Genomic DNA, 57671 nt, shown 5'->3' with positions numbered 1-57671 from the left:
GGCAACGTCCTACCCTCGCAGGCAGTTTCCCACCAACTACTCTCGGCGTTAAGAACCTTAACTTCTGTGTTCGACATGGGAACAGGTGTTTCCTTCTTGCTTTCGCCACCGTACTCTTCCTTGAGCTTTTACACTCAAAACTGAATATAATCTCTGCTTCTTCCGAGCTATCTTTTTGGTCAAGTTCTCGACTTATTAGTACCGGTCCGCTCCAAGCATCACTGCTCTTCCACTCCCGGCCTATCTACCTCATCGTCTCTAAGGTGTCTTACTGCTTTCGCTTCGGAAATCTCATCTTGAGGGGGGCTTCGCACTTAGATGCTTTCAGCGCTTATCCCTTCCATACATAGCTACCCAGCGGTGCCTTTGGCAAGACAACTGGTACACCAGCGGTATGTCCATCCCGGTCCTCTCGTACTAAGGACAGCTCCTCTCAAATTTCCTACGCCCACGACGGATAGGGACCGAACTGTCTCACGACGTTCTGAACCCAGCTCGCGTGCCGCTTTAATGGGCGAACAGCCCAACCCTTGGGACCGACTTCAGCCCCAGGATGCGACGAGCCGACATCGAGGTGCCAAACCTCCCCGTCGATGTGAACTCTTGGGGGAGATAAGCCTGTTATCCCCAGGGTAGCTTTTATCCGTTGAGTGATGGCCTTTCCATGCAGTACCACCAGATCACTAAGCCCTACTTTCGTACCTGCTCGAGTTGTCTCTCTCGCAGTCAAGCTCCCTTCTACCTTTACACTCTGCGAATGATTTCCAACCATTCTGAGGGAACCTTTGGGCGCCTCCGTTACTCTTTAGGAGGCGACCGCCCCAGTCAAACTGCCCACCTGACACTGTCCTCTCACACGCTTAGTGTGACGAGTTAGAGGATCCATCAAACAAGGGTAGTATCCCAACATTGCCTCTGATAAAACTGGCGTCCTATCTTCTCTGGCTCCTACCTATCCTGTACATGTTTAACAAATACTCAATATCAAGCTACAGTAAAGCTCCATGGGGTCTTTCCGTCCTGTCGCGGGTAACCCGCATCTTCACGGGTATTATAATTTCACCGAGTCTCTCGTTGAGACAGTGCCCAAATCATTACACCTTTCGTGCAGGTCGGAACTTACCCGACAAGGAATTTCGCTACCTTAGGACCGTTATAGTTACGGCCGCCGTTTACTGGGGCTTCAATTCTAACCTTCGCTTTCGCTAAGCTATCCTCTTAACCTTCCAGCACCGGGCAGGTGTCAGTACCTATACGTCATCTTACGATTTTGCAGATACCTGTGTTTTTGATAAACAGTTGTTTGGGCCTCTTCACTGCGGCTGATTTCTCTTCAGCACCCCTTCTCCCTAAGTTACGGGGTTATTTTGCCGAGTTCCTTAACGAGAGTTCTCTCGCTCACCTGAGGATTCTCTCCTCGACTACCTGTGTCGGTTTGCGGTACGGGTACTCGCTCTCTGGCTAGAAGCTTTTCTTGGCAGTGTGACTTCATGACCTTCGCTACTTTGATTTCACTCCGCATCACGTCTCAAAATTGGCTACAAGCATTTGACTCGTATCCTCCCTTAACGCTTACACATGATTCCATCTCCATGCGTCATTAGCCTCCTGCGTCCCTCCTTCGCTCTTATCGATTACGAATAGTACAGGAATATCTACCTGTTGTCCATCGGCTACGCCTCTCGGCCTTACCTTAGGTCCCGACTTACCCTGGGCGGACGAGCCTGCCCCAGGAAACCTTAGTCTTTCGGCGGACAGGATTCTCACCTGTCTTTCGCTACTTATACCGGCATTCTCACTTCTAAACGCTCCAACAGTCCTCTCGATCTGCCTTCTCCGCCTTTAGAACGCTCTCCTACCACGCAGCTAACTGCATCCACGGTTTCGGTACTATGCTTAGCCCCGGTAAATTTTCGGCGCAGCGTCACTCGACTAGTGAGCTATTACGCACTCTTTAAATGGTGGCTGCTTCTGAGCCAACATCCTAGTTGTCTGTGCAACTCCACATCCTTTTCCACTTAGCATAGATTTTGGGACCTTAACCGGTGATCTGGGCTGTTTCCCTTTCGACTACGGATCTTATCACTCGCAGTCTGACTCCCGTGCATTGATATCTGGCATTCGGAGTTTATCTGGATTCAGTAACCCCTGACGGGCCCCTAGTCCAAACAGTGCTCTACCTCCATTATCATTCACACGAGGCTAGCCCTAAAGCTATTTCGGAGAGAACCAGCTATCTCCAAGTTCGTTTGGAATTTCACCGCTACCCACAACTCATCCCCGCAATTTTCAACTTGCGTGGGTTCGGTCCTCCAGCGTGTTTTACCACGCCTTCAACCTGGTCATGGGTAGGTCACTTGGTTTCGGGTCTGCGTCATGATACTATCTCGCCCTCTTCAGACTCGCTTTCGCTTCGGCTCCGTCTTTTCTGACTTAACCTTGCACCACAACGCAACTCGCCGGTTCATTCTACAAAAGGCACGCCATCACACTTTAACGTGCTCTGACTACTTGTAGGCACACGGTTTCAGGTTCTCTTTCACTCCCCTCCCGGGGTTCTTTTCACCTTTCCCTCACGGTACTGGTTCACTATCGGTCACTGGTTAGTATTTAGCCTTGCGAGATGGTCCTCGCGGATTCAATCGGGATTCCTCGTGTCCCGACCTACTCAGGATCCTGCTCACCTACTTTCCGGATTTCGCTTACGGGGCTCTCACCCTCTTTGGCTTATCTTCCCAGATAATTCTGCTATCCTTCCATTCGGCTTTTTACAGTCCTTCTACCCCTAATGGCAAGCCATTAGGTTTGGGCTCTTTCCTGTTCGCTCGCCGCTACTTGGGAAATCGATCTTTCTTTCTCTTCCTGCAGCTACTTAGATGTTTCAGTTCACTGCGTCTTCCTCCTTAATGCTATCTATTCACATTCAAGGTGACACCTCGCGGTGCCGGGTTCCCCCATTCGGATATCTCCGGATCTCTGCGTACTTACCGCTCCCCGAAGCATTTCGTCGTTTGTCACGTCCTTCATCGGCTTCCAGTGCCTAGGCATTCACCGTGCGCCCTTCTCTACTTGACCTATTCAAGTTGAGCTTCTCTCTTCTCGGTCGCTCTTTTTTCAATCTATTCTTTGATTGTCTCGGTTTTTGCTTTGATTATATTCAGTTTTCAATGTCCTAACTCTCGAGGATTTCTCCTCTATGGAGGTTAACGGGATCGAACCGATGACCTCCTGCGTGCAAAGCAGGCGCTCTCCCATCTGAGCTAAACCCCCATATATCCTTTTTGTGCACTATGCACAATGGGCCTAAATGGACTTGAACCATCGACCTCACGCTTATCAGGCGTGCGCTCTAACCAGCTGAGCTATAGGCCCGATATGCTGTCTGGTTGTTTATCCAAGTTCTAGAGGCGTAATACCCTCAAAACTAAACAAAGTTTCTTTGTGTGCTTTCCGCTTGGCTTCTCATATCCTTCTCTTAGCATCTCTGCTCTCCAGATACTTTCGCCTTCCTTAGAAAGGAGGTGATCCAGCCGCAGGTTCTCCTACGGCTACCTTGTTACGACTTCACCCTAATCATCTGTCCCGCCTTAGACGGCTGACTCCTTTCGGTTATCCCGCCGGCTTCGGGCGTTACAGACTCTCATGGTGTGACGGGCGGTGTGTACAAGGCCCGGGAACGTATTCACCGCAACGTGCTGATTTGCGATTACTAGCGATTCCAGCTTCATGCAGGCGAGTTGCAGCCTGCAATCCGAACTGAGAACGGCTTTCAGAGATCCGCTTGCCTTCACAGGGTCGCTTCTCGTTGTACCGTCCATTGTAGCACGTGTGTAGCCCAGGTCATAAGGGGCATGATGACTTGACGTCATCCCCACCTTCCTCCGGTTTGTCACCGGCAGTCTCATTAGAGTGCCCAACTTAATGCTGGCAACTAATGACAAGGGTTGCGCTCGTTGCGGGACTTAACCCAACATCTCACGACACGAGCTGACGACAGCCATGCACCACCTGTCTCATAGTCCCCGAAGGGAACATCTAATCTCTTAGACTGGCTATGGATGTCAAGACCTGGTAAGGTTCTTCGCGTTGCTTCGAATTAAACCACATGCTCCACCGCTTGTGCGGGCCCCCGTCAATTCCTTTGAGTTTCAACCTTGCGGTCGTACTCCCCAGGCGGAGTGCTTAATGCGTTAGCTGCAGCACTGAGAGGCGGAAACCTCCCAACACTTAGCACTCATCGTTTACGGCATGGACTACCAGGGTATCTAATCCTGTTCGCTACCCATGCTTTCGAGCCTCAGCGTCAGTAACAGACCAGAGAGCCGCCTTCGCCACCGGTGTTCTTCCATATATCTACGCATTTCACCGCTACACATGGAGTTCCACTCTCCTCTTCTGTACTCAAGCTCGACAGTTTCTGATGCAATTCTCCGGTTGAGCCGAAGGCTTTCACATCAGACTTATCGAGCCGCCTGCACTCGCTTTACGCCCAATAAATCCGGACAACGCTTGCCACCTACGTATTACCGCGGCTGCTGGCACGTAGTTAGCCGTGACTTTCTAATTGATTACCGTCAAACAAAGGTCAGTTACTACCCCTGTCCTTCTTCACCAACAACAGAGCTTTACGAGCCGAAACCCTTCTTCACTCACGCGGCGTTGCTCCATCAGACTTGCGTCCATTGTGGAAGATTCCCTACTGCTGCCTCCCGTAGGAGTTTGGGCCGTGTCTCAGTCCCAATGTGGCCGATCAGTCTCTCAACTCGGCTATGCATCATCGCCTTGGTAGGCCGTTACCCTACCAACTAGCTAATGCACCGCAGGTCCATCCAAGAGTGATAGCAGAACCATCTTTTAAACAGTTGATAGGCATCATCTGTTGTTATCCGGTATTAGCATCTGTTTCCAGGTGTTATCCCGATCTCTTGGGCAGGTTACCCACGTGTTACTCACCCGTCCGCCGCTAGCCTGTATCTTGTTTCACAGAGTGCAAGCACTCCGATCTTCAAGGCAGACTCGCTCGACTTGCATGTATTAGGCACGCCGCCAGCGTTCGTCCTGAGCCAGGATCAAACTCTCAATTTATTTTTAAATTGAACTGTTCTAGCTCATTTTCGATTTGTTTGATTTGTTATCTCAAATTTATTGCTTGCGAAATTGACTTCGCTTTTGTTTGGGGTCTTACCCCCGCACACAATTAGCGAAACTTTGTTCAGTTTTCAAGGTACTACGCACATCTAGTGCTTGTTTAGTTTATCATACTTAGTTCTGTTTGTAAAGAACTTTTTTCTCATAAACCTGCCGCTCACGTCTTATCCGTGACGACATTTAAAAATTATACATGATTGAAAAGTGTTTTTCAACTACTTTTTTTAATCTTTTTGACGTATAAATTAGCACTCTTTCGCACTAACAGCTATTACTTTACTATCATAAAGCTTAATGGTCAATACTTTTTGAGCTATTTTTTTATTTTATTTTTTTATACGAACATTGCTAAAAGTGAACATTTCAAGTATCTGTTTTACTATCCGAAAGTATAGCTTTTCGTCACGTTTTGTCATTAATATTATTCGTATTTTTTAAAAAACTATATGGTAGCTTTTTATAAACAAAAAAGTTATAAAAATTATTTTTTATAACTTTCTTGATTTTGTAATTTAGAATGTTTTACACCATAAAAAATATAAACCAGTAACCCAACTATCAGCCATAATGTAACCATTATTTTGGTCAATATAGGTAACATCAAAATAAAATATAAACTAAATATACCTGCTAAAACAGGTAACACTGGATAAAGTGGCATTTTAAATCCTTTATTAACTATATCTTTACGTTTACGCAATGGAATGATACCAAACGATATTAATGTAAAAGCTAACAATGTTCCAGCATTAATTAATGCTGCAAGCTCAAATAACGGCACTAATCCAGCAAAAAATGCTGCCACTATAGTAGCAATAATAATAGCATTATCAGGTACCTCTCTAAATTTATCAACTTTGCCCATAGCAGGTGGTAGCAAATGATCACGACCAAGAGCATATAGCAAACGAGATCCACCGAGCAGCATAGTTAACATAGCGGTAAAAATACCGATTAGAGCACCTAATGTAATTATTTTATTAAACGAATGCAAACCCACACTTTTTAATGCATATGCTGCAGGATCATCCACACCTAATTTTTTATAATTAACCATTCCCGTCAATACTAGAGAAAATGCTACATAAAGTACTACTGATATCAATACAGTACCTAAAATACCACGAACTACGTTTTTTTCTGGTTTAATAGTTTCAGCCGAATTGGATGCTAAGGCATCAAAACCAATAAAAGCAAAGAAAGCTGTTGCAGCAGCAGTAGATATACCTCCAATACCAAAAGGAGCAGTTTGAAACTTTTTAGGATAAAAAGGTATATAATTATCTGCTTTAATATAAAAAATGCCGATAATTATGAACAAAATGATGATAGAGACTTTAATAATTACGGCTATATTTTCTACACGCTTAGATAGATTTGCTCCTTGATATATTATAAATGCAACAATCAGCGTAATTAAAACCGCACTAAGATTAATAATTCCACCTTGCAAAGGCCCAGCTTGCAAGGATTTAGGTAAATTAAACCCAAAAGAGTTTAAAATATTATCATTAAAATACGAAGCAAAACCAGTAGCTTCAGCCGAAACCGCTAAGAAATACTCTAATAATAGCGACCAGCCTAATATCCAACCAACTATTTCGCCATATATGATGGATCCGAAAGAATAAGCTGAACCAGCTACAGGCATTGCAGAAGAAAATTCAGCATAAGCCATACCAACAATGCCAGATACCACAGCTGCTAATAAAAAAGCTACTGCAACAGCTGGACCTGAATGATCCGCTGCTTCATGACCAGGTAATATAAATATTCCAGTTCCGATAACTGCACCTATACCTAAAGCTATCAAGTCTCGTGCATTCAGGCTTCTAACTAAACGTGCATCTGATTTAAGATATGTATCAATAGATACTTTCTTAAAAAAATTACTCATAAAAAAATAACTCCTAGTAATATAGTTTATAGTTTTTTAATAATTAATTAATAAATAATATAAAACTAACGACTATTATACTTGATTTAATATAAATAAAAAAGACATTTTGCTAAATTTTATTGTCATAAATATTAACTTAAAGTTACAATTTAAGTATAGGTATAGTAGGATTTTGCCAGGAGGGGGAAACCATGACATACATTGACATAAAAAATTGCACTAAAATATTTAAAAATGGTATGGAGAAAATCTATGCTAATAATAATATTAATTTTGTAATAAATAGAGGTGAACTAGTCATCATTTTAGGATCTTCTGGTGCTGGAAAATCAACTCTATTAAATATTTTAGGTGGTATGGAGAATTGCAGTTCAGGAGACATCATAATAGATGGCAAAAATATATCTCATTACTCACATAAAAAACTAACACAATACCGCCGATATGATGTAGGATTTGTTTTTCAATTCTATAACTTGATACCAAATTTAACTGCCAAAGAAAATGTAGAATTAGCAGCAGAATTAGTCGCCAATGCTATGCCAGCAGATAAAGCATTAAAATTAGTTGGACTAGAAAATCGCATGAACAATTTTCCCTCTCAACTATCTGGTGGCGAACAACAAAGAGTAGCTATCGCACGAGCTATAGCCAAAAATCCAAAATTACTTTTATGCGACGAACCAACAGGAGCATTAGATTATAAAACTGGTAAAAAAATACTCAATCTTTTGCAAACAATGTGTCATAACTCTGGTGTTACAACTATTATCGTGACACATAACAGTGCCATTGCTCCTATAGCCGACAAAATTATTCATATACAAGATGGACAAGTTAAAAAAATAGATATTAATTCTGATCCCACATCTATTGATGACATAGAATGGTAGGCGATTTTTATGAATAAAAAAGTTTTATGGCGTTATAGTATTCACTCAATTACTAATTCCATCACCAGGTTTATAGCAATCACACTTCTTTTAGGATTAGGAACTTTTGCATTATTAGGTTTAAAAAGCACTGGACCCGACATGCGTGCAATTGGTCGCCAATTTTTTGTCAAACAAAATTTAGCAGACCTAATCATTACTTCTAATTATGGTATCGATAATATAGATAAAAAACTTTTACACAATTTTAAAGATACAGCTAAATTAGAATGTGGATATCAACAAGATGTAATAACTAAGAAAAATAACTTGGCAATTAGAATTTTTTCAAAGCCCAAAAACATTAGCATCCCTAAAGTAGTTACTGGAAAAATGCCTAGCAAAGCTAATGAAATTGCCTTATCTTTCTTATTACAGAACAAATTTCATATAGGTCAAACTATCACCTTTAAACATTCAGCAACGATTAAATCACATTCTTTCAAAATAGTTGGTTTTATCAAATCGCCTGAATATTTAGACCGCTCTTTTGTTGGACAAACTAATATTGGTAATGGAAGACTAGATGGATTTGCAACTATTACCAAAGGTAATTTTCAAAGTCCTGTCTACCATGTCGCTCGCTTAAAATTAAAAAAAGTCAAACATATTGACCCTTACAACAAAAAATACAATCAGTTTGTTTATTCTGACCAGCAAAAATTATATAAACTATTGAATGCAAACCTTAGCCATAAAGATATGCAAGCTAATTTGTTTAAAAATACTTTAGGATTACCATATTATACGGTACAAAGCAGAGATAACCTGGAAAGCTACACGCAGTATATCTCTAACTCAAAAAAAATTGATATTTTATCAAATGTCTTTCCTGTATTTCTTTTTGCAGTTGCCGGATTAGTAACTTTTTCAACAATGACGCGTTTTATTGATAGTGACCGAATCAATATAGGTACATTAAAAGGTCTGGGATATTCTAATTTAGATATTGCATTACAATTCGTTATTTTCAGCACATTAGCTAGCAGCTTAGGAATTTTTATAGGTGCTTATACAGGCTTTAACTACTTACCTAATATAATTAGGAAAGCTTATTTAGCAAATTCCATCCTTAATGACCAGCTGATTAATTTAATATCCGTACCTTTACTAATTGAAGCTATTATTATCTGTGTATTATCAACTATTGTCGCTTCTATGTGGGCTCTTTGGGGTGCACTCAGGGAGGAGCCTAAAGCATTATTACTACCTAAGCAGCCAAAATTAGGGTCTTCTATTTTACTGGAAAAAATTCCTCCTTTATGGAATAGATTATCCTTTTCCTTAAAAATAACTGCTAGAAATGTTTTCCGATTTAAAAGTAGAATGTTCATGACAATTTTGGGTATAGCAGGTTGTTGTGCTTTATTAGTCATGGGGTTAGGAATTCGGGATTCGTTAAAAGAAATTGCTGATACGCAATATGGCGATATTATCAAATATGATTTGATTGCATTACATAACCATCAAATACCACAAAATAATAGTCATTACCAATCAATCATTAATGATAACTATGTTAAACGACACACATACATAAACTATAAAGTATGTCATACTAAACAACCACATAAATTTATTGATTCTAATATTCAAGTAATTACTTTTGCAGATAAGAACGTTTTAAAAAAATATTTTGACTTACGCAATAGACGAAACAAAGAACGTTATTTACTAAATTCATCTGGTGCTATCATTAATGAAAAATTAGCTAAAATAATGCATGTCAAAGTAGGAGATAAACTTACTTTTAAAGATAATTATAACCATACAAAAAAGGTGACTATTAGCCACATATGTGAAATGTATTTAGGTCACTATCTATTCATGAATCGAAAAACTTATCAAAAAGTTTTTCAAACAAGCTATACATCTAATGCAGACATGATTTCTCTGAAATCGCATAAAGATTTAAACAAATTTAATGAAAAACTGCTAAAAACAAATAATTTGCAAACGATTCTATCTAATCAAACATCATTTAAAACATTAAAAAACTTTACTGGCAACTTGACTGAAGTAATAATAATTTTAATTATAATGGCTATTATGTTGGCTTTAATAGTTATCTACAATTTAACAAATATCAATATGCTCGAGCGAATACGTGAAATAGCAACCCTTAAGGTTCTGGGATATTTTTCTATAGAAGCTACAATGTATATTTATCGCGAGACTATTATTCTAGCTATATTTGGAATTTTTGGAGGCTGGTTTTTAGGATTTTTACTACACAAATTCATCATTGTACAACTACCTCCTAGTTTTGCAATGTTTGATCCTAATATATATCTTGATAATTTATTAATATCTGCAATTATTCCCCTAGTTGTTACAACAATCTTAGCATTCATCATCCATTTTAAAATAAAGAAACAAGACATGTTACAAGCGTTACAGTCTGTAGAATAACAAAAAAGCTAATCTATCTCAAAATAGATTAGCTTTTTTCAAAGCATTTTTTTAATTAGATAAACCTAATATCAGCTTATTCATAGTAGCACGCAATGCAAAGAATCTTTTAATAGGCATATTAGTTTGTACAATAATAGCATTGGAGCCGTCTTTAGATATACGTACAAAATTACTAAAGCCGTAGCCATAACCATTACATGATTTAAATGATACAAAATTGTAAAATCCACCCATATAGTTAGAGCCATCATTTTTATTATTGACCTTATTAAATAATTCTTTTATTGATTGATTAGAGATAATCTTACCTTGCAGAATATATCTAATAGTCTTGTACAAATCAGCATTAGACATATATATATTGCCTGCACCTACTAATCCATGCAACTGGTTAATATCAATATTAACTTTTACTAATGGATTAGATACGTTATCCAATGATTGATAACTATTAACCGCTCCTATTTCTAACATTTTTGCAGGTTTAGACCAAGCAAAAGCTGTATGTTTTAATGCTAACGGCTTAATGTATGTAGCAGTGAATAATTGTTCATACGTTTTATGAGTAATCTTTTCTAGAATACCTGATATCAATACATAATTAAAGGAATCATAATATCGCTTGTTATACAACTTCGGTGAGAAAATTATATTCTTCTTGATATCATATCTTATACCAGCTTGATTTGATTTAAAGGTCGACGTCCCTAATATCGCACGAGGACGTGTAGCTAAACCTGATGTCATGCTTAATAATTGAGATATAGAAATCTTATCAGCAGATGGTACTTGCGGATAAAACTTAGACAACTTATCCGATAAACTTAAGCGTCCCTTCTCTACTTGTTTCATGAGCATAACAGCTGTCATAACTTTTTGCGTAGAATTAATTAAATAACTCGAATTAGGTAATGTTTCCTTTTTCATATCATAATCTGCATAAGAGTTTTGATAATTTAAAAATGGTTTGTTATTTTTAATAACTAGCACATTTCCACGCACTTTAGCATTATCAAGGGCTTGTTTAATATGTAACTGAGCTTGTTTCTTAGGTGTTAACTGCTTAGTTGTATGTTTAATATTAACTTTATTAGCCCATGTTTTACTAAAATAATAATTTTTTAGATTGTATGATATTGGTATATTACATTGTTTCATCAATGGTCTTACATACTTGTCAACTTCAAGCCAACCATTCCAACCCAAATGAATCGTATCTTCCATAAAGTATGGCTTACCACCATCTCTAGAAAGATCCGCAATATTATAAAAGCCTTGACTAATTAACTGTTGCTTAATCTTAGCAACGGTTTTTTGATACATTTTGGAAGAAAGTCCTGTATAATCACTCCATTTTTTATTAACAGGAGGGATAACAAACAAAACATTAACATGTTCTTTAGCAAATTCACTCAAAACCAATTGCAAATCAGAGTATTCTGGCGATTTAGTATAATTAAACGTCTTTTGAGCTCCTTTTAAGCGTTGTAAATTAGCATTGTTAAGTCTCTTAGTATAAAATTGATTAGCAATTCCAAAAGAATTATTATTAGTATTTAATTTTCCTTCAAGAGTAGCAACTTCATGCAACTTATTTAGATCGTACTTATCAGGTAACTTTTCCGATACTTTTTTGATATGGTCCACATTATCATCACAGAACATAGAAGTGAAAAAATTATCTTCATTCAAAAGCATCCGTCGACGTATTCTAAACCACAAAAGTTGCTCAGGTGTTAATTTCTTGCCAGAAGCAATCATCATTAATGCATAATTAGTTATAACATTAGAATTAATAGCCACTTTGGGCATTGACAACAAACGCCTTGCAACATATCTAGTCGCTATACTATCTTTAGCAGATAAAAGCCAATTAACTAATTGTAACTGTGAAAAGTATAAACCAAAAGCATTAGGATTCTGTCCTTGTTTCGTAAACCATTGAGGCGAAATAATATACACGGCCTTCTTATTCTGCAATTGTTGCACAGTCTCTTGCATATTAAAAAATTGCGTTAATGATTGGCTACCTGGTCCCCCCAATAAAAAGGGCTTATAATCACGTTTATATTTATACGCTAAGACACTAGGATGGCAACAATCCATACGTAACAATTCACTTGATCCATAAAATGGCACATACTCTTTGCTAAATGCTGCTTGTTTAATTTCCTGTCCCTTGAATATATTTTTAGAACAAGATACTGACGCTTTATACAAAAGCTGTTCTGATTTTATATCAGTTGTCCACGGATACAATAAAACTAATTCTAATAAAACAAAGGCACAAATAAGCGGACCAAAAATATGCAGTAATCTGCTTTTACTATTCATTTTTTAAACTTTCTACTTTTGCAATTATTTTATTAACAGTGTTCCATTCATCTCTGTTAAATTCAGATACAGGTGCAGTAACGTCACACTGTTCTTGCAACTCTAGAAGTAATTGAACTGTAGCCATTGAATCTAGTAACCCTGTATCAAATAAGTTATCATCCATACGAGAAGACAAATCTTCTCCTGTTAATTCATTTAAAATGTCCAAAACAATTTGCTTAATATCCATTATTATATATTCCTTTCAATATCAATATACAAACTTGACTTAAATTTATTTGAACCATAGAGTATCTAAAAATCCAGAGAAAATCAAGAAACCAAAACATACAATGTTAATAGTCAAAAATATGGAAAACGATTCTGTAAACTTATTATGTGGTATATGATCGCTATGCTTTTTCTTAAATCGCAACCAAATGTCATTAATAATAATAGCTACAGCATGAAAAATACCATATACAATATAATACCATGTTATACCATGCCAAAAACCCATTATTAAGAAATTCAATAAATAAGCTATTTGAGACAACCTAATTCTATTCCTAATCAATCGCTTTTTCATTGCAAAAAAAGTAAATCTCATAAAAATAAAATCACGGAACCAAAAAGACAAAGTCATATGCCAACGATTCCAAAAATCTTTTATATTTTTCGAAATAAATGGCTTATTGAAATTAACAGGAGTATTGATACCCATAAAATAGGATGTACCTACAGCAAACAAAGAATAACCTGCAAAGTCAAAAAATAAGTACATACTATAACAATACATATATCCCACTAATGCCCATGACAACCTAAGTCCTCCATTAGCTTTACCAATAAATAATGCGGTTTTAGCTAATTGCGGTAACCATAACGTACCAAAGACATAACCAATAATAAATTTATATAAAAAGCCTTGAAAAATATAAAAAGTACCTTTTTCTAAATAATCTAAGTACTGATCTCTAGTTGGAGCTGTGTCATAGTCTTTCTGAAACCGTCTATACCTATCAATAGGACCTGACGAAATCGTAGGGAAAAATAACAAAAAACGTGCATAAGTAACTGGATCAACAGATTTTATCGTCTTATCACGCAATTCCATAATAACTTGAACAGTTTTAAAAGTTAAATATGATATTCCAACAAATCCTATGAGGCTTGAAACGTCGGTTGGAACTAATGGTGCAATTTTAACTAAAGCTAAGGGCAAAATAGATGCAATAACCGCACAAACAAAAACCTTAGTACTGTTCTTCCCTTTTTTTAAATACTTTTGATATAGGAACGTTATCAGAAATTGAAAAATAACATATCCTATAATTTGCACCCCTTGTATCCATTCAGAACCTGAAAACATTAAGAATAAAAAAAGAAATGAAATAAACGCTTCATAATTTTTATATCTTTTGCCATTATAAAGACCAATAATCAAAGGCAACAAAGCTATAAATAAAATGATAAAGTAACGAGGGTTAGTATACGGCTGCAGATTGATCACGCGTTATTAACCTCCTTAATGACTTGTTTAATATTTACTTTGCCATTTTGCGATATTGGCAACTTATCCTTATAAACAAATCTTTGTGGTATCATATACGGCATAACTTCTTTTTCCAAACTCTCACGAATTTGCTGTGTTATTTCTTTTTCAGAGTACTTTTCCTTAACTCCTTCGGCCAATTCCACCACCGCTACTAATTGTTGTACTTTATTATCTTTATTATATTTAGGAGCAACAACACCATAACGTACTAATGGATTTTTCGATAAATAGAAATTAATTTCTTCTAGTTCAATACGAAAGCCATTAAATTTAATTTGAAAATCGATACGACCACGGTAAAATAACATACCATCCTCAAAAAATCCTAAGTCACCAACGCGATAACTAGGGTACTTTTGTCCATCTTGATGGAAAAAGACCTTCTTAGTTCTTTCAGGATCATTCATATAACCTTTAGAAACAGTAGGACCAGTGACAACAATCTCACCCTGTGATTCTTTTTGTCCTTTAGTAGTATCAATAGTTATTACAGTATCTTCCTTTACTTTACCAATAGGTAAACGGTTATACTTTTTCAGAATTTCATCCGTTATTTCAACTTGAGTAATTGCCACTGTGGTTTCAGTAGGACCATATGTATTAAAGATGTGACTATTACTAAATTTGTTATGCAACATTTGTGCAGTCCTATGACCAAATTCTTCACCGCATAATAAAAAGTGTGTTATGTCAGGATGATGTTCCTGATTGAATGTTGGATCTAAAAAGCACATTTCCACAAATGAAGGTGTAGATACCCAGACATTAAATTTCAAATTAGGTAAAATCTTAAATAATTGACCCAAATTAGATGTTATTTCATGCGGCATAACAACAATGCTACCGCCAGATAATAGAGCTGGATATATGCTCATTACAGATACATCAAAAGAATAAGTAACCTGTGCCAAGAATTTAGGTCTGTCTGGCAATTTGAAATCGGCAAATTCCCAATTTAAGAAACTAACAACATTGTTATAACTAATTTGAACACCCTTAGGCTTTCCTGTAGTGCCTGAAGTAAATAGAATGTAAAAGTTATCATCACCAGCTACAAAATCAGCTTCATTTATCTTAACACTGTCAATTTTGTCTATATCTGATGGCACAATAACATTTACGCCTTCCACGGCAACAGGTAGTGGATCCACCGCTATAACAGTAGTAGCCTTAGAAACATCTTGTATCATAAATAAACGATCACTGTTAGAATATGATGCAATTGGAATATAAGCATGTCCTGATTTTAAGCAACCCAAAAAAGCTGCAATAACATCAAACGTTTGACCTCCCCAGATCATAATAGGCTCTTTAGATGCTAATCCTAAAGAATTAATTTTAGTAGCGTACTGATCTGAACGCAATTTCAATTCACCATATGTTTTTGTATTTCCTAGGTAATCATATGCTAATCGATGTGGATCTTCTAATGCAATCCCATCTATTTTTTGAATTATATCTTTGATCATTTATTAATACCTTTCAAATTAGAAATCCTTATATATAAATTTTGCTGCTCCAATACCACTATATGAATATAGATATACTAAAACTAGCAATATTGCAAAATAAAATAATGTTTTCAAGACAAATATACTTATATTCTTTAAACATGTCTTATTTTTATCATTTATTTTAATCATAATTCCCCCCTAAACATACCATGATTAAATTTTACAACAATATTTCAAAAACGGATATTTATTTATTTGATTGTTCTAGATTTTTTTAATTTATAATAAGCTATACACAAAAAAACTCCTTGAATTATCGATACCAAACAAATACATATTATTATTCTACGTAACATTATACTAGTAATATACCAGCTAGGCTCTGCTGAAGTAGCTAACATATAAGCCGAATATAGAATAACAATAACTAGGGAAACAATAAACATTGGTTGGTGTGTATAATTATACATTTGCAAGATTATATATGCTACAAATATTCCTAACCATCCTGAAATTCTTATCCATCTGCGGACTCCGGGCAAGATCATAATAATTGTTACCTTTCTAACTTCCTAACAACGCATTAATATTAACCGATAAAATTCTATCCATTACCATCATATTATCTCGAGCATAAGCTTTGGAGCCAGATTCAAATAACATTAATAATTGACCATCTACCGCATGTATTTGTTCTAGATATGGTGGCAAATTGACTACTTTATCAGCTTTACTATTATCTAAATTATTTAAAGCAGATGTAGAATAAAAATATAACTTGGAATCTTGACTGCCATAGGATTGACTTAAAATAATTCTATTTTGATAAAATGCTAAGCCTTGGATTTGCGGATCAAGACCTGCACTCCCAGATCCTAAAGCCCAAGAGACTTCCCCTGTGACTGCCTTAATTTGATCACTAATAATTGTTCCTTTATAAGGTTTAGTTCTAGAAATAGGATATGATACTATTTGCCCCTTACAATATTTATTAAAAAGACATATAAATAATTGATTATCATAATATGTAACGCAGGAAGCCCGTTCTACAGTTGGTAAAGTTACAATATGGTCATATTGGACGGACTTATGTTTTTTCTTATAATCATATCTTTTTAGTTTTTTTAATGAAAAGGACATCAAAGCAGCCTGACCATTTTGGCGACCAGTGATCCAAATATTATGAGCTACAGGATCATATGTAATGCCCCCTAAATGTGGTCTACCAGGCACTTGGATAGTCTTAACATATTTTTGCGTATGACTATTAATAACATATATTACTGAAGCATGTCTATTTTTTGCATCATAAGCTGATACCAAAATATACTTATCTGCTATTGTAATCCCTTGTGGTGTCATTTCATCAGCTTCTGTGATCTTCTTTTTTGTATAATCATATACTCTAGTCACTACTAATCCTGGAATAATTACATTTGAACCGATATGGCTTTGTGAAGGAGCATCAAACGCAGCCTGATATATATTAGGGTATCGTTCCGACAATCTCTTTTTATATGCATATGAACTATTATAACTTGGACTGATACTATTACCATCAGCAGCTTTGATTAAGGCAGGTCTACTATATACATTGATTTTTACGCTTTTATGTTCTAAATAAGAATGATATGCAATAAAAGAAATAATAACCATAAGTGATAAAGATAGGATAATAAAGCAACTTCTAAGTACCTTTTTAAAAATTTTCATCATCATCCCCCTCAAATCTTCATTGTACTATAGGCATATAACTGTGTAAAATATTTATACTACTTCGCTTAATGGGATTTTACAATGAATAATCAGAATTATCTTATATACTATAATATATATATAATGTTTCTGAGGAAAGGATTGATTGCATGTTTTCACCTGCTATAAAAAACTTATTAGATAAAAAATCCGGTACGTTTTTCATACCAGCATCAAAAATTGCATTTGTACAAGATGATGCACCTTTATACCATGCTTTTTTAATTTTAACTAAAGTTAGATATGCCAAAATACCCGTTTTAAATAAAGAAAAATGTGTAGTTGGATTATTAAGTCTAGCTATGATTACAAATAAAATGCTCTTAACTGATCATATCTCGACTAATCCTTTAACAATACTTAAAGTGAAAGATGTTATGCAAACTACTTTTAGTAAAATAAATTTTACGCAAACAACATTAGAAACGCAATTGCACTTATTAATTGATAATTCTTTTTTACCAGTTGTAAATGACACAGGTATATTCCAAGGAATACTAACAAGACGTGAATGGATTAAGGCTTTCAATTTTGTAGTACATAATTTTGAAGATTATTATAATGTAATTCCTATTAAAAATCAGAATAAAAATAATAATTAATGTGAATAAATATTGTACAAATTTAATTAATTTTATAAAATATATCTATCTTATACATTTTATATGTTATCAGTGGTTGGAGCATTTAAAGCTTTCAAGATATGCTTATTTGGGTCAATAAGCTTTCTTGAAGCTTTTTTACTTACAACCTTGGTACATTTTTAACTGGAAAGGAAATATTATTCATGCACTTTTTAGGTGAATTAATTTTAATTTTATTAATTACAACCATTTTAGGGCAGTTGTTTACACGTTTGGAAATGCCTGCCGTAATTGGTCAATTATTATCTGGAATTATTTTAGGACCAGCTATGTTGTCATTAGTACATCCCAATCAAACCATAACCTTGTTTTCTGAATTTGGTGTAATTTTGCTAATGTTCTTAGCGGGATTGGAAAGTGATATAGATTTATTGAAAAAGTATTTTAAGCTTAGTTTCACTGTTGCAAGTATAGGTGTAATTTTACCTGTTCTCTTTATTAGCACCTCATGCTTGTTCTTTAAAATGAAACCTCTAGAAGCTTTATTTATCGGAATAGTGTTTGCTGCTACTAGCGTTTCAATATCTGTTGAAGTGTTAAAAGATGCTAAGCAATTAAATAGCAGAGCGGGAACAGCTATTCTTGGAGCAGCTGTGGTAGATGATATTTTAGCAGTTGTTGTTTTAAGCTTATTTACTACTTTCAGTCATGAAGGTGGACGTAGTGGTTTAACTAATAACTTTTTTATCAACATTGTAATTGAAATAGGTTATTTCATAGTTGTTTGGCTAATATATAAATTTATTGCACCATATTTTATGCGAATTGCAGAAAAAATTTCAGTTTCTTATTCAGTGGTAATTGCCTCGTTAATATTGTCATTAACTATGGCTTGGGTAGCTGATTTTGTAGGCTTGAGTGCAGTAGTAGGTGCCTTTTTTGGAGGATTAGCAATTAGACAAACACCTCAATACGAAGAAGTTGCAGAATCAGTTTCTGCTATTGGTTATTCTATTTTTATACCTGTATTCTTTGCAGAAATTGGACTAGTAATGACTTTTTCTAGCATGATTCAAGATGCAATTTTTATTATTTTAATGACTATTTTAGCTTTGTTATCTAAATTCTGGGCTGGTAAATATTCTAGTGAATATTTTGGATTCACGCCTTTAGAAGGTAATATTGTTGGAGCAGGTATGATTTCACGAGGTGAAGTAGCATTAATTGTTGCACAAATTGGAATTGCACATCATCTATTTCCACGTGATATTTACTCCAGTTTAATTTTAGTAATTATCGTAACCACTGTTATATCTCCATTCATACTAAATTATTATATTAAAAAAACGCCACAATTAAGTTAATCATTAAAAGCAAAAAGGACTTGTATTTGTATACAAGTCCTTTTTATTCAGCCTAACATATTATTTAACATATGAACTAAAATCGAATATCTCAAATCCTTTGTCTGCAAATATGTAAATGCCAAAATCATCCCCATTACCCAGTATAAGTATATAAAAATCGAAAAAGTTGGATCATGCAACCATGCAAATAAAAAGCCATTGATAATAATGCCAAATGTTTTGCTATATATATTATCTTGAGTAAAAAAGTAATTGAAAAATAAACCTCTAAAAATTATTTCCTCACAAAATGGAGCAACTAATATAACTAAAACTTTAAATAGAGAGCCTACTCTTTGTTGCATATGAATTAATTCTTTTTGATTAGCTGAAATATGATTTGCATAAAAGAATTTTATCATCACAACCTGACAAACAATAAGTAAGATAAACATACCTAATGAAAATAATATTCGCTTAATATCCCAATGTGGCTTATTATTAAACGATAATTTCTGGTGTTTTAGACCTTTATAATATAAATATGCTAGCAGTAAAATACCTACCAAAGAAATAGCTACTGCCAAGATATTATAGAAAGGTTTCCAAGTTTTGGGAATTCTGAAAAAATATAATAACTGTAATAGTGTATATATAAAGAAAGCAAAGAAAATATATAACGCATGTATTAGGTGAGAAATAATTTTTTTCATAAACATTACCTTCCATTTTATTTAATATTTAAAATCCAGAGGAAAATAATAAAAATAAAGAACAAAACCCACATCATTGGCGTAATTTCTTTATATTTTTTAGCAGCAATCATACAAATAGGGTATGTAATCATGCCAAGAGAAATGCCATCAGAAATACTATATGTTAAAGGCATACCTAATAAAATTAAAAATGCTGGTACTGCAATTTCTAGTCGATCCCAATGAATATGTGCAGTATTTTGTGCCATCAATACACCTACAATAATTAATGCAGGAGCCGTAACTTGAGCAGTAAAAATTGATAAAAGAGGACTAAAAAGCATTGAAATTAAGAAGAAAATCGAAATAAATACTGCAGTTAATCCTGTTCGTCCACCCACTGCAATACCTGAACTAGATTCAACAAATGCCCCCACAGGAGATGTACCTAAAACTGAACCAGCCATCATTGCCGTAGAATCTGCCGCTAATGCTTTTCCCACTCGTGGCATCTTATTATTTTTAATAAATCCAGCCTGCTGAGCTAATCCAATCAATGTACCTGCCGTATCAAAGAAAGTAACTAAAAGAAATGTTAAAACAACAACCACCATCTGCACAGTATTAATATCACCAATATGATAAATCGCTTGACCAAATATCGGTTGTAAACTAGGAGCAAAAGATATAAATTTGGTTGGTATAGCAATTTGACCTATTACTATGCCAAATATAGCTGCAAAAACCATGCCAATAAATATAGAACCTGGTATATTTAAAATCATCAAAACTACAGTCAATAAAAGACCAAATATAGTTATCCATACTAAAGGATTCTCCAAAGAACCAATAGATACTAAAGTGGCTTTATTACCAACAATCATGCCACTATTTTGTAATCCTAAAAAAGCTATAAACAAGCCTATACCTGATGATATAGCAAATTTCAAATCAGCTGGAATTGAATTAATAATTTTTTCTCTTAGTTTAAGTAAAGTAATCAATATAAATAAAACAGAGGCCACAAAAACACTAGCTAAAGCTGTCTGCCACTTAACATGCATACCTATACATACAGTGTAAGCGAAAAAAGCGTTGATACCTAAAGCTGGAGCTTCTCCAATCGGATAATTAGCTACAATTCCCATAATTGCTGTTCCTAAAGCTGATGCTAAGGCAGTAGCCGTAAAAACAGCTCCTTTATCCATCCCACTAGCTCCTAAGACACTTGGATTAACAAATAGTATATATGACATAGAAATAAATGTTGTTAATCCAGCTAAAAATTCGATTTTTATACTTGTATGTGCTTCATCTAAGCTAAAATATTTTTTGATAATGTTCATGATAATTCTCCATTACTCTACTCATAACTTAGTCCAATCTTGAGGTAACTTGCCCACTTCTTTTAATTTTGCGACTATCATTTTTAAGACTTTATCACAATCATCGGCACTATTCATAAAATCATATTTATCACCATCTATAACCATTTTAGGAGAATAATTATATTGATCATACCATGGCTTATAATAAGTCAATAATCGTTTATAATAGTCTTCCAAAGTAGGATCATAACTCAATTGTTCATATTTACGACCACGCTTTTGGATTCTCTTAATCATCGTTTCATATGAAACATGAATATGAATTAATAAGTCTGGTTGCCTTTTAGGCATAGCTTTAAGTTCTGCCATCATACCATCAAGCAATTCATAGTACGTCGTTACTTCTTCTTTAGTAGCTCGACCTATATCGGCATTCATTTGAAAAAATAACGCATCCTCATAAATAGAACGATCTAATACATTATTATCTGCTGACAGTGCCTTTTTTATACTCTTAAAGCGTGTATTTAAAAAATATACTTGCAATAAAAATGCATATTTTTTAGGATTTTCATAAAATAATGGTAATACAGGATTATCATCAACACTTTCATAAAAAGGATCTGTCGCTAAATATTTAGATAATATACTTGTTAAACTGGATTTACCGGCTCCAATAGGCCCACTCAATACAATAACTGCCATCACTTTCCTTCTTTATAATTTACCCAAATTACGTAATTTTTCCATCACTTGGTTAACTACAATTTTCCGAGCAGATACATCATTAACAAAATCATATTTATCGCCATCTATCATTAACTTGTCTGACGCGTCATATTGTTCAAACCATGGATCATAGTGACTATTTAAACACGCATAGTAATCTTCTAATTTTGGATCTGTCGATAGTTGCTCAAATATCCTTCCTCGTTGTTTAATATGCTTAAGCATAGTATCAAGCGAAGCATGAATATAAATCAAAAGATCTGGTTTTTTATGCACACTACCTGGAACATCCTCCATCATATTATTGACTAAATCACGATATATCTTAAACTCCGTACTATCCGCAATACCATTATCAACATTCATTTTAAAGAAAACCGAATCTTCATAAATTGAATGATCAATGACACTATTTTTCATTTTGTTTGCACAATTAATTTGCTCTAATCTATGATTCATTAAATATACGTTTAACAAAAATGTATATTTAGACATATCTTTATAAAATAACGGTAAAATCGGATTGCCATCAACATTTTCATAAAATGCCTGGCCATGTAGTTCATCTGCTAAAATCTTGGTTAAGCTGGATTTACCGGCCCCAATAGGCCCACTTAATACAATAACTGTCATCACTTTCCTTCTACAATATATTGGTTTACCTATAAAAGTTTATAACAACATATTGTACCTAACAAGTATATTTTCAATTTAAAAATAACTTATGCATAATACATAAGTTATTTTTTTAAACTATGATAATTTAGCTGCTGCATCACGGTCAACAATAACAACCACATTCGGATGTTTTTGTAACACTGAAGCAGGAACAGTTTCTGTCACAGGTCCTTCAACCATTGCCTTAACTGCATCCTGTTTGGCAGCTCCATAAGCCATTAAAATGATTTGTTTGGCAGACATAATCGATTTTATGCCCATGCAAATTGCTCTTTTAGGTACATCATCTTGATTATCAAAAAATCTGGAATTAGCTTTAATAGTGCTAGAAGCTAATGTAACTTCATGTGTCGTGCTATCAAAAGGAGTGCCCGGTTCATTAAAAGCAATATGACCATTGCCACCAATTCCTAAAATTTGAATATCAATTGGGTTGTCAGAAATTATTTTATCATAATCAGCAATTTCTTGATTGATATCTTTAGCTTTACCATTAGGTATATAAGTTTTGTAAAATGGTTTCTTTTCAAAAAGATGTTTCTTCATAAAATAATGATAACTTTGACTATTTTGGGGATCTAACCCATAATATTCGTCTAAATTTATACTAGTTATATTAGTAAAATCCACATCGCTCTCTACCATCTGATCATATAGTGTTATCGGAGTTGAGCCAGTAGCTAAACCTAAAACTTTAGCACCATCCGCTACACCTTTTTTTATCAGTTCAAAGGCTTTTTTGCCACCTTCATATTTATCTTTAACAATTGTAACTATCATAATTTCAATCCCCTTCTTTCTAAATTGGTATAGTCCATTGTATACCTTTTGCTAAATTTGTCAACTATATTCAATAAAAAAACAATTTTTATAATATAAATATTTTTTAAATTTGATATTTTTTTAAAAAAATAATATAATTTCGAGTATGTGTTTTATTAATTAGGAGGATAAAAATGAGTCAAAAAAACAGCGATACTGCATTTTTTGGACAACCAAAAGGATTATCTACCATATTCTACACTGTAATGTGGGAAAGATTTAGTTATTATGGTATGCGTGCAATCCTTATTTACTATATATACTATGCAGTAAATAAAGGTGGCTTAGGTATGAGCCAATATAATGCTGCCGCCATTATGTCAATCTATGGATCTTTGGTATTTATTTCTACTTTATTAGGTGGTTGGATATCAGATCGTATATGGGGAACCTATAAAACTACTTTTATAGGTGGAATTTTGATTATGATGGGGCATATTTGCTTGTCAACTCCATTAGGTGTAGCAGCACTTTATCTATCAATTGCATTTATCGTCTTAGGTTCTGGTTTTTTAAACCCAAGTGCTTCTGCCACAGTTGGTAATTTATACGATAAGAATGATCAACGTAGAGATGCAGGTTTCAGCTTATATGTTTTTGGTATTAACTTTGGTGCAATGATCGCCCCGATCGTAGTACCTTGGGCTAGTTCTGGTTTTGGCTTTCATGTATTTGGAAATGTAACCAACTTCCATGCTGGATTTGTATTAGCCGCTATAGGTATGTTATTAGGTTTAATACAATATTATTTTGCAAGCAATAAATATTTACCTGCTAAATCATTTAAACCTGAAGATCCTATGACTAAACAAGAAAAGAAGCAAGTTTTAATCAAATTCTCATATGGGATCATATCACTACTAATAGTACTAGGTGCTATGGCACTTTTACACGCACTTAATATAAATAATATAATTAATTTAATTACTATTATCGCTGTTGTATTGCCGATCATTTATTTTACAATAATATTTAAATCTAATAAGGTATCGCACTCTGAACGCAGAAAAGTTATTGCGTACATTCCTTTATTTTTAGCAGCAATCATTTTTTGGGGAATTGAAGAATCAGGAGCCGTAGTTTTAGCATTGTTTGCTGAAAATAGAACTGTTCTACACTTAGGTAATTGGTACTTCCAAGCAGCAAACTTCCAACTATTGAACCCACTATTTATAATGATCCTAACACCGATATTTGTTGCATTATGGAACAGCTGGAAAAAACAACCTACGGCACCAACAAAATTTGCAGTGGGTTTAGGTTTTGCTGGATTGTCATATTTAGTAATGGCTATCCCGGGAGCATTATTTGGTACTAGCGGCCGAGTAAGTCCACTATGGTTAGTATTATCTTGGTTTATTGTAGAAATAGGTGAAATGTTAATCTCGCCGATCGGTTTATCTGTCACTACACAATTATCACCAAAAGTTTTTAAAACTCAAATGATGAGTTTATGGTACTTAAGTGATGCTGTTGCACAGGCAATAAATGCACAAATAATTCGATTCTACACCCCTAAAACTGAGGTTAACTATTTCATTGCTGTCGGAATAGTAAGTATCGTGTTCGGTATTTTATTACTATTCGGCGTTAAGAAAATATCCGCATTAATGGGAGATTCTAAATAGTTATATTTCATAAAAAGAGTGTTTTTTAATAATAAAAACACTCTTTTTATGTACAACAATTTTAGTAATAAAATCGAATATCTAAATTTAATATTCTTATTAAGAATTATCTACATTGATAATTTTGATTCTTAAATATAAAATATTATTATACATTTACGAACGGAGTATAAGCATGCAAGGGTTATTACTAGTTAATCTTGGTACACCAACATCACCAACCAAAAACGATATCGAAAAATTCATTTTAGATTTTATGGGAGATCCAAATGTTGTTACTATGCCACAATGGATGTGGAAACCCCTATTAAAACATGTAATCTTACCCATACATATCAAAAAGAGTATTATTTCTTATCAAAAAATTTGGTCGCAAAATGGTTCCCCCTTACGATTTTATACAGAAAAAATTACTCAACAAGTTCAGGCTCTTTTACCAGATTGGCAAGTAAAAATGGCTATGACATATGGAGATCCAAGTATTAATACTACAATTCAAGAAATGAAAAATAATGGATGTGACCATTTAGTTTTATTGCCTCTATATCCACAATATGCAAATTGTACCGTGAAAACAATAATTGCTACAGCTAAACAAACATGTAGCAACTTAGACCTTCCTTTAACCATCATAAAACACTTTTGTACAAATAATGAATATCTACAAATACTGGTTAAAGATATTCAACATTATTGGAATCTTGATAAATATGATCATCTCTATATTTCATATCATGGTATCCCTCAAAGTGCTATTAAAAAAGGAGATATTTATCTAAAAGACTGTACTGCACAAACACAGGCTATGTGCCAAATGCTAAATATACCATCCGAAAAAATAGCCATGGTATTTCAATCAAAATGTGGATTAATGCCTTGGTTAAAGCCTTACTTAAACAAAACATTAATCCAAGCGGCTAAAGACGGTATGAAAAAAGTATTAATCGTAACTCCTTCCTTTGTTACCGATTGTTCTGAAACTATTGCAGAAGATGCTATAGATAACAAAAATTTATTTATAAAATATGGTGGTGAAAATTTAACAGTTGTCCCACCAATGAATGATTCACCTGCTTTTGCTAAATTTATAGCCAATTTAGCTACTAATGTTAATAAAACCAAAAAAGGCTAGTCGTCTGACTAACCTTTTTAAATACTATTTATTTAGATTTAATATAATTAATTCCATCAGCTTTAGGGGCAACTGATTTACCAAAGAAAAGAACCAAAACAATGATTGTCATCAAATATGGTGTACATTGCAAATAAACTGATGGCAAGTGTTCTATCATTGGTAATTGCTTTCCTATAATGCTCAAACTTTGAGCAAAACCAAAAAACAATGAAGCTCCCATTGCTCCTAAAGGATTCCATTTACCAAAAATCATTGCTGCTAAGGCCATAAATCCTTGACCCACGATAGTTGATACTGAGAAATTACCAGATATAGATTGTGCAAATACAGCTCCACCAAATCCAGCTAAAAAACCAGATAAGAGAACACCATCATATCTCAACAAATAAACATTTATTCCCATAGTATCCGCAGCCTGTGGATTTTCTCCACAGGCTCTAAGTCTAAGCCCAAATCGTGTTTTAAACATGATTTCCCAGGAAATAACCGCTATTACGATTGCCAGCCATGCAGCAGCAGAAGTATTTCTAAAGAAGATCTTACCGATTATTGGAATTTGACCTAAAACAGGAAATGTGAAATATCCAAAGTTCTCAGTAATATTTTCAGTTTGTCCCTTAGAATAAATTGCTTTAACTAAAAATACACTAAAAGCAGGAGCCATTAAATTTAAGACAGTCCCTGATATGATATGGTCGGCATGAAAATTAATAGTAGCACATGCATGTAACAAGCTAAATATTAATCCAACAATTCCACCAATCAACGCACCTAACCATGGTGTCCAAATGCCAAATTGTTTATAAAAACTCAAATTAAATACTATGCTGGAAAAAGCTCCCATAGTCATTATTCCTTCAAGTCCAATATTTACTATGCCACCGTGTTCACTAAACGTTCCACCTATGGCACTATACATTAAAGGTGCAGAAAACACCAATGTTGAAGATACAATCAATGATAACATTGAAACAATATCCATTATTTCGATCCTCCAACTTCCAAACCTTGTGTCTTATCACTAGTACAAGAATGTTTCATAACTTTTTTATAATTCAAAAGATATTCAATAATATAATGTATTGCCACAAAAAATATTATGGCCGCAATCACAATAGATACTATTTCATATGGTATTCCAGCTCCAGTTTGCATACCTAGCCCACCTATTTTTAAAATAGAAAATAATAGAGCAGCTAAAAATATACCTACAGCTGTATTACCACCTAGTAAAGCAACAGACAAACCATCAAAACCAATATCAACATTTCCTGTTTGTGTAAAATAATTCTGGTAAGTTCCCAAGCCCAGAATAACACCACCCAATCCAGCGTAAGCTCCAGATAACAACATAGAAACTATAATATTTTTCTTAGCAGAAATACCTGCATAAGTACTTGCATTAGGATTTAAACCTACAGCCTTAATCTCAAAACCGATGGTAGTTTTATTCATAATTATATAAAAAGCTACTAAACCGATGAGGGCTAAGAAAATTCCTGAACTGATACGTGAACCACCAAACATATTAGTGAGCCATTCCCAGCGTAAACTGCCATTATCTGAAATAGTTTTTGTTGTATCAATATTGATTCGTAATTTTTCTGGCATTATTTGTTGCGTCAGATATTGACAAACATATAAAACAATATAATTAAGCATAATTGTTGTAATAACTTCATTAGTTCCAAAATATGCTCGCAATATACCAGCTATTCCTGCAACAACTGCACCTGCTATGGCACCAGATATAAGTGCTAGAGGTATTAATATAATCTTGGGTAAATGCTGGTTAGCTAAGACTATCCAAACTGATGTCACCCATCCTGCCTGTGCTTGACCAGGTAGTCCAATATTAAAAAAGCCTGCTTTATCTGCCACTGCAAAGCCAATAGCCGTAAATACTAATGGCGTCATTTCTCTTAAAGTTTCACCTAACTCTAGTGGCGTCCCTAAAGCCCCCTGAAACATGTATGTATAAGCTGTTATAGGGTTATAACTCCATACCAGCATAATTAAAGCACCTACAATAAAGCCCATCAAAATAGCTATTAAGGATATTAATGCTTTGTTAACTTTCTTTTTGCCTATCATTGCGTTTACTACCTCACTGCCCCTGTCATCAATAATCCTAATTCTCTTTCATTAGTATCAGCAGGTAATACAGTACCTGATATTTGACCATTATGAATTACTGCAATACGATCAGATAACTTTAAGATTTCATCTAACTCATATGAAACTAATAAAACAGCTTTCCCTGCTTCTCTTTGTTTTAATAATTGCTCATGAATGTACTCAATCGCACCTACATCCAAGCCACGTGTAGGTTGAAAGACGATAATTAAATCCGCATTTCGATCCAACTCACGTGCAATAATTGCCTTTTGTTGGTTACCACCTGATAAATCACCTGCTGGTATCATTAAATTAGCAGCCCTAATATCAAATCCATTTACAAGACGTTCTGCTTTCTTGATCATTTCGTTTTTTTGTAAAAAACCATGTTTTGATAAAGGTTTTTCATAATATGTTTGCAATGCTAAATTATCAGCTAAAGACATAGATAATATCAAACCATATTTTTGCCTATCAGCAGGTACGTGTGCAACCCCACATTGAGTAATTTTTCTAACTGGTTGATTGGTAGAATCATGACCTTTAATGCGAATACATCCACTTTCAACATGACGCAATCCAGTTAAAGCTTCTACTAATTCATCTTGACCATTACCATCAATTCCAGCTAACCCTAAAATCTCGCCACGATGCACTTGCAAACTTAATTTTTTAACTATTTGTACACCACGACTATCTTTAACCACCAAATTCTCTACATCTAAAATGGTATCACCGATATTTGAACTAGGCTTAGTAACATTCAAATTAACTTTTCTACCCACCATCATATCTGCTAACTCTTGATCAGTAGTAGCAGAGGTGTCAATGGTTCCAATACTTTTACCACGTCTAATGACTGTCACTCTATCACAAGCTTCTTTGATTTCCTTAAGTTTATGAGTAATAAAAATGATAGATTTGCCCTCATGTACCAATCCTTTAATAACTTTAATAAATTCCGTAATTTCTTGCGGAGTTAATACGGCTGTTGGTTCATCAAAAATCAAAATATCTGCACCACGGTACAAAACTTTCAAAATCTCAATACGTTGTTGCTGTGAAACGGTAGTTTGGGATATTTTAGCACTTAAATTGACTGCTAATCCATACTGCTTTGATAATTCTATTATCTTTTCTTTTTCTTTCTTAAAATCAATAAAACAGCCCTTGGTGATTTCATTACCTAAAATGATATTTTCTAAAACAGAAAAACTTTCAGCCAGCATAAAATGTTGGTGCACCATTCCTATTTTCAAACGTTTAGCTGTATTAGGATCCTTAATAATAACTTTTTTTCCATTAACATAAATATCACCAGAAGTAGGTTGCAATAATCCTGATAAAATATTCATTAAAGTTGATTTTCCAGCTCCATTTTCACCCAGCAAAGCTAGAATTTCGCCCTTTTTCAAAGTTAAATTAATATCATCATTAGCTCGAAAATTACCAAATTGTTTTACAATATGTCGCATTTCGATTACATTATCAACTGTATTGTCCATAACTTTTCTTTCTTTCAAAAAAGCCCTTCGCTATACAAACGAAGGACTTAAATAACTTAACTAACAATTATTTCTTGGCAGGTTTAACAGGAACCTTAATTTTTCCATCAATGATAGCTTGACGAGCTTTCTTAATACTTGACCAAGTCTTAGCATCAATGTGTCCTCTAGTTAAAGATACACCATTACTATCCAATCCGTAAACTAAAGTTTTTCCACCTGGGAATTTATTATGATATGCCTTATCAGCAATATCTTTACATACAACATCTAATCCCTTTAATACAGAAGTTAGAGTAAAGTTTTCTTTTTTACCATCTTTAGAAACATAATTTCCTAATTTTTCTTGGTCAATATCAACACCAATTACCCAAACTTTTTGCTTAGCTAATCTAGTCTTGTTATAATCCTTAGCTTCTTGGAATACACCATTTCCTGCTTGACCAGCTGCTTGATAAACAATATCAGCATTATCAGCATACATTGATTTAGCAATTGATTTGGCTTTATCTGTCGATGTAAAATCGCCAACATATTGTACATTCACAGTAACTTTTTTCTTTAAAGCTTTAGCACCATCTGCAACACCTTTTCTAAAGCCAGCCTCAAATAAATCGATTACTGATGAACGGACACCACCAACAAATCCAACCTTACCTGTCTTAGTAGTACCAGCTGCTGCTAATCCTGCTAAATATGAAGCATCATTACTCTTAAAAATAGTAGATACTACATTCTTACGACCAGTAATCACAGAATCAACGATAACAAAATTCCTCTTAGGATTCTTTTTTGAGGCAGCCTTAATCGAATCTGTTAAAGTAAATCCTACACCATAAATAGTTTGATAACCAGCAGACGCAGCTTGATTCAAATTTGGCACAAAATCAGATGCTCCATTTGACTCAAAATATTGATAGCCACCAGCACCACGCTTTAAATGATGTTCTTTACCATAATCTGTAAAGCCCTTCCAAGCTATTTCATTATATGAATGATCGTCTACACCATTAAAGTCTGTAATTAAAGCAATACTATGTTTCTTGTCGCTATTACCTGCTCCATTCTGTGTATTGTGTGAACAACCAGCAGAAAGTATACCCATTGCTGTTACAACTAAACCTAATGTAATAGATTTCTTTAAATTAAGATGCATCCCTACTAACCTCCAAAACCTCTTAATGTTTAATAAAAAAATAACATTTATTCGGTTATTTGTCAATTTTTATTACAAAAAATACTTTTTTTATTGCTAGTAGTAGCAAAATACGAACATTAGTAAACGATAGAACTACTTATTTTTAGGATGAATAGGTACTTTAATACGTCCTTTTAAAATATTCGTGCGTGCTTTTTGTGATGCAATCCATACCTTATTTGGTATATCAGTATTATGAACAATAGCTACACCATCATTGCTTAACCCGTAGTTTAAGGATTTTCCACCTGGAAATTGTTTTCTATATGCTCGATCAGCAATATCTTTAACAGCCACATTAACACCTGTTATTACAGAAGTTAAAGTAAAGTTGGATTTTTGTCCGCCCTTAGCAACATATTCTCCTAGGGAGCTTTGATCAGAATCAACACCTATAACCCAAACTTTTTTATTGGCAGGCTTAGTTTGATTGATAGCTTTCGCAGCTTGAAATATTCCATCACCAGTTTTTCCTGCAGCATGAAAAATAATATCAGCCTTTTTAGCATACATAGTCTGAGCTATGGCACGTCCTTTATCACTAGAAACGAAACTTCCTGCATATTGATTTAAAATTTTTATATTCTTGTGTAATTTTTTAGCGGTGTCTTGTACGCCTTTAGTAAATCCTGCATCAAATAAATCTACAATATGTCCATGTATACCGCCGATAAACCCTACTACATTAGTTTTAGTAGTATAAGCCGCAATCACACCAGCTAAATAAGACGCATCTTGGCTTTTAAAATTAGCACTTACAACATTTTTTTGATTTTTAATCCAATCATCAATAATGACAAAATTCTTTTTCGGATATTTCTTAGCAGATTGAGCAATAGCATCTTTTAAAGAATATCCAACACCAAAAATAGTTTCAAAATTAGCATTAACTGCTTGTTCAATATTAGGTACAAAATCAGATGCACCATTAGATTGGAAATATTGATAACCATTATTCCCACGACCAAGGTTATGTTCTTTACCATATTGCTTAAAACCAGTCCAAGCAGATTGATTAAATGAATGGTCATCTACACCTGCAACATCTGTTATTAATGCAATATTATGTTTTGTAGTTTTACTATCGCTACTTGCACCTCCTTGCTTTTTGCCCGCACAAGCAGACAATAACAACCCGACTGTAGTTAATATTAACCCAGCTTTTAATACACTCTTAAAACTTCTCTTCATAAAATATCCCTTCTCTTAGTAAAACACAACATATTGTGTTCGACTTTTTTAAATAGCAACTATAAGTTAACAATTTATCTACTCCTTGTCAACGAAACACAATACGGATGTAATTTAACAAATGCCATTATATCAAGGTTTTAACAACTATGCATTTTTTAATAAATTAATCTTCAGGTGCGATATATCAGTCTTTTAGCAGTTATTTTGATTTTTTTGCAAAAAATTAAAACACAATATCTAGTGTCCGTGTAAAATAGCTAATTACAAAAATTTATACTTATATGATAAACTATTAACATTAGTTATTTTATTTCGTAAAACTAATACAAGGAGGATTTATGCAGATATTAGATAACTTTTTTCACTTAAAAAAATCTAAGACATCAATCAAACAAGAATTTATTGCAGCTTTAACTACTTTTGTTAGTTTATCGTATATTTTATTTGCCAATCCTAATATCTTACACGATGCTGGCATAGACAAAGGAGCTGCTTTCACAGTTACTGCAATTGCTACTGCTATAGGATGCTTTCTGATGGGAATTATTGCTAATTATCCAATAGCATTAGCTCCAACTTTAGGATCGGGTGCTTTTTTTGCATATAACGTTTGTATTGGAATGAAAATTCCATGGGCAACAGCCTTAGCTGCTGTTTTATTGGCTTCTATTTTATTTATTCTAATTACAATATTAAAATTGCGAGAAATGGTAGTAGATGCTATTCCTCAAGATCTTAAATATGCCATTTCATCAGGTATCGGTCTGTTCATCGCCTTTATCGGCTTACAAAGTTCAAAACTAATAGTTAATAGTAACTCAACCTTAGTAAAATTAGGATCCTTCAATAATCCAGACACATGGGTATCAATGTTTGGTATTATCTTGACAGTAATCTTAGTAGCATCTAGAATTCCTGGTTCCATTTTTATCGGTATGCTATTAACTGCACTTTTTGGTATCATCATCAGACAAATACCATTACCAAATAGTATTGTTTCCTCTGCTCCCAGCATTGCTCCAACTTTCGGTAAAGCAATCTTAGAATTAAAAAATATTAATACTACTCAATTATTTATGGTAGTTATCACTTTTTTACTAGTTACTTTTTTCGACACTGCTGGCACCCTAATTGGAATGACGCAACAAGCTGGTATGGTAGATAAACAAGGTAAAATTCCTAGAATTGGAAAAGCATTCTTATCCGATTCATTGGCTATGGTTGAAGGTGCTATCTTAGGAACCGCTCCATTAGGCACATCCGTAGAATCATCAGCTGGCATTGCCATGGGAGGACGTACAGGATTAACTTCAATATTGGTTGGATTTCTATTTATTATTTCACTGGTATTTAGTCCTTTATTAACAGTTATCCCCTCTACAGTTACATCCCCCGCATTAATTATTGTCGGTGTACTGATGGCTGCCAATTTAAAAAACATCCATTGGCACGAATTTGAAATTGCTTTTCCAGCATTCTTAATCGTAATAGGTATGCCACTCACATATTCAATTTCTGATGGATTAGCATTAGGTATGATTGCTTACCCTATTACAATGATTGCAGCTAAAAGATATAAAGAAATACCGAAGATGATGTACATTTTGTTAATCATTTTCGTCGCATTTTTCATAATCACTAATTTATAATATAGAAAAAAATATGCAGGAAAATTATAATAAAAAAAATTATCAATACGCTCCATTTTCCAAAGTTCACCTTAGAGTTTATATTGCCATTTGTTTAGGACAAATTGCATGTGGATATAGTTTAGGAATTAGTGGACTTGCTATAGAAGCTGCCAACAAATATCTAAATATTACTAGCATATGGAATGGCTTGATCGGATCAGGTACTCTTATTGGTCTAGGTGGCAGTATATTTATGGGACGTTTAGCAGATAAAATTGGTAGGCACCACATGTTAATGATTAATATGTATGTACTATCCTTTTTGTCGATTATTCAATTGTTCACCAGTAATTTGCTATTTACTTTTATAATTCGAATTGGTATCGGATTAATGATTGCTATTGATTATACAGTCGGTAATGCATTATTAATTGAATGGATGCCCATACAAGAAGGTGCTAAAAAACAAAGCAGTATTCTTTTATATTGGACCCTTGGTTTTGTCATTTCTTATCCAATAGGATTAATAATCCATGGTTTTGGTCCCTTAACTTGGAGAATTATTTTAGCATCTGTAGCTTTTTTCAGTTTAATTGCTGCACTATATCGTACATCATTTAATCTGCCAGGGTCTCCTAGTTGGCTAGCAAGTAGAGGAAATTTTGTTGATGCTAATAAAATTATTCAATACCAATTAGGTAAAAAGTGGGGACTGCCAAAACATCTAGAAAGATACAAACCTGTTAAAAGCTTGTCATGGACTGAATTATTTAATAAGCACTACCTTAGAAGAACTATCGTAGGGGGAGGGTTTTATGCTTGCCAATCTTTTGCCTACTTCGGCATAAGTATATTTTTACCCTTAATTCTTAAAAGCATGAACCTACAAAATAATTATTTACCAGGTATCATTTATAATATAGGTATTTTTGTAGGTGTAAGTATTGGCGTAGTTATCTTTAATCATATCGGTAGAAAAATATTTTTAACATCAACTTTTTTGATATCTGCTATCAGTATTGGATTATTAGCTCTATCATTACATGCTAATGCATGGATTAAAGTAGTTCTGTTCTTAATTTTTGCTATGTCTTTATCTTCAGGCCTAGTTTTTGATTATACTTATACAACCGAATTATTTGATGTTAAAATCAGAGCTACTGGCGTTGGTACATGTATAGCAATTAGTAGAATTGGTGCATTTTTAGGAACTTTTTTATTACCTATCATAAATCAAAATTATGGAACAAGTACCGCTATGTTTATTTGTTTTATAGCCTTAGTATTAGGAGCTCTTATTTGTGGTATATTAGCTATCGAAACTGCAGCACTTAGTAAATAGCCTTTATAACATATATAACTAGCTATCTGCGATAATAGTTTACAAATAAAAAAACATATTTTTCATAATAAAAACCTCGAATTTCTTGTCAACATTTCGGTGTTTATATTAAAAAATATGTTTTTTGTTTTATCACAAAATTATATATTATAAAAATTACTATTTAAATCCTTGTAATTTTGTCATTTCATCATAAACAGTTGCTCTTTGCCCCTCATCTATAACCAATATCAAAGCATCGCCAGCAACAATTTTCGTTTTACCATTTGGTATTATATCTCTACTACCACGTTTTATTAACTTAACTAAAGTGTTTTTCGGCCAACTGATTTGCGATATAGACTTATCGATCATACTACTGCCTTCATAAACAGGAACTGTTATTTGATCCTCATGTCCTGATTCATCTTGTGTCATATCATCAAGTTGCATATGAGCAGCTAACATACCATAGATAGGTTTTCCATCCATCAAATTATCAATAATCAATCCAACAAAAGCTACTACAGCTAAGGGCATTAAATGCAACAACGATCCAACCATTTCAGTAATCAATATAATAGCGGTAAATGGTGCTCTAATGATTACAGCAAAATACCCCGCCATTGAAAAAATTATTAAATTAACCACCAAATGTGCAGGCATTAAATGCAAATTAACCATCAACATACCATAAGATGCACCTATAACTGCTCCCATAGCAAGAATTGGCAAGAAGATTCCACTAGGCAAACCAGAATCATATGAAAAAATAGAAAAAACTATCCGTAAAATATAAAATGAAATTAAAAGTAAAACAATATTCCATCCTGATTTGGTAATAAAACCTGATAAAGAAAAAATCAAACGATGACCAGGTCCTGTTATTGCTGGCAAGTAATAAGCTATAGGAATAACCATAAGTAACGGTATTAATCCATGTAACCACCTAGGAATCCAAGTTATATGCGTATAAATTTTTTTAAAAGAAAATAAACTGTGTTTGTATAACTGACCTAGCAATCCTAAAATTACACCTAAAATTACTAGTTGCCAATATAGGTTGACTGGAAATGTATGTTTGTACGGTATCGCTAATACTGCCTTTTGTCCAAAAACATTGGACACAACAAAATCAGCAGCTATCGCACCTGCTAAAGCATTCATCCATACACGAGAAGAGAAATTATGAAAGACCTCTTCTAAAACAAACATAACCCCACTCAATGGTGCTCCAAAAGCTGCTGCCAATCCACTAGCGGCTCCTGTAGCAAGTAAGATTCTAGAATTGGTTTTGCTTTGCTTAAATTTCTCACCGACACCTTGGCCAATAGTAGAACCTAATTGTAATGATGGTCCCTCTGGTCCCAAAAAAATACCTGTACTAATAACCATTATTCCGCCTAGCAATTTACGCCATAAGATAGGCCACCAAGGTATATCTAATTTGCCTTGTAATTGCAATTTTACCTCGGGTATACCTGAACCACCGACATGTGCTTGTTGATGTACAAAATATCCTGCTATCACACCTGTCAATATCAGTCCAACTACTACAACTACAAACCAATAAGGATTATCATGCGTTAATTCAAATAATTTTAGCCACAGAGCCGACATCTTTTCTATGCCAAATCTAAATATGCCTACAACTATTCCAACTAACAAACCTACTAATAAAGCTTGCATAAGGACTTTATATGCACTTATTTTAACTTTTTTGAAAATCATTATTTTTGCCCCCATAAACAACAAAAAAGCACATAAGGTGCTTTTTTGTTACACGTGAAACTTAATGCTACTTTTCAGTATACCATTCCATATGATATACTCCATCTCGATCATTACGATAATACGTATGTGCACCAAAATAATCACGTTGCCCTTGGAGTAAGTTTTGCGGTAATTTAGGATTAAAAATTGTCTTTAAGTAACTATATGCAGCACCCAAAGTTGGAATGGGTATTCCTGCTTCAACTGCCAATTTAACTATTTCTTCCAAATCAGTTGTATATTTATTAGCAATATCATTAAAATATTTGTCTTTAAATAAATTTGGCAAGTCGGCATCTTGATTAAATGCATTTTCAATGTCTTTTAACATAGAAGAACGTATAATACACCCTGCTTCCCAAGTTTGAGCAATTGCTGGATAATGTAGATTCCAACCATATTCTTTAGCAGCCATACTTAATTGTTGAAATCCTTGGGCATATGAAACTGCAGAAGCTAAATAATATGCATTAGCTAATTTTGTAATTAATTGATTAAGATCCACTTTTCCTTTAAATTCTGGCATGCAACCATCTCGCAACGTAGCTTTAGATGCAAAACGTGCTAATACTGCTTCAGCTATCACTGTTATAGGACAACCTAATTTAATAGCATCTTCCAGCATCCAATTTCCTGTTCCTTTATAAGAAGCTACATTGAGAATTTTATCAACAATATAACCATCAGCCAGATCATCTCGCTGCTTTAAGACTTTAGAAGTTATTTCTGTTAAATAACTATGTAATTGACCTTCATCCCATTTTTCAAAAATTTCACTCATTTGTTCGTTAGTACAATTACCTACAGTACGTAATACATCATATACTTCACAAATGATTTGCATGATACCATATTCCATGCCATTATGAACCATTTTGACATAATGTCCACTAGCTTCAGGACCAATATATGCTACACAAGGAACACCTTCTTCAGTTTTAGCTGCAATTGATTCTAAAATTGGTGATACTTTATCATAAGCTTCTTTGTCTCCACCCGGCATCAAAGCTGGACCATTTAAAGCACCTTCTTCACCACCAGATACACCCATTCCTATAAAATGAATACCTTTTTCTTCTAATTTCTTAAACCTACGATTTGTATCATTAAAGTTTGAATTACCACCATCAATAACAATATCACCAGGCTCTAAAAGCTCGGTCAATTTTTCTAAAGTCATATCAACCGGTTTTCCTGCTCTTATCATTATCAACATTTTTCTAGGTTTCTCTAATGAATTAATAAATTCTTCCCAAGAATAAGTTGGTTTTAATTTATCATCTTCATATTTTGCTAGTGCATCTACTTCAGGCTTATCAATACTAAAACCTGCTACTGAAAACCCATGATTTCTAATGTTTAATGCTAGGTTCTTGCCCATCACAGATAGTCCAATTACCCCAAATTGTTGCATCATTGTTACCTCCATCGTTGCTTCTATATATTTAAGTATACTTTTTTTGAGTTTTTTTGTGAAACTTTATTTATCATTAAGCAAAATTAAACACAAAAAAAGTCTATCATATCAAGCTCTCTCGAACTCAAATGATAGACCTAAAACGTGTAAGTTATTTAACTAATGCTGACTAGAAGCACAGAGGTTTTAGCCAACACCCTTGATATATCAATATTTTTAATAGGCACAATACTTGCAAAGTGCAAATAAAGTGCACTTTTAACTAACGATTACAAAGTTGAGAATTTTCTTTATAAGATTCACGATTTTATTTTACATATTTTGAAAGAAAAACTTGAATAGTATTTCCCATTCTTTGGCAAGCATACATATTAGATATGCGATTATCATTACCTAGTAAACTGCTTAAATAAACTCTCAAAGAATACAAAGCTAAAATTGAATCTTTCTGTTTTTCAATCCCTGCATTCTTACAAACAGCTTTTAGTTTTTCATTTAAGCTTTTTTGTGTCACTGGTAATCGGTTATTTGAACTAATTGATTTATAATTGTGTAAGTTCAGAAAAATGTATCCCGATGTATTTTTTTAACCATATTCATCGAGGTACTTTTTTTGTTTAATCTGAAAATCTTTAATCAAATCAATTACTTCAATATTCTTAATTGGCAAACAATATCTATAAGCACCTTTGGGTCTGTCTTTCAAAGAACCATTAGGCTTTTTTTCTTTTTCCGACCAGCTATCATCGATTTTAAAAGTATAAGAGCCTTAATACTTTACTAATTGCTCAAACTTTAACACTTGTAACTCTTCTGGTCGTAATCCCAGATAAGTATCTACAATTAAAGCTAACCTAGATACAGAATTAGCAATAGTAGCTCCTTTATACTCTTTAAGTAATTCTTCCCTTAACGCACTAATTTCATCTTTAGAAAATAAGTGCAACTTCCTACCAATACTAAAATCAGCCTGCTTAAAGAATAATTTTAGATAACCTCTAGGAATTGGATTAATGCTTAAAACTGCCTTATCCAAAAGAAAAGTAAAGAATGTTCTAAGGTGTGCCAAAGTTACATCTATTACAGTACTCTTTTTAACGCTTGCTTTAGGATGGTTCTTAAGATACCAATGTCCAAAATCGTTAAAGAAGTGTTGATCAACATCTCTTAATTGATTTAAAGGCTTTCAATTTATATTTTTTGATTTTTCCACCATAAAGTAATAAATAGAACTACATATCAATGCTATTCCATATATATATTGAGTAATAAGTGAACCATAAGATTTAACAATCCATCCTCCCAGTAAAGTTCCTATAGGAATCATTATTGACAAAAGACTATCGTTTATAGTTTCAACTCTACCTAAAATAGCAGATGAAAAACTTGTTTGAACTAACGCTTCAAAATTTGTATTCATCATAGTGATCCATAATGGTGATATAACTGAATTTATCAATACTAACCCAATTCCTACACTTACTGATAATGGTACAAATAATCTAAATATACCTGCTCCTAAAAAACAAATTGCTATAAACTGTCCCATATTTTTTTTACCTAGATCAAATTTTTGAACTAAAAAAGCCCCTATTATGCTTCCAAATGATGAAGCAATTAATAATTTTCCGTATCCTAACGCCGAAGTTTGGATATACGTTTGTGCAAAAAAAGGTAACCCAACTGCAAATATGCCGTAAAAAAGATTAACTACACATAATGGTAAAATCAATTCTAAAATAGATTTTTCTTTTCTTAATGTCTTCCATCCTAATAATAGATCGTTAAAATAAGAGCTTGTAAAATAGGAATCATCCTCCAAAATATTTTTAGCCAAGATATTGATTTGAATGCTATGATAAAACAATAATGCAATTCCAAAAATTACTGCTGAAAATATTATTGTAAAACTAACAGAAGAAAAAGTGATAATAAATGTTGTAATACCATCTAGTATCAAATCTAATATTTTATACGTGACCTGAAACAAACCATTAAAACGTAGTAAATCTTTTTTTGTTACAAATAATGGCAGTAATTTATATTCAGAAGGATAGATAATAGCAGATAGTATAGAGGATATAGTAAACAAGAGTAATAATATTATATCTATAATATAACTTTTTTGTCCTATACCCAAAATTGTTACCACTATAATACTTATAACTATTTGAATAAAGGTTGAATATTTAAGTAATCCTTTAATTGAAATCTTATCTATCAATGGTCCCAAACTGAAAGACATCATATCTATTCCAGAAGATATAGTAAAAAGAATTGAAACCATCAATTGCGAATTTCTATTCTCTTTGAAATACCACAAAATAGCCATATAAAATAAACTATCTGCAATATTGGTAGCTATTCGCCCTATTAAAAGTTTATATATATTAGAGTATTTTTTGGAGAACATATTTTTTCCTTTTTTAATCTTCTAACTCATGTTGATAGCTTTCTTTCCAATTATTTTCTCTTGGAAAAAAAGGTAACTACTAACATCGGAGTTCACTATTATGCGGTAATACAATTTTACTTTATCTACTTCATGGTTATTAACCGCTTCACCAATTGCACATGACAGTTTCTTTTCTAAATTACTTGATTCAGATAAATAAGTGTCCTCTATCTTAGAAAAGAAAGTAATTATATCTATACCATTTTTAAATAATATTTTTACTAATGCTTTACTGCTTATATTTCTTTCATTATGTATAACTCTAGAATAAGCACTCTTTGACATAATTCCTTGTACCATTTTTTCTTCAGTAAGACCTAACTTGTCCTGCTCTTCTTTTAATGCTTCATCAATAGTCATATTTTTATCTTTCCAAATCTTTTTATTTTATCTTAATGTTAACTACTAAAAAAAGCAAGTATATCATGCCTGAACACTTGCTTTAATCATTATTCCACGCTAAAAACTGTGTGCAAAAATTGCACTTTAATAATTTAACTGCGTGCACTTAGTGTGCATCATTTTTCTTCACACAAAAAAATTAACCTTAATTTATCTTCGTAAAACGTTAATAAATAAAGGCTAATCAATCTAAATGATTCTTTTAAATGCTGACTAAAGGATTCGAACCTTCGACCTCATCATTACTAGTGACGTGCTCTGCCAACTGAGCTAAGTCAGCGTATCATTCCTAACACAATTATTTATTTAATCATAAATAGATTCATTTTTCAAGTGTTTTTTTATTTTTATAACTTTATTGTTCTTTTATTTTGAAAATAAGATAAAATATAGGTATACATTTTATAAAAAGGACTGTTTTTAGATATGCAAAATTTTCCATTTTTTCTGGATTGTTTTTTTAGAATATTAATTGCTGCTCTTTGTGGTGCAGCCATCGGTTACGAACGTGCTACGTTGAGAAAAAGTGCAGGTATTAGAACTCATATTGTCGTTGCTGTAGCTTCTGCACTTTTCATGATCGTATCTAAATATGGTTTCTTCGATATTTTGAAAGATACAGGTATAGGATTAGATCCCTCACGTATTGCCGCACAAATTGTTACTGGTATTTCCTTTATTGGTGCTGGAACAATTTTAGTTAGAAAGGCACAAGTTTCAGGTCTGACTACAGCAGCTGGTGTATGGGCAACAGCTGCCATTGGTACAGCTGTTGGTGCAGGAATGTATACTATTGGAATTATTAGTACATGTTTCTTATTTATAGTGCAAATAGTCTTTCACGATGATACTTTTATCAACTTTTTAATAGTACATGTCAGATTTAATGTTCAGATAGAGGTAGATAATGTACCTAACATATTAAATGAATTAAAACAAATTTTGGCTAACAATGACGTTGAACAAGTCTCATTAAAACTAATCAATGCATCTAAAGATCGCCTACTTATTAATGTAGACGGCATCATAAAAAGCCGCAAAGACGAAAATGATATCATCATCACTCTAGAAAAAAATAATTATATTCATCGTGTTAGTTGTGCTCGCGGGTAAATATATATGGCTAATATTTTAAATTATATGCGTTGGCGTGGAGATTTACCTTTTTCTATAAACAAATTTAACAGTATTGATGCTGCTTTCTTTGCTACTTTTGTGTATTTACCATTTCCAACAATTAATAAAAAGATACTATTATCCGACTTAGCTTCTGAATATATTAACAATCAAGATATGCTAAAAAAGGTTAATGGCTATGAAAAAGAACAATTACAGCTTATTCCTTTTTGTAAAAGATATGGAGATTTAGAAATTTTGGATTGGACCAATACGATTAAAACAAACCCACCAGTTCAATTTTCTGCTGCTACTTTTCGCTTAAATAAAAACACAATTTTAGTTGCTTTTAGAGGAACTGATGGATCAATGATTGGTATTAAAGAAGATATTGATTTATCTTTTCACCCTAAAACTAGTGGTTTAACTGTTGCTAAACATTATCTACAAAGAATCGCTACTCAATTTAACAATGATAATATATATATCGTTGGTCACTCAAAAGGTGGTATGTTTTCACAATACGCAGCTATTTTCGCACCTCAATTCATACAAGATAGAATTATCAAAGTATATAGTTTTGATGGACCTGGCTTAATGCATAATTATTATTCTCCATCTAAATACAAAGAAGTATTGCCAAAATTCATAACATATATTCCTGAAGGCTCTATTTTTGGTCTAATGTTAGACCATCCCGAACATGTATTAGTTGTTAAAAGCAATGCCAATATGTTAAAACAACATAATATCATTCAATGGGAAGTTGCCCGTAATGGCTTTGTTTTAGCAAGCAATGGACTAACTAATGCTAGTCGTATTCTACGTCATTCATTTATATCCGTTAATACTAAAATTCCTATTAATGATAGAGAAAGTTTATGGATGGCAATCTTCTCCGCTTTGGAAAGTCAAAATGTCGTTGATTTTTCTCAATTACGTGATAGTAAGTTAAGAAGTGCAATTAATCTTAGTCAAGCATATATGTCACTAAGTCCTCAACTAAAAATTGTAGCTAACGAAGTGATTTCAATTATTGCTACATCTGCTAAAAATCATATAAATATTCCCTTTATTAATAAAGCCAAATTACTAAAGCCCTTATCTAATAACTCGAATAAAGGTCCCATTGTAGATGACTCTTATGATCAAACTATGCAAAAAAATAGACTCACATGAGTCTATTTTTTGTATAATACACTATTTTTCAGGCGGAACATTGTTATGTGCAAAATCCAAATTAGAAAATCTATTATATGGTTTGGAAAACATTAATTTAACTGTTCCTCTACTACCCGATCGATTCTTTTCGATGATAATTTCAACTTCACCATTATCTTTTTCGCTCTTAATATCTGTACTTTTATCGTCTCGATAATAATCATCTCGATATAAAAATGCTACAATATCTGCATCTTGTTCAATAGATCCTGACTCACGAATATCAGATAATACAGGTCTTTTATCTTGCCTTTGTTCAACTGATCTTGATAATTGTGAAAGTGCTATTACAGGTACGTGTAATTCTTTAGCTAACTTTTTCAATTGCCTAGATATGAATGAAACTTCTTGCTGCCTACTTTCACTCTTTCCACCTTCAATAAGTTGCAGATAATCAATTACTATTAACCCTAAATTTCCTTTTTCTTTGGCTAATTTTCTTGATTTTCCCCTTATCTCACTAATTTTTATACCAGGAGTATCATCTATATAAATATCAGTAGCTTCTAGCAACCCACTTGCAACAAAAAGCTTGTTCCATTCATCGCTATCCAATTGTCCTGTTCGTAAATGCTGAGAATTAATTAATCCTTGTGATGCTAACATTCTTTGAACTAACTGCTCTGCACCCATTTCCAATGAAAAAATAGCTACAGTTTTTTTGTCATACAAGCCAACATGCTGTGCAACGTTTAATGCAAAAGCAGTTTTTCCTACACCTGGTCTGGCAGCAAAGACAATCATTTCATCATCGTGAAATCCAGTAGTCATCTTATCTAGCTCCACAAAACCAGTAGCCAGACCCGTTACCATGTTGCCATCAGCAGGTATATTATTTATATTATCGATAGTTTCACTCAAAATGTCTTTAATGGTCTTAAAGCCGTTCTGAGAATTATCTTGTGATACATTAAGGATCGACCGCTCTGCATCATCTAAAATATCTGTAATATCATCTGAATCTTTAATAGCATTTTGAATGATATTTTGACTAGTAAAAATCAGATTTCGCAAGATAGCTTTACGTTTAACTATATTGGCATAATAGGTTATATGAACTGCCGTAGGCGTCGACATAGCTAATTCTGATACATAAGCAATACCACCAATATCATCTAACTGGTTATTTTTTTTCAATTCATCTTGCAATGTTAATGCATCTATACCCTCATCGCGTTCAGATATATTAATCATCGCTTGAAAAACTAGTTTATTGGCACGTTCATAAAAATCATCTGGTTTCAATATATCATATGCATCTACAATCGCACTATTATCCAAAAAAATAGCACCTAAAACTGCCTTTTCTGCTTCGCTGTCGTGTGGTATCTGTTGCGATATAATATTAGCCATTTATTTTATTTTTTCTCCGTAATATGAACCCTAATCTTTGCCTCAATACCTTTAAAAAGCTTTACGGCTACATTAGTATAACCTAATGCTTTAATGGGCTCTGGTAGCATCAATTTTCTTTTATCAATTACAATACCAAATTGTTCTTCTAAGCCTTCCACAATTTTTTTACTTGAAATAGATCCAAATAATCTAGAATCGTTGCCAGCTTTAGATTGAAATTTAACAATCGTTTTGTCATCTTCCAATTTCAACTTAATTTGTTCAGCTTCAGCTTTTTCTGCTTCATAAGCATCATGTTCAGCCTTTTCTAAACGTTTCTGTATATTTAAATTTGAACTTGTAGCTTCTTTAGCAAGTCCCTTCTTAAGCAAAAAGTTTTGAGCATAACCTGTTGGAACTTCTTTAATTTGACCTTTTTTACCTTTACCTTTTACATCAGATATAAAAATTACTTTCATATATTTTTCCTCCTATCAATTCTCCTGTAAATAGCTATCAATTGCTTGTAATAGTCGCTCCTTTGCTTCTGATACAGAAATATTATCTAATTGTGTAGCAGCATTAGATAAATGACCACCACCACCTAATTTTTCCATAATTACTTGAACATTTATTTTTCCTGTAGATCTAGCAGAGATACCAATCATCGAATTATATCTTCTGGCAATCGCAAAACTAGCTGATACACCTTCTAAAGATAACGCTGTATCCGCAGCTTGAGCAATGATAATAGCATCATAAATTTCACTATCATTTCCTGACAAAATAGCCATATTAGAATGAACCATATCAACAGTTGATACCAGATAACTCCGTTTTAAATAATTATCAATACTTTCTTTAAGCAAATACGAAACAACCTGCGAATCAGCACCTATAGAACGCAAATAACTAGCTGCATCAAAAGTCCTAGTTCCCGTTCTCAATGAAAATTCTTTAGAATCTACCGTAATTCCTGCTAACATCGCTGTTGCTTCTAAATAATTTAATACACCATCTCCGCCTTGCGGTTGATATTCAATCATTTCAGTAACAAGTTCACATGTAGAAGAAGCATATGGTTCAATGTACACTAACATCGGATTTTCTGGAAATTCTTCTCCACGTCTATGATGATCAATCACGACTAAACGATTTTTCATCTTATCATATATGGATTGATTGTAAGTGATAGAATATTTAGAATGATCTGTTAAAACCAATAAAGAATTATCTGTAGCGATTTGAACTGCCTCATCAGGTGAGATAAATATTTCTTTATCAACCCCTGCTTCCTGCATCTTCTTAATTAAACGTTCAACATCATAATTAAGTTCACTCAAATCTAATATAACATTAGCTTTAACACCATGTATTCTGGCAATTTTTACAATACCTATAGCTGACCCGATGGCATCCAAGTCTGGGCTCTTATGTCCTTGTACAAAAACATGATCTGCATCTTTAAATAGTTCCTGTAATGCTTGCGAAACTACTCTAGCTCTTACTCTGGTTCTCTTTTCCATTGGATTTGATTTGCCACCATAAAAGTGTGCATCTTTACCAATTTGTCTAACAACTACTTGATCTCCTCCACGACCTAATGCTAAATCTAAATTAGACTGTGCTTGTTCAGAAATATCATTTAAACTTTCGGATCCAAATGCAATACCAACTGATAAAGTTAATGGTGTATTACATCTGCTAGATTCTTTCCTGACTTTATCCAAAATAGAAAATCGATCAGCTTCCATTTTATGTAAATCAATCATATGGGATAACAACAAATAATGATCTTCATCTATCCTTTTAAGATATGCATTAAATCTTTTAGCATATTCATTTAATGCATTTTGAATATATGAACTCATATCGGTTAAATTCTGATCACCCATAGCTTGACTTAATTCATCATAATTATCAATAAAAATTAATCCAATAGATAATCGTTGATCCTGATATCGTCGTTCAATAGCTGCATACTTAGTTATATCTAATATATACACTACACCTAAATCATTTTGGACAACAATTTCACATTTATGCTTTCCTACTCTAATAACTCTATTATTAGTATCTTTATCTCTTATAGCATCATTGATACTTTTGTATAGCTGTTCATCTAGATTTTTGAGTGAGGTTCCTATCATATCATTATTTTTTAAAAATAACTGTAGATATGGATTAACCCACTGGATCTGTTGATCTTCATCATAGAGTAATATTCCTAATGGCATTTTTATCATTGCTTCCTGTTCTCCACGTTTTATACGATAAGATAAGTTAGAAGCATAATTATTAGTATTTATAGCTAAAACATAAATTCCATAAATACTAAACGTACATGTCAAAATAAAAAGTAATAACATAGCCAACCCATATAAGGGGCTTATTAATAGGCCAACAATAAAGCCAACAAATGACAGTGAAAGAACAATAATTAATGATGCAGTTAAACGTGAATCTTTGACAAATGCTGGTAATTCAAGTTTGCGTAGAAAATCTTTCATAAAGATTCCTTCCTAGTGAGTTTTACAAATTATGCACTCCGCAATAATATATATTATACCTTATTAATTCCAGTATCATATTAAATTTAAATATCAGTTTATAACAAAAAAGCTGATATCAGTCAATTAACTGGTATCAGCTCAATTTTATTCAAAATTTATTTAGCCTAGTCTTCTGAAACAAATGGCAACAAGCCCATAACACGAGCTCTCTTAATAGCAACAGTCAACATACGTTGATTCTTTGCACTTGTACCAGTGACACGACGCGGCAAAATTTTACCTCTTTCTGAGATAAAACGTTTCAACAAATCAACATCTTTGTAGTCGATGTAATCAATATGGTTAGCCGAAATAAAGTCAACTTTACGACGGCGATGTGTAGTTCTTCTTTGTTGAACCATGTCTACAAGTCCTTTCTAAAATTTATTATTAAAACGGTAAATCGTCTTCTGAAATTTCTATCGTCTTACCTGTATCTGCAAAAGGATCCTGCTTAGGTTCCTCAGTAGGTACATTATTTGTAGTGCTGAAATTATTGCTTGCTACTGGTTTATTTTCGCGACTACGACGTGATTCTAAAAATGAAAAACTATCAACAACTACTTCCGTAACGTATACACGTTGACCTTCTTTGTTATCATAGCTTCTTGTCTGAATACGTCCCTGAACACCAATAAGCGAACCTTTTGAAGTAAAGTTTGCTAAATTCTCAGCAGCTTTACGCCAAACTACGCAATTTATAAAATCAGCTTCTCGCTCACCTTGACTATTAGAAAATTGACGATCAACTGCCAAAGTAAAGGTAGCAACTGAAATTCCACTTTCAGTAGTACGCAAATCAGGATCACGTGTTAAACGACCAACGAGTACAACATTATTAATCATACTTATATGTCTCCTTTCCTAATTCACGAAAAATATTACTTATCTAACTTAACAGTCATTGAACGTAAAATTTGACCATCAATACGGGATAAACGACCAAATTCATCAACAGCTGCTGCATTTTCAGCAACAAAAGTTAAAATGTGGTAAGTACCTTCACGATATTTTTCAATTTCATATGCAAAGTGTCTCTTACCCCAATCTTTTGACTCAAGTTCTTGAGCACCATTGTCTGTCACAACTTTATCAAAGCGTTCGATCAAGGCCTTCTTAGAATCTTCATCAATATCCGGCTTAATAATATATGTAATTTCATACTTAGTTTTTGCCATTACAGTACACCTCCTCTTGGACTAAATGGTTCTTGAGATAATCAAGAACAAGGAGTAATTATTGATATTACTCACAATCTTTGATTTTATCACAAGAATTAAAAAATTACCATAATTTTTTACGTGATCCTGGGCTTTGCCCAAAAATAATTACGCAAAATATGGTAATTTTTATTTTTAAATTTCAGAATTATCTTCTGATTTAACTCTAGTTAAACTTGCAACCTTAGTTCCTTGATCTAATTTAATTAATCGAACACCGATGGTTGCTCGACCTGTTTGCGATACACCATCAACTTCTAATCTAATGATAACGCCAGCATCAGTGATTAGCATAAGATCTTCACTACCATCAACTACCGTGACACCAACTAATGGTCCATTTTTTTCAGTAACATTAGCAGTTTTAACTCCCATGCATCCTCTACTCTTAATTGGATACTCACTTGCTAGTGTTCGTTTTCCATAACCTTTTTCAGATATAACTAAAACTTCAGAATGATCATCAACGATTGAAGATCCTACAACATAGTCATTAGCACGCAATTTGATACCACGAACCCCAGATGCAACTCTCCCCATCGTTCTGACTTCATTTTCATTGAAAATTACAGCATATCCTAAGCGAGTACCAATTAAAATATTTTGTGATCCATCTGTAAGCAAAACGTTACTTAATTCATCATTTTCTCGTAAATTTAACGCAATTAGACCACTACGCCTAATATTAGTAAATTCACTAATACTAATTCGTTTAACAATACCATACTTAGTCACAAACATTAAATATTTATTTGTATCATTAGTAGCTATTTTTACAACAGCTTGGACCTTCTCGCCTTTTTCCAATTGAACTAAATTAATGATAGGTAAACCCTTAGCTGCTCTGCCATATTCTGGTATTTCATATGATTTCTTGGAATATACCTTTCCCTTATTCGTAAAGAATAACAGGTAATCATGAGTATTGACATAAATTAAATGATTAATAAAGTCATCATTTTGTACACCCATACCTCTAATTCCACGTCCACCTCTATTTTGAACTTTAAATTCATCTGCAGGCATACGTTTAATATAACCATTATGAGTTAATGTTAAAAGAACATTTTGCTTTTCAATTAAATCTTCATCATCAATTGAAATAATTTCACTATCTGAGATTTCAGTTCTTCTCTCATCGCCAAATCTCTTTTGAATATCCAACAATTCATTAAAGATAATTTGATCAACACGCTCGGGCTTAGCTAAGATATCTTTATAATCGTCAATTTTTTCTAACAAATCACGATATTCTTCTTCTAATTTATCTCTTTCCAAACCAGTTAGTCGAACTAATCGCATATCTAAAATAGCTTGTGCCTGGCGATCATCCAATCCGAACCTCGTAATTAATTGCTCTTTAGCAATATCACTATTTTTAGAACCACGTATTATTTTTATAATTTCATCTATGTGATCTAATGCTATTCTCAGACCTTCAATAATGTGAGCTCTTGCTTCGGCTTTTTTCAAATCATATTTAGTTCTGCGGGTAATAATATTTTCTTGGTGAGCTAAATAATATTGCAAAATTTGCTTCAAATTCAAAACATGAGGTGAACCATCCACAATAGCGACCATATTAACACCAAAATTAGATTGTAATTGTGTTTGTTTAAATAAATTATTTAAAACGACACTCGCACTTGCATCACGCCTAATATCAATGGTTATCCGCAATCCTTTTTGATCGGATTCATCTTGTATACCTGTTATCCCATCTACAACTTTATCTCTGGCTAAATCGGCTATTTTTTTTACTAATTCTGCTTTGTTAACCATATAAGGGATTTCACTAATGATAATGCGTTCTCTTCCACTTTTTTCGGTATCTATGTTAGTCTTTGCTCTAACTACGATATTACCTTTACCAGTTTTATATGCTCTTAAAATACCGCTACGTCCCATGATAATTCCACCTGTTGGAAAATCAGGTCCAGTAATAGCAGTCATCAATTCTCTAACAGAAACATCAGGATTTTCCATCAACATATGCAATCCAGAAATAATCTCAGAAAGATTGTGTGGCGGTATATTGGTAGTCATACCAACTGCTATACCGCTTACACCATTAACTAATAATGCTGGTACTCTAGCAGGTAAAACTACTGGTTCATTTTCATTATCATCATAGTTTCTTTGCCAATCAATAGTATCCTTATTGATGTCACGCAACATTTCCATTGCGATTTTACTCATACGTGCTTCAGTATAACGCATTGCAGCTGGACGATCTCCATCGATAGATCCAAAGTTTCCATGTCCATCTACTAACATATAACGGTAACTAAAATCTTGTGCCATATGAGCCATGGCCTCATATATCGATGAATCACCATGTGGGTGAAATTTACCCATAACTTCTCCGACAATTCTTGCAGATTTTTTATACGGCTTATCAGGAAAAACTCCTAGCTCATTCATTCCATAAAGAATACGTCGCTGAACAGGCTTTAGTCCGTCTCGAACATCTGGTAATGCACGTGAAACAATAACTGACATCGCATAATCCAAAAAAGAACTACGCATTGTCTTTGTTAGATCAACATTTCTTATTCTGTGATCTTGATTTTGGTTATCCATTTAAGCCTCCTATGCATCCAAATTCTCAACATATTTTGCATTTTGCTCAATGAATTCACGTCTAGGACCTACTTCATTACCCATCAACATTTCAAATGCTTCTTCTGCATCTTCTGCATCTTCTGGATCAACGCGGTCCAATCTCCTATTTTCTGGATTCATTGTTGTTTCCCATAATTGCTCTGGATCCATTTCACCTAATCCTTTATATCTTTGAACAATAGGTTTCGGACTAGGTTGAAGAGTTCCCAGATAATCATGTAACTCTTCATCAGTATCCAAGTACTTAATAACTTTACCTTGCCTTACTTGATATAGGGGTGGTCGTGCTATATATACATAACCTGCCTTAATCATCGGTTTCATATATCTATAAAACAGAGTTAACAATAAAGTTCTAATATGTGCACCATCAACATCAGCATCAGTCATTATGATTAATTTATGATATCTAGCTTTGTTAATATCAAAATCAGCACCAAAGCCAGTACCCAAAGCAGTAAAAATAGTCCTTATTTCTTGATTAGCTAAAATCCTATCCATAGAGGCTTTTTCTACATTCAAGATTTTACCTCTAATCGGCAAAATAGCTTGAGTTAATCTAGATCTACCCTGTTTTGCAGAACCACCAGCTGAATCACCTTCGACGATAAACAATTCTGAAATCTTCGGATCATTACTTGTATTATCTGCAAGCTTTCCTGGTAAATTAGCAATTTCCAACCCAGATTTTTTACGTGTTACTTCACGAGCACGTTTTGCTGCAATTCGTGCTCGTGCTGCTAATTGACCTTTTTCTACAATTTTTCTACCAACTTGCGGATTTTCCAATAAAAACTTACTAAAGGTATCTGAGAATGCCTTATCAACTGCCGCCCTTGCATCAGAATTTCCAAGTTTTGTTTTGGTTTGTCCTTCAAATTGTGGATTAGGGTGCTTAATAGAAATGACTGCCGTCATGCCTTCTCTAATATCTTCTCCTGAAAGATTATCATCATTATCCTTCAAAATTTTGGCTTTTCGTGCATAATCATTAACAACTCTTGTTAAAGCTGTCTTAAATCCTGACTCATGCATACCACCTTCATATGTATGAATATTATTGGCAAAAGTAAGCAAAGTAGACTTATAACCAGTGATATATTGTAGTGATGCTTCTACATTAATACCGTCATAATCTCCTTCAACATATACAGGAGGTTCAAATAATACTTGTTCTTTTTGATTGAGGAAAGAAACGTATTCCTTTATGCCACCTTCAAAATGATAAATATCTTTTTCTGCTGTATTTTTTCTTTTATCAGTAAAGGTTAATTTTAATCCTTTATTTAAAAATGCTAATTCTCTAATTCTATTTTTTAAAATTCGATCATCAAAAACAGTAGTTTCAGTAAAAATATCAGGATCTGGGTAAAAGCGTACAATAGTACCATGTTGAGTTAATGGTACTTCACCAACTTCATGTACTTCTTGTTCTACACGTCCATGATTAAAATCAATACAATATTTTTTACCATCACGCATGACAATAACATTTAATTTAGTAGATAAAGCATTAACAACAGATGCACCTACACCATGTAAGCCACCTGATACCTTATATCCGCCACCACCAAATTTACCACCAGCATGTAACACCGTAAAAACTGTCTCCAAAGCAGATCTACCAGTTTTCTTTTGGATATCTACTGGTATTCCTCTACCATCATCTTCAACAGTAACACTACCATCTTCATTAACAGTAATTTCTATTTTGGTGGCAAAACCTGCCAATTTTTCATCAATACTATTATCAATAATTTCCCATACTAAGTGATGTAATCCTTGTATACTAGTATTTCCGATGTACATACCTGGACGCTTTCTAACAGCTTCCAGCCCACCTAACACTTGAATTTGGCTTGCATTATATTTTTCTGCACGCTTTTCGAAATTAAGTGCTTGGTCCTGAATATTCTTATTATCAGCCATTTACTTCTCCTCACTTACTGTTCCTGAAACTATTCTAAATATTCTTGGAATTTTAATCATTTCCTGGGAAATACTATTTATATCAGTTGTAGTAATAAAAGTCTGAGTCTTGCCATTAATATAATTAAGTAAATTTTTCTGCCTTATATTATCTAGCTCACTCATTACATCATCCAACAATAAAATTGGATATTCATTCAATATCTTATGCATTAAGTCAATTTCCGCTAATTTTATGCTAAGCACAATCGAGCGTTGTTGCCCTTGCGAGGCATATTCCTGAGCACTTTTTTTATTGATAAATACTTGCAAATCATCTCGATGTGGTCCTACCAATGTAGTACCTAACCTCATTTCATTGACTTTTACATGCTCAAAACTTAACAATATTTTTTTATATATTTTTTCTACTGAGTCCTTTTCGTCAAACTCAGGAAATGATGCCTTATATTCTATATCTAAAATTTCCTTCTGATCACTTATAAAAGCATATGCTTTCTTAGCATTTTCTTTCAGCAAATCTAAATATAGCACTCGTTTATGCACTACTTCTGCTGCTAATCCAGCTAATTGATCAGTTAGCACATTTAAAAATATTGGATCACTTGCTTTTTTACTGGATATTTGTTTCAAATAGGTATTTCGCTGTTGCAAAACCTGTCTATATCTCGTTAAAAAGTAAAGATATTCAGCATTTATTTGACCAAATTCTAAATCCATAAAACGTCTTCTAAACGCTGGCGATCCCTTTATTAATGATAAATCTTCAGGGGAAAAAAGAATCGCATTCATAGTTCCCAAATAATTAGATAACTTTTTCTGCTCTAACCGATTTATCCATGCTTTCTTTCCCTTATTGGATACTAATAACTTAAGATCAAACCTAATATTTCTTTTACACAAAGTACCATGGATACCCGCAATTTTCATATTAAATTTTATTAATTCTTTATCTACACTAGTTCTATGTGACTTGGTAAGTGCTAAAAAATAAATTGCTTCTAGCAAGTTGGTCTTACCTTGTGCATTTTTTCCAATAAAGATATTTATATGGGAATCAAAATTTACTTTAACTCTATCAAAATTTCGAAAATCCTTTAAAGTTAAACCTTCAAGATACATCAATTACCCCATAATAAAATTATATAAATTTTTATTAATTACTATTTGATCACCTGGATGGATTTTTTTACCACGACGATTCTCAAGAACTCCATTAAGCATAACTGGATTTTCATTCAAATACCATTTAGCTTGACCACCAGAAGATATTATTGACTCTTCTTTTAAAAATTGTGCTAGAGTTATAAATTCTCCATTAATTACAAAGTCTTTGATAAAACCACCCCATTTACATAATACTCTACTCAATTATATATTTTTTATGCATAAAATACAATTTTATACCACTATTTAGCCATGTTTTATACAATTTAATATATTATGACTAATCAATCATAATTTTCGCTTATTGGCTATGATATAGTCAATTAGAGACAAATAAAAAGCAAGCTACATGAATAGCAACCTGAATTTTTGGTTAATATTATATGCAACTTACTTTTTTATTTATTAAAAAGTTCTAACTGGAGTGATTAATTGAATAAATTTTTCATCACTATCTTTAGGGACGACCACAAATGGTCTCAATGGTTTCGTAAATTTAATTACTATCGAATCCGTTATCGAAACTCTCAATGCATCACGCAAATAATCAGGATTAAATGAAATCTCTAAATTTTCACCATTAAGGGAATCAAATGCTAATTCTTCTGCAACATTACCTACTTCTGCAGAATCACCACTTAATTTTATAATCTGATCTTCCACATTTAGATACATTTTTACCACATTATTACGACTTTCATGTGCTAATAAGCTAACCCTTTCCAATGAACGTGCCAAAGTAAGAGCATCTAGTTCAACTGTAGTAGTTGCTTCCTGAGGTATTAATCGTTCGGTATCAGGGTATGATCCTTCTAAAAGTCTTGTATAAAAATTAATGTTGGAAATTTTAAATAAAACTTGATTTTCGCCTGGAATGACAGTAACTTGTGGATCATCATCAGCAATAATTTTTGATAACTCAATTAAACTATTGCCAGGAATAACTAGATTAGTTGCTACTGCAGGACCAGTTGCAAGCTTTAATGTTCTTCTTGATAAACGATGACTGTCTGTAGCGATTGCATTTATTTCTTTTGGATTGAAATCAAAATTTACACCATTCAAAATAGGTCTGTTTTCTTGATTAGCAACTGCAAAAACTGTTTCAGAAATTACTTCTTTGAAAGATTTACCAGAGATAACAAAAGAGGATTCTCGTGTTATTTCTGGTAATTTAGGATAATTATCTGCATCTAATCCATTAATTGTAAAATCACTGTTTTCAGACATTATTTTCGTTTGAAAACTATCTTTTACTTCAAAAGAAAAATCTTTGCCCGGTAATTTTTTTATTATTTCACTAAAAAAACGTGCCGGTAATACAATAGAGCCTGTAGATTCAATATGCAGATCCTCGTTTTTAGGGATATCTATTTTTATTGAAATATTTGTATCACTACCCGTCAAAGTTAATGTATTTTCCGATAAATCTATTTTTATCCCTTTCAAGATGGGAATAGCTGTATTGGAAGAAATAGCTTTTAGAACATTGTTTAAATTTTTCAAAAACAAATTTCGATCGATTATGAATTTCATATGCCCCTCCATTTTTTATTCTTTATATTAATTATATATTTATTTATATAGAAGTAGTAGTAGGTACTGTGGATTATGTTGAAAAGTGGCTATAAGTAGTAAAAATAAAAGATTTCACCTGTAAAAAACATGTGAATAATTAACTCATTTATCCACATGTTATTAACTTTCCTAATGATTTAACATTGCTTTTAAATCATACACAGCCGATTTAATTTCAGAATCAGTTTTTAGTGATCTTTCTATTTTTTCATAGGCATGCATTACAGTTGTATGATCTTTGCCCCCAAATTCTTGCCCTATTTTAGGTAAGCTAGAATCTGTTAATTTTCTTGATAAGTACATTGCAATTTGGCGTGGTACTACTATTTGTTTTACGCGTTTCTTACCCTTTAATTCTGTAGTTGAAGTTTGAAAATAATTAGCCACAACTTCTTGAATTTTGGATATTTCGAGTCCGCGTGTTTTTTGAACTAATTTTAAATCTGCGAGTGCTTCTTTAGCTAAATTAAGGTTAATATCTTCTCTTTCTATCGTTGCATGAGCTTGCACTTTAACAAGAGCACCTTCTAATTCACGAATATTTGTATCAACTTGAGAAGCTACATAATCTAGTGTATTATCATCGATTCCAAGGCCGTCTGCTTCTGCTTTTTTACGTAAAATAGCTATTCTAGTTTCTAAATCAGGCGGTGTAATTTCAACTTGTAAGCCCCATGCAAATCTTGAAACTAAACGCTCTGACAAGTCAGGAATCTCATTTGGTAGGCGATCACTGGTCATCACAATTTGTTTTTGATCGTTATAAAGTGTTTCAAAAGTATGGAAAAATTCTTCCTGAATACCCTCTTTTTTTGCGAAAAATTGGATATCATCTACCAATAATAGGTCACAGGTTCTATATTTTTCTCTGAAAAGATCTTGTGTCTTATTTTTTATAGAATTGATGAAATCATTAACGAAAGTTTCACTCTGAATATATACAATTTTAGCATTAGCTTTTTCCGTTAGCATTTGATGTCCAATAGCTTGCATCAAGTGAGTTTTACCTAGTCCAACACCACCAAAAATAAAAAGTGGATTATAAAAACTACCAGGATTATCAGCTACAGCTAAAGCAGCTCCAGCAGCTAACTTATTTCCTTCGCCTTGTACAAATGTATCGAAAGTATATTTACTATTTAATTGCAAATCTTTGGCAAATTCATTGTGGTTGTTTTCAATTACAGGTTCTTGTTTTTTTTGAGTTTTATGTACGACAAAACGTTCAGAATTAGTATCGCCTGCAATTTTAAATATTGGGATAATTTCCATATCTGTATAAGCATATGCTTCTTGAATCAGTTGAGATGCTAAATTCTTTTCCCAATATCCTTTTGATACGGGAGATTCAACAGATATAGTCATTTGTTTGCTATTTTTATCAAAAGAAAGTGGTTTTGTATTTTTAAACCATGCATTGTAAGCAACTTCACTGTAACGTTTTTTCATATTGTCAGTAAAAAATTGCCAAAATTTTTCTAAGTCTAACAA

At 33.4% G+C, this 57671-nt stretch carries 45 protein-coding genes, 3 tRNA genes, 3 rRNA genes and 1 other annotated feature (1 of these 52 running past the window's edge); of the genes, 10 read left to right on the top strand and 41 right to left on the bottom strand.

Annotated features, from left to right (window positions below; translation table 11 throughout):
* The 6 genes from rrf to G6Z82_RS00230 all read right to left on the bottom strand — a co-directional run.
* A 5S ribosomal RNA gene (rrf, locus tag G6Z82_RS00255) occupies positions 1 to 113 on the bottom strand; it reaches 4 nt to the left of the window's first position.
* A 62-nt stretch (positions 114 to 175) separates the two neighbouring features.
* Positions 176 to 3075 (bottom strand): 23S ribosomal RNA (locus tag G6Z82_RS00250).
* Between the two features lie 122 nt (positions 3076 to 3197).
* Positions 3198 to 3270: transfer RNA gene (locus G6Z82_RS00245), tRNA-Ala, on the bottom strand.
* 28 nt (positions 3271 to 3298) lie between these two features.
* Positions 3299 to 3372, bottom strand: a tRNA-Ile gene (locus G6Z82_RS00240).
* A 142-nt stretch (positions 3373 to 3514) separates the two neighbouring features.
* Positions 3515 to 5085, bottom strand: a 16S ribosomal RNA gene (locus G6Z82_RS00235).
* Together the 16S, 23S and 5S rRNA genes with 2 tRNA genes alongside form the textbook arrangement of a ribosomal RNA operon.
* A gap of 544 nt (positions 5086 to 5629) precedes the next feature.
* Positions 5630 to 7045, bottom strand: a complete 1416-nt coding sequence (locus tag G6Z82_RS00230) for an APC family permease (RefSeq protein ID WP_006733293.1) — start codon at positions 7043 to 7045, stop codon at positions 5630 to 5632.
* Positions 7046 to 7239: 194 nt separating this feature from the next.
* Here G6Z82_RS00230 and G6Z82_RS00225 point away from each other — a divergent pair, with 194 nt between their 5' ends.
* Positions 7240 to 7941, top strand: coding sequence for an ABC transporter ATP-binding protein (locus G6Z82_RS00225; RefSeq protein WP_006730817.1), 702 nt, complete (start codon positions 7240 to 7242; stop codon positions 7939 to 7941).
* 9 nt (positions 7942 to 7950) lie between these two features.
* Positions 7951 to 10392 carry an ABC transporter permease gene (locus G6Z82_RS00220; RefSeq protein WP_164785672.1) on the top strand — a complete coding sequence of 814 codons (2442 nt, stop codon included), beginning with the start codon at positions 7951 to 7953 and terminating at the stop codon, positions 10390 to 10392.
* A gap of 51 nt (positions 10393 to 10443) precedes the next feature.
* On the opposite strand, the gene dltD is transcribed toward G6Z82_RS00220, so the two are convergent.
* From dltD to G6Z82_RS00190, 6 genes are all read right to left on the bottom strand, one after another.
* A complete protein-coding gene (gene dltD, locus G6Z82_RS00215; protein WP_006738031.1) occupies positions 10444 to 12729 on the bottom strand; it encodes a D-alanyl-lipoteichoic acid biosynthesis protein DltD in 2286 nt (761 codons plus the stop codon).
* Positions 12722 to 12961, bottom strand: a complete 240-nt coding sequence (gene dltC, locus G6Z82_RS00210) for a D-alanine--poly(phosphoribitol) ligase subunit DltC (RefSeq protein ID WP_006729242.1) — start codon at positions 12959 to 12961, stop codon at positions 12722 to 12724. Before dltC ends, dltD begins: the two co-directional genes overlap by 8 nt.
* A gap of 45 nt (positions 12962 to 13006) precedes the next feature.
* Complete coding sequence (dltB, locus tag G6Z82_RS00205) at positions 13007 to 14224, bottom strand: D-alanyl-lipoteichoic acid biosynthesis protein DltB (RefSeq protein ID WP_164785671.1); 1218 nt, start codon at positions 14222 to 14224, stop codon at positions 13007 to 13009.
* Complete coding sequence (gene dltA / locus G6Z82_RS00200) at positions 14221 to 15738, bottom strand: D-alanine--poly(phosphoribitol) ligase subunit DltA (RefSeq protein WP_006729244.1); 1518 nt, start codon at positions 15736 to 15738, stop codon at positions 14221 to 14223. The genes dltB and dltA overlap by 4 nt, the downstream gene beginning before the upstream one ends.
* Before the next feature lie 18 nt (positions 15739 to 15756).
* Positions 15757 to 15912 (bottom strand): teichoic acid D-Ala incorporation-associated protein DltX, encoded by a 156-nt coding sequence (locus tag G6Z82_RS00195; RefSeq protein WP_006729245.1) that lies wholly within the window; start codon positions 15910 to 15912, stop codon positions 15757 to 15759.
* Between the two features lie 375 nt (positions 15913 to 16287).
* Positions 16288 to 17436: a YncE family protein gene (locus G6Z82_RS00190; protein ID WP_006734683.1), complete on the bottom strand. Its 1149-nt coding sequence runs from the start codon at positions 17434 to 17436 to the stop codon at positions 16288 to 16290.
* Between the two features lie 152 nt (positions 17437 to 17588).
* Here G6Z82_RS00190 and cbpB point away from each other — a divergent pair, with 152 nt between their 5' ends.
* Both cbpB and G6Z82_RS00180 read left to right on the top strand, forming a co-directional pair.
* Complete coding sequence (gene cbpB, locus G6Z82_RS00185; protein WP_006736128.1) at positions 17589 to 18080, top strand: cyclic-di-AMP-binding protein CbpB; 492 nt, start codon at positions 17589 to 17591, stop codon at positions 18078 to 18080.
* A gap of 74 nt (positions 18081 to 18154) precedes the next feature.
* Positions 18155 to 18203 (top strand) — a sequence feature (sodium ion sensor (DUF1646 type); this cis-regulatory element may regulate processes involved in with the transportation of sodium ions).
* A 62-nt stretch (positions 18204 to 18265) separates the two neighbouring features.
* Positions 18266 to 19426, top strand: a complete 1161-nt coding sequence (locus G6Z82_RS00180) for a cation:proton antiporter (RefSeq protein ID WP_006736495.1) — start codon at positions 18266 to 18268, stop codon at positions 19424 to 19426.
* 47 nt (positions 19427 to 19473) lie between these two features.
* On the opposite strand, the gene G6Z82_RS00175 is transcribed toward G6Z82_RS00180, so the two are convergent.
* The 5 genes from G6Z82_RS00175 to nagB all read right to left on the bottom strand — a co-directional run bounded on the left by G6Z82_RS00175 (position 19474) and on the right by nagB (position 23618).
* Positions 19474 to 20121: a type II CAAX endopeptidase family protein gene (locus tag G6Z82_RS00175; RefSeq protein ID WP_006736107.1), complete on the bottom strand. Its 648-nt coding sequence runs from the start codon at positions 20119 to 20121 to the stop codon at positions 19474 to 19476.
* Positions 20122 to 20138: 17 nt separating this feature from the next.
* Complete coding sequence (locus G6Z82_RS00170) at positions 20139 to 21449, bottom strand: NCS2 family permease (protein WP_164785670.1); 1311 nt, start codon at positions 21447 to 21449, stop codon at positions 20139 to 20141.
* A 21-nt stretch (positions 21450 to 21470) separates the two neighbouring features.
* Entirely contained in the window at positions 21471 to 22136 is a 666-nt protein-coding gene (locus tag G6Z82_RS00165; RefSeq protein WP_006729252.1) for a deoxynucleoside kinase, read from the bottom strand.
* A gap of 12 nt (positions 22137 to 22148) precedes the next feature.
* On the bottom strand, positions 22149 to 22796 hold the full coding sequence (locus tag G6Z82_RS00160) for a deoxynucleoside kinase (protein ID WP_035517279.1): 648 nt from the start codon (positions 22794 to 22796) through the stop codon (positions 22149 to 22151).
* A 117-nt stretch (positions 22797 to 22913) separates the two neighbouring features.
* Positions 22914 to 23618, bottom strand: a complete 705-nt coding sequence (gene nagB / locus G6Z82_RS00155; protein WP_006732173.1) for a glucosamine-6-phosphate deaminase — start codon at positions 23616 to 23618, stop codon at positions 22914 to 22916.
* 176 nt (positions 23619 to 23794) lie between these two features.
* Between nagB and G6Z82_RS00150 the strand changes: the two genes are divergently transcribed.
* Positions 23795 to 25288, top strand: coding sequence for a peptide MFS transporter (locus tag G6Z82_RS00150; RefSeq protein ID WP_164785669.1), 1494 nt, complete (start codon positions 23795 to 23797; stop codon positions 25286 to 25288).
* A gap of 175 nt (positions 25289 to 25463) precedes the next feature.
* Complete coding sequence (gene hemH / locus G6Z82_RS00145; RefSeq protein ID WP_006729256.1) at positions 25464 to 26420, top strand: ferrochelatase; 957 nt, start codon at positions 25464 to 25466, stop codon at positions 26418 to 26420.
* Between the two features lie 28 nt (positions 26421 to 26448).
* Here the strand turns inward: hemH and G6Z82_RS00140 are convergent, their stop codons facing one another.
* From G6Z82_RS00140 to G6Z82_RS00120, 5 genes are all read right to left on the bottom strand, one after another.
* Positions 26449 to 27405 (bottom strand): ABC transporter permease, encoded by a 957-nt coding sequence (locus G6Z82_RS00140; RefSeq protein ID WP_006736464.1) that lies wholly within the window; start codon positions 27403 to 27405, stop codon positions 26449 to 26451.
* Positions 27405 to 28517 (bottom strand): ABC transporter permease, encoded by a 1113-nt coding sequence (locus tag G6Z82_RS00135; RefSeq protein ID WP_006729258.1) that lies wholly within the window; start codon positions 28515 to 28517, stop codon positions 27405 to 27407. The genes G6Z82_RS00140 and G6Z82_RS00135 overlap by 1 nt, the downstream gene beginning before the upstream one ends.
* An 8-nt stretch (positions 28518 to 28525) precedes the next feature.
* Positions 28526 to 30046 carry an ABC transporter ATP-binding protein gene (locus G6Z82_RS00130; RefSeq protein WP_006729259.1) on the bottom strand — a complete coding sequence of 507 codons (1521 nt, stop codon included), beginning with the start codon at positions 30044 to 30046 and terminating at the stop codon, positions 28526 to 28528.
* Positions 30047 to 30113: 67 nt separating this feature from the next.
* Positions 30114 to 31202, bottom strand: a complete 1089-nt coding sequence (locus G6Z82_RS00125) for a BMP family lipoprotein (protein ID WP_006733300.1) — start codon at positions 31200 to 31202, stop codon at positions 30114 to 30116.
* A gap of 135 nt (positions 31203 to 31337) precedes the next feature.
* Positions 31338 to 32435, bottom strand: coding sequence for a BMP family lipoprotein (locus G6Z82_RS00120; protein ID WP_006733283.1), 1098 nt, complete (start codon positions 32433 to 32435; stop codon positions 31338 to 31340).
* A gap of 341 nt (positions 32436 to 32776) precedes the next feature.
* Between G6Z82_RS00120 and G6Z82_RS00115 the strand changes: the two genes are divergently transcribed.
* Positions 32777 to 34087, top strand: coding sequence for an NCS2 family permease (locus tag G6Z82_RS00115; RefSeq protein WP_006730772.1), 1311 nt, complete (start codon positions 32777 to 32779; stop codon positions 34085 to 34087).
* A gap of 13 nt (positions 34088 to 34100) precedes the next feature.
* Entirely contained in the window at positions 34101 to 35411 is a 1311-nt protein-coding gene (locus G6Z82_RS00110; protein ID WP_006736480.1) for an MFS transporter, read from the top strand.
* Between the two features lie 159 nt (positions 35412 to 35570).
* Here the strand turns inward: G6Z82_RS00110 and G6Z82_RS00105 are convergent, their stop codons facing one another.
* The 7 genes from G6Z82_RS00105 to G6Z82_RS00075 form a co-directional block, all read right to left on the bottom strand.
* Positions 35571 to 37121 carry a ClC family H(+)/Cl(-) exchange transporter gene (locus G6Z82_RS00105; protein ID WP_006734764.1) on the bottom strand — a complete coding sequence of 517 codons (1551 nt, stop codon included), beginning with the start codon at positions 37119 to 37121 and terminating at the stop codon, positions 35571 to 35573.
* A 67-nt stretch (positions 37122 to 37188) separates the two neighbouring features.
* Positions 37189 to 38577: an NADP-dependent phosphogluconate dehydrogenase gene (gene gndA, locus G6Z82_RS00100; RefSeq protein ID WP_164785989.1), complete on the bottom strand. Its 1389-nt coding sequence runs from the start codon at positions 38575 to 38577 to the stop codon at positions 37189 to 37191.
* Positions 38578 to 38887: 310 nt separating this feature from the next.
* Positions 38888 to 39094: a hypothetical protein gene (locus G6Z82_RS00095; protein WP_006733285.1), complete on the bottom strand. Its 207-nt coding sequence runs from the start codon at positions 39092 to 39094 to the stop codon at positions 38888 to 38890.
* 255 nt (positions 39095 to 39349) lie between these two features.
* Complete coding sequence (locus G6Z82_RS00090; RefSeq protein WP_006733279.1) at positions 39350 to 39649, bottom strand: hypothetical protein; 300 nt, start codon at positions 39647 to 39649, stop codon at positions 39350 to 39352.
* Between the two features lie 117 nt (positions 39650 to 39766).
* Positions 39767 to 40993 (bottom strand): MFS transporter, encoded by a 1227-nt coding sequence (locus tag G6Z82_RS00085; RefSeq protein WP_006734769.1) that lies wholly within the window; start codon positions 40991 to 40993, stop codon positions 39767 to 39769.
* A 21-nt stretch (positions 40994 to 41014) separates the two neighbouring features.
* A complete protein-coding gene (locus G6Z82_RS00080; RefSeq protein WP_006734697.1) occupies positions 41015 to 41395 on the bottom strand; it encodes a transcriptional regulator in 381 nt (126 codons plus the stop codon).
* Positions 41396 to 41644: 249 nt separating this feature from the next.
* A tRNA-Thr gene (locus G6Z82_RS00075) sits at positions 41645 to 41717 on the bottom strand.
* A gap of 146 nt (positions 41718 to 41863) precedes the next feature.
* On the opposite strand from G6Z82_RS00075, the gene G6Z82_RS00070 reads away from it, so the two are divergent.
* Positions 41864 to 42550 (top strand): MgtC/SapB family protein, encoded by a 687-nt coding sequence (locus G6Z82_RS00070; protein WP_006729271.1) that lies wholly within the window; start codon positions 41864 to 41866, stop codon positions 42548 to 42550.
* 6 nt (positions 42551 to 42556) lie between these two features.
* Complete coding sequence (locus G6Z82_RS00065) at positions 42557 to 43732, top strand: Mbeg1-like protein (RefSeq protein ID WP_164785668.1); 1176 nt, start codon at positions 42557 to 42559, stop codon at positions 43730 to 43732.
* 21 nt (positions 43733 to 43753) lie between these two features.
* Here G6Z82_RS00065 and dnaB read toward each other — a convergent pair whose 3' ends face one another.
* From dnaB to dnaA, 12 genes are all read right to left on the bottom strand, one after another.
* Positions 43754 to 45127 (bottom strand): replicative DNA helicase, encoded by a 1374-nt coding sequence (dnaB, locus tag G6Z82_RS00060; protein ID WP_006734298.1) that lies wholly within the window; start codon positions 45125 to 45127, stop codon positions 43754 to 43756.
* 5 nt (positions 45128 to 45132) lie between these two features.
* Positions 45133 to 45588, bottom strand: a complete 456-nt coding sequence (gene rplI / locus G6Z82_RS00055) for a 50S ribosomal protein L9 (protein WP_006729284.1) — start codon at positions 45586 to 45588, stop codon at positions 45133 to 45135.
* A 15-nt stretch (positions 45589 to 45603) separates the two neighbouring features.
* Positions 45604 to 47619: a DHH family phosphoesterase gene (locus tag G6Z82_RS00050; RefSeq protein WP_160807999.1), complete on the bottom strand. Its 2016-nt coding sequence runs from the start codon at positions 47617 to 47619 to the stop codon at positions 45604 to 45606.
* 167 nt (positions 47620 to 47786) lie between these two features.
* The gene (rpsR, locus tag G6Z82_RS00045; protein ID WP_006729286.1) at positions 47787 to 48023 is read right to left on the bottom strand and encodes a 30S ribosomal protein S18; all 237 of its coding nucleotides are present in this window, start codon (positions 48021 to 48023) and stop codon (positions 47787 to 47789) included.
* Between the two features lie 28 nt (positions 48024 to 48051).
* Positions 48052 to 48507: a single-stranded DNA-binding protein gene (ssb, locus tag G6Z82_RS00040; RefSeq protein WP_006729287.1), complete on the bottom strand. Its 456-nt coding sequence runs from the start codon at positions 48505 to 48507 to the stop codon at positions 48052 to 48054.
* A 35-nt stretch (positions 48508 to 48542) separates the two neighbouring features.
* A complete protein-coding gene (gene rpsF, locus G6Z82_RS00035; RefSeq protein ID WP_006729288.1) occupies positions 48543 to 48839 on the bottom strand; it encodes a 30S ribosomal protein S6 in 297 nt (98 codons plus the stop codon).
* Between the two features lie 177 nt (positions 48840 to 49016).
* The gene (gene gyrA, locus G6Z82_RS00030) at positions 49017 to 51464 is read right to left on the bottom strand and encodes a DNA gyrase subunit A (RefSeq protein ID WP_006734708.1); all 2448 of its coding nucleotides are present in this window, start codon (positions 51462 to 51464) and stop codon (positions 49017 to 49019) included.
* Between the two features lie 9 nt (positions 51465 to 51473).
* Positions 51474 to 53435 (bottom strand): DNA topoisomerase (ATP-hydrolyzing) subunit B, encoded by a 1962-nt coding sequence (gyrB, locus tag G6Z82_RS00025; protein WP_006729290.1) that lies wholly within the window; start codon positions 53433 to 53435, stop codon positions 51474 to 51476.
* Entirely contained in the window at positions 53436 to 54557 is a 1122-nt protein-coding gene (recF, locus tag G6Z82_RS00020; protein WP_164785667.1) for a DNA replication/repair protein RecF, read from the bottom strand.
* A gap of 3 nt (positions 54558 to 54560) precedes the next feature.
* Positions 54561 to 54806: a S4 domain-containing protein YaaA gene (gene yaaA / locus G6Z82_RS00015; protein WP_006729292.1), complete on the bottom strand. Its 246-nt coding sequence runs from the start codon at positions 54804 to 54806 to the stop codon at positions 54561 to 54563.
* Positions 54807 to 55007: 201 nt separating this feature from the next.
* Positions 55008 to 56138, bottom strand: coding sequence for a DNA polymerase III subunit beta (dnaN, locus tag G6Z82_RS00010; protein ID WP_006734785.1), 1131 nt, complete (start codon positions 56136 to 56138; stop codon positions 55008 to 55010).
* A gap of 171 nt (positions 56139 to 56309) precedes the next feature.
* Positions 56310 to 57671 (bottom strand): chromosomal replication initiator protein DnaA, encoded by a 1362-nt coding sequence (gene dnaA, locus G6Z82_RS00005; RefSeq protein WP_006736154.1) that lies wholly within the window; start codon positions 57669 to 57671, stop codon positions 56310 to 56312.

The organism is Lactobacillus iners, from assembly GCF_011058775.1.
In the GTDB taxonomy this organism is placed as follows: Bacteria; Bacillota; Bacilli; order Lactobacillales; family Lactobacillaceae; genus Lactobacillus; species Lactobacillus iners.
The sequence above is the reverse complement of the archived record's forward strand: the minus strand, read 5'-3'. Positions and strand labels throughout refer to the sequence as shown.

Bases quoted from the DNA above. Each gene is read 5' to 3' on its own strand.
- G6Z82_RS00050 (WP_160807999.1), bottom strand. From the start codon at position 47,619: ATGAAAGATTTTCTACGCAAACTTGAATTACCAGCATTTGTCAAAGAT.
- nagB (WP_006732173.1), bottom strand. From the start codon at position 23,618: ATGATAGTTACAATTGTTAAAGATAAATATGAAGGTGGCAAAAAAGCC.
- G6Z82_RS00225 (WP_006730817.1), top strand. From the start codon at position 7,240: ATGACATACATTGACATAAAAAATTGCACTAAAATATTTAAAAATGGT.
- gndA (WP_164785989.1), bottom strand. From the start codon at position 38,577: ATGCAACAATTTGGGGTAATTGGACTATCTGTGATGGGCAAGAACCTA.
- recF (WP_164785667.1), bottom strand. From the start codon at position 54,557: ATGTATCTTGAAGGTTTAACTTTAAAGGATTTTCGAAATTTTGATAGA.
- dltA (WP_006729244.1), bottom strand. From the start codon at position 15,738: ATGATCAAAGATATAATTCAAAAAATAGATGGGATTGCATTAGAAGAT.
- G6Z82_RS00125 (WP_006733300.1), bottom strand. From the start codon at position 31,202: ATGCATCTTAATTTAAAGAAATCTATTACATTAGGTTTAGTTGTAACA.
- G6Z82_RS00115 (WP_006730772.1), top strand. From the start codon at position 32,777: ATGCAGATATTAGATAACTTTTTTCACTTAAAAAAATCTAAGACATCA.
- G6Z82_RS00230 (WP_006733293.1), bottom strand. From the start codon at position 7,045: ATGAGTAATTTTTTTAAGAAAGTATCTATTGATACATATCTTAAATCA.
- G6Z82_RS00080 (WP_006734697.1), bottom strand. From the start codon at position 41,395: ATGACTATTGATGAAGCATTAAAAGAAGAGCAGGACAAGTTAGGTCTT.
- G6Z82_RS00175 (WP_006736107.1), bottom strand. From the start codon at position 20,121: ATGAAAAAAATTATTTCTCACCTAATACATGCGTTATATATTTTCTTT.
- G6Z82_RS00170 (WP_164785670.1), bottom strand. From the start codon at position 21,449: ATGAACATTATCAAAAAATATTTTAGCTTAGATGAAGCACATACAAGT.
- gyrB (WP_006729290.1), bottom strand. From the start codon at position 53,435: ATGGCTGATAATAAGAATATTCAGGACCAAGCACTTAATTTCGAAAAG.
- ssb (WP_006729287.1), bottom strand. From the start codon at position 48,507: ATGATTAATAATGTTGTACTCGTTGGTCGTTTAACACGTGATCCTGAT.
- rplI (WP_006729284.1), bottom strand. From the start codon at position 45,588: ATGAAAGTAATTTTTATATCTGATGTAAAAGGTAAAGGTAAAAAAGGT.
- G6Z82_RS00085 (WP_006734769.1), bottom strand. From the start codon at position 40,993: ATGTTCTCCAAAAAATACTCTAATATATATAAACTTTTAATAGGGCGA.
- G6Z82_RS00065 (WP_164785668.1), top strand. From the start codon at position 42,557: ATGGCTAATATTTTAAATTATATGCGTTGGCGTGGAGATTTACCTTTT.
- hemH (WP_006729256.1), top strand. From the start codon at position 25,464: ATGCAAGGGTTATTACTAGTTAATCTTGGTACACCAACATCACCAACC.
- G6Z82_RS00180 (WP_006736495.1), top strand. From the start codon at position 18,266: ATGCACTTTTTAGGTGAATTAATTTTAATTTTATTAATTACAACCATT.
- G6Z82_RS00195 (WP_006729245.1), bottom strand. From the start codon at position 15,912: ATGATTAAAATAAATGATAAAAATAAGACATGTTTAAAGAATATAAGT.
- G6Z82_RS00120 (WP_006733283.1), bottom strand. From the start codon at position 32,435: ATGAAGAGAAGTTTTAAGAGTGTATTAAAAGCTGGGTTAATATTAACT.
- dltC (WP_006729242.1), bottom strand. From the start codon at position 12,961: ATGGATATTAAGCAAATTGTTTTGGACATTTTAAATGAATTAACAGGA.
- gyrA (WP_006734708.1), bottom strand. From the start codon at position 51,464: ATGGATAACCAAAATCAAGATCACAGAATAAGAAATGTTGATCTAACA.
- G6Z82_RS00220 (WP_164785672.1), top strand. From the start codon at position 7,951: ATGAATAAAAAAGTTTTATGGCGTTATAGTATTCACTCAATTACTAAT.
- G6Z82_RS00130 (WP_006729259.1), bottom strand. From the start codon at position 30,046: ATGGACAATACAGTTGATAATGTAATCGAAATGCGACATATTGTAAAA.
- G6Z82_RS00105 (WP_006734764.1), bottom strand. From the start codon at position 37,121: ATGATTTTCAAAAAAGTTAAAATAAGTGCATATAAAGTCCTTATGCAA.
- G6Z82_RS00190 (WP_006734683.1), bottom strand. From the start codon at position 17,436: ATGAAAATTTTTAAAAAGGTACTTAGAAGTTGCTTTATTATCCTATCT.
- rpsR (WP_006729286.1), bottom strand. From the start codon at position 48,023: ATGGTTCAACAAAGAAGAACTACACATCGCCGTCGTAAAGTTGACTTT.
- G6Z82_RS00135 (WP_006729258.1), bottom strand. From the start codon at position 28,517: ATGATAGGCAAAAAGAAAGTTAACAAAGCATTAATATCCTTAATAGCT.
- G6Z82_RS00070 (WP_006729271.1), top strand. From the start codon at position 41,864: ATGCAAAATTTTCCATTTTTTCTGGATTGTTTTTTTAGAATATTAATT.
- dnaB (WP_006734298.1), bottom strand. From the start codon at position 45,127: ATGGCTAATATTATATCGCAACAGATACCACACGACAGCGAAGCAGAA.
- cbpB (WP_006736128.1), top strand. From the start codon at position 17,589: ATGTTTTCACCTGCTATAAAAAACTTATTAGATAAAAAATCCGGTACG.
- dnaN (WP_006734785.1), bottom strand. From the start codon at position 56,138: ATGAAATTCATAATCGATCGAAATTTGTTTTTGAAAAATTTAAACAAT.
- G6Z82_RS00140 (WP_006736464.1), bottom strand. From the start codon at position 27,405: ATGGATATTGTTTCAATGTTATCATTGATTGTATCTTCAACATTGGTG.
- G6Z82_RS00165 (WP_006729252.1), bottom strand. From the start codon at position 22,136: ATGGCAGTTATTGTATTGAGTGGGCCTATTGGAGCCGGTAAATCCAGT.
- G6Z82_RS00110 (WP_006736480.1), top strand. From the start codon at position 34,101: ATGCAGGAAAATTATAATAAAAAAAATTATCAATACGCTCCATTTTCC.
- dltD (WP_006738031.1), bottom strand. From the start codon at position 12,729: ATGAATAGTAAAAGCAGATTACTGCATATTTTTGGTCCGCTTATTTGT.
- G6Z82_RS00150 (WP_164785669.1), top strand. From the start codon at position 23,795: ATGAGTCAAAAAAACAGCGATACTGCATTTTTTGGACAACCAAAAGGA.
- rpsF (WP_006729288.1), bottom strand. From the start codon at position 48,839: ATGGCAAAAACTAAGTATGAAATTACATATATTATTAAGCCGGATATT.